This window comes from Parasegetibacter sp. NRK P23 (assembly GCF_023721715.1).
Lineage (GTDB): Bacteria > Bacteroidota > Bacteroidia > Chitinophagales > Chitinophagaceae > Parasegetibacter.
Map to the genome: position 1 here is coordinate 1 of NZ_JAMDLG010000032.1, position 50,401 is coordinate 50,401.

The window sequence follows — 50,401 nt, forward strand, 5'->3', positions numbered from 1 at the left end:
TGGATGGTCAGCGTCTCAGGATCGGCGTCCGTAGCGGAAACAGGCAGGTTCAATTGCGTACCGAAGCACATGTTCTTCTGCGCAATCGCTGTAACAACAGGCGCTGAGTTCCATGTAGTGGCGCTGTCTTCATTGCTGTAAGCGGAATGCCCTCCTTCATTTACCGCACGCACCATATAGAAGTAAGTGGTGTTGGCGGGAAGTGTTGTATCCGCAAAGGAAGTACTGTTAGCCGGTACAGTGGCAAACAGCGCATATCCGTCGGCGGTATTGGCGGATCGGTATATTTCAAAGCCGGTTTCATTGTTGGACGCATCGTTCCATGTGAGGTGAACACGGCTTGTTGAAACAGCGGAGGCGTTGAGTTGCGCCGGAGCCTGCGGACCTGCGGGAAGATCTTCCGTTCTTACTTCCAGCTTATCGTATTTGTTCTCTTTCAACAGGTTGATTTCTCCACTGGTAAGCGCTTTCCCGAAGATGGAAAGATCGTCGATAGCGCCGGCGAACCTTCCGGTTCCGAAGTTAAAGGCATTGGTACCGTTCACCCTTGCAACAGAAGAGGAGTTTGAACCGGCGGCGATGGCGTTAAAGCCCAGTGCGCTGTCGCCGGCAACCAGCGTGCCGTTCAGGTATAATTTCAGTGTATTCGTATCATATACTACCGTAACATGCTCCCAGTTCGTGCTGGTATAAGGAACGGAAATGCTTTTGCGCACATTGGCGTTGGCCACACCCACGAATATTTTATTGGAGTCGAGCCTTACCGCCAGGCCGTAATCGCGTCCACCGATATCAATCACATTTCTGCCTCCTGTAAATGTGGTGGCCTTCATCCAGAAAGCAACGGATTTTTTATTGTAAGCGCCGCGGAGGTAATCGTTGGCTACACTTGTAAAGTCTGCATGCTGGTTGGTGCCGTTAAACACCAGTGCATGGGAACCTTCTTTCTTATTGTTGTTATCAAATACAGGGCCGCTGGAAGGAATAAGCGGTTTAGCTCCGGAAATGGAATCAATATAAGAATTGTTCAACCTCCACACGCCGAGTGCGTCATTATCAACGGGGAAGAAGGCCGATTCTCCAAACTCACCAACAGCACGCACTTTGTAGAAGTAGTTTGTTGCAGGTTGTAATTCCAGGGAATCGGTAAAGGCTGTATTGTTTGCACCTGTAGTACCCACCATTGTGAAGCCACCCGTAGCGTCTTCAGACCTCCACACCTCAAAGCGCACTTCATTGCTACTGCGGTCGTTCCAGGAGAGTTGCACCTTATTATGTCCCAGAGCGGTAGCTGAAAGCGCACCCGGTGTTGCGGGGGCGACGCCATCGGCAGGGGCGGGGTCAATAAAGGCTGAATTGGGCACTGTTGCGTAACCTGAACCGGTAAGCGGTGTTCTCCAGGAGAAGGTCATGGATTGGCCGCTCGTTCTTTCGAAATAGGCGATCGCAATCGGATAAGTACCTGCCTGCAGGGTGAGCGCCTGTGAGGTAACCGTGGTATTTCCGTGATTACCGTCATTGTTCACCACTACAGGGCCGCCCACATAAGCGTATGGGGAACCAACCTGGTTGAGGTTACCCAACCATACCTTACTTCCTTCATCCGATGCCGTGCGGAAATAGTAGGTACCTGTTACCGGTACGGTAATATAACCTTCCCAAAGGTAAGAGAAGCGGTCGTCCTGGGTTCTCTCATTGATGCTTACCGCAGGCATTGTGCCCACAGCATAAGGGGTGAGGGAGTCGTAGTTGGGAAGCGCGGTCCAGTTTTCAGTGGTGATGTAATATTTGAAACTGAGTCCGTTCAGCAAAGGTCGGGCGGTAGCCTGGTTGCTGAAGGCTGAAAGGTTACCCGCCGCGTCTTTGGCTTTTACCCGGAAATTATAGGCGGAGCCATGTTCCAGGTTATACACCGTGATATAGGTATTCTCTGTTTCGTAATATTTCAATCCATCTACATACACTTCATATCCTGTAACCGCCACATCATCTGTGGATTCATTCCAACTTAATTCCACCGCATTACGGGTTGTGGAAATTACCTGGAGTTGAAGCGGTGTGGTAGGCGCCTGAATATCCGAAAGTGTACGTGCGTTTACTTCATTGCTTACAGCCGAAGCGCCATTGTTGTTGATGGCTCTTACTTTGAAATAATAAATGGTGTTGGAACGCAGTTGTTCAATCGTAAAGCCTGTGCTGTCCGCGGCAGTGGTGGCTATAAGCTGGTACGTGCCGCCGGCTGCAGTTGATTGGTATACTTCAAAACCCGTTTCATTGTTTGCGGGAGCCTGAACCTGGTTCCAGCTCACACGTATTTTTGTTTTGGAAACTGCATCCGCGCTTACCGACAGCAGTGCCGGAGGCGCATCCGTTCCATTCGCGTTTTTCACCACAAAAGGAGCTGAGAATTCGCTGGCGCAACCGTTTTCTTCGCTTACCATCACTTTGTAAGCGCCTGGTTGTTGTACCTGCAGAAATCTTGTTGTGCCAAGAACAGTGGCTTCCCCTTCTTTTTGCCAGGAGTAAGCAATGAATCCTTCCGGCACTTCAAGTTGTACACCATCAGTATGAGAAGGGGATGGGATCAGCGGGCTACCACCGCCTGAAATGGTAATCGCGGGCGGAACCGTGGCGCCTTTTTCTTTAATTACCACTGGGATGGGCGACCAGTCTGACCAAACAGTACCCCTCAGTACACGACAGGCGTAAGTGCCTATCGAAGTTGCGGTATATGTATTGTTGTTCGCTCCGGCAATTACCTGTCCGTTCTTGCTCCATTCATAACCATCAAAACCGGGCGTAACGCCGATGACCTGACTGATGGTGGTGTTGGGACAGAATTCAGTTCTGCCATTGAGCGGCCAGGGATTAGCCTTATGCGCCCTTTTGATGAAAGGGAGGTAATCGGCTTCGGCCCAGGCGGTGTTCCAACTGCTATGACCCAATGTTGGATATTCTGTATAAGTGATATTTGCTCCGGCGGCTTTAAAGGAGTTCACCACGCCACGCGCGGTAAAAGGAGCCGGTGCTTTATCAAGTCCACCCTGGAAAAGCCAGATCGGCGTATATTTTACATTCGCGATATTATTAGGATCCGCGTCATAGTTAGATACCGCACTGATGGGAGTTCCCGCGGCCACCAACGTGGGATACAGTTTCAGCATCTGCCATGTTGCGCCGCCACCGCCGGATAAACCGTTCACGATCACGCGGAAAGGATCTACACCAAGTTCGGGAATAAAATAGTTTTCTATCAGTTCATTGATCGCACTGTAATGATTGGTATTAAAACCACCGGAGGAAGAACTGGTTTGCGGATAAAAAAGAAACCCGTCGAAACTGCCGTTGTCCACATTGTTCATGAAGCGTTGTCCACCGTGTACCAACTGGGCTTCGTTATCGTAAATAGAGCCTTTTTCACCAACACCATGAAAAAATACCATGATGGGATACTTCTTACCCCTTCCCAGCGAATCTTTGTAGGATTTCGGGAACTTCAGTCTGAAAGACATTCCCTTGTAGAAATAGGCCTTGTACGAAGTGGTATTGAAAGATACCCTGTTTGTTTTCACCCACTTGGAAAGCGTGCCGAATGGCGGGGTTTCCGGCGGAGCACTGGCGTTGTACACGACAATGGGGTCATCAGGATTCAATACACCTGTTTGCGCATGCGCGAAGTTTTCAATGAGGAGGAGCAGCAATAATACTGCTAATCGCAACGGAGAGTAGGACTGCTTCATTAACGGACAATTAGTGGTTTGTAGGCACAATAAGCCTTTCGGCATTTTTGAATGTCGGCTCTTCAGGAATACTGAAATTCTGGCAACAATGCATACCACTGGAGAATTTGCCGGGGCAAACGGTAGTGGCGGTTATAGATAGGAGATAGGAGTTTTCAGGATAGGGTACGCAAATATATAGCAAACTAAATGAATGTTGCAAGTGCCGGTGGCAAATTTTACCACTTACGGGTGCCCGTTAACATCTCATTTTCAAAAAATGAAACAAACGTTGAGTATCGATATATAATTTTTGTGATTAATGTGATAGCGTGGGCCATTACTTACGTCAATACGGGAGCGCTGCTTATACTGTTGTAAAGCGTATCTCTTTCCACCGGCACCCTGCCCGCCTGTTCTATCAGCAGGGTAAGTTCTTTGGTGGTCATCGCTGGCTTTTGTTCTTCTGATCCGGCCATTGAATAGATTTTCGTGGTATCATCAATGGTGCCGTCAAGGTCATTCACGCCGAAAGACAGTGTCATCTGGGCGTTGTTCCTGCCCAGCATGGGCCAGTAGGCCTTCAGGTGGGGGAAATTGTCCATGTATATGCGGGCTATAGCGTACATGCGCATGTCTTCCACTACCGTAGATTCGGGCACATTGCTCATTTCATTGTCGCCGTTCCTGAATTTCAGCGGGATGAACGTGTTGAAGCCTCCGGTTTTATCCTGGAGTTGGCGCAACCTTTCCATATGGTCCACCCGGTGGAAATAGGATTCGATGTGTCCGTAAAGCATGGTGGCATTGCTGTGCATGCCCAGGTTGTGCGCGGCTTCATGTATGGCAAGCCATCCTTCCGCATCTACTTTATCGTCACAGATCTGCTGCCTGATCTCGGGATGGAATATTTCGGCCCCGCCGCCCGGAAGGGAGTCCAGTCCTTGTTCGTGGAGGTATTTCATGCCATCGGCAACGGATACTTTGGCTTTGCGGAACATATAATCCAGTTCAACGGGTGTGAAGCCTTTGATGTGAAGTTCAGGGCGATGCGCCTTTATTTTCCGGAGCAGGTCGGCGAAGAATTCCAGCGTGAGTTTGGGATGAACGCCACCCACCACATGCACTTCAGTCACGGGTTGCCAGTCGTATTTTTTAACGATGTCCAGCATTTGTTCCGTGGTCAGTTCCCAGCCTTCTTCCCGGTGCGCGTATAACTTAGAGTAAGAACAGAACTTGCAGGAGAATACGCAAACATTGGTAGGTTCTATATGAAAGTTCCTGTTGTAATAAGTGATATTGCCGTGTTTCCGTTCACGGATATGGTTGGCCAGCGTTCCCACGAAGGGGAGCGTTGCTTTTTCAAAGAGAAGTACACCTTCTTCGGGTGTGATCCTTTCTTCCGCCAGTACTTTACCGGCTATTTGGATAAGCGATTCTTCGGAGGTTAGTTGGTAGAGTCTTTCAAGTGTTGCTGCTGTACTCATGGTGTCTTCACAATTTTTTTCGTCACATGCCTGTCGGTATACCCGAGTTGAATAAAATATGTTCCCGCCGCCAGGTGGCCCAGGTGTAGTTCTATGTAAGAAGCCGCGTTCCCGGTATATTGCCGCTGGTACACCTGTTGGCCGGCAGCGTTCACCAGCCTGATGTACCGTAAACCGGTTGGCTGGCTGTAATGCTGCACCATCAGCAGGTTCGGGGTAACCGTCGGCGAAATCAGGAATCCGTCCTCCTTTAATTTGGCAGGAAGGTTTCTTCCATACACATTTACATCATCCAGGTAAATATTGTTGTCAAAGTTATTGATATTGCGGAAAACGAGGTAAAAAGTGTTGGATTGTGCCAGGAATGGCGTGAGATTCACCGAATCTTTCCGCCACTGGTTCCTTCTGGCCGGAACAAAATCTCCGTTGCTGCCTGTGTTTTCCATGCTCAATTCCGTGGTGGATTTGAAATACACCTGCTGGTAACTGAGTCCGCAATCGGTGGTGAGTTGAATACTGAAATAATCCGGTTCGGACGGGTTTTTAGGTTGTGCAGCTACGCGGAACGATACATAGAGGGAATCTGAGGGTGCAAAGGTAAACAATGGCGTAGAAAGATCGCTTGATCCGCCCTGGGTTCCAAGTGCAGATGCATTTCCCGCTACTGCGCTGCGGGTCCCGGTATAAGCGGCCAGGTTGGTAAGTGCCCAGTTAAAGGTGTTGTTACCTTGAGTTTGCAGGAACCAGTTTTGTGGCGGAAAGCCCGATTGTTCAAAGCTTTCTGACAATGGCAAAAGAATAGGGTCCTGCCTTGTAAAAGTTTTGCGCAAAGTGTCGTTGGTATGATCCGGGTCAGGGGGTCCGTTGGGAAGAGAAGTATATACGATCAGTTCGTGCGTACCCGTCGTAACCGCCGTGGCGGGAAGGGTGACCACTTCAGTCTGAAATCTTTCAAGGTATCCCGTCCATTGGAAGGATGTTTCTGTTCCATTGTCTGTTCTGTAAGCGATCCGTAAGCTTTGAAGCGGCGCTATCCCTTCATTCCGGATGGTCACCTTCGGTGTGATGTTCGGGGTACAAAGCCGCTCAGCCGGATCGTTGATGGTGGATAATGCGGCATTGTTATCGGGGAAATTGAATCCGTTCAATGCAATATCATCAAGAAATATATTGTTGCCGAACTGGTTGATGTTCCGGAAGAAAACCTGGATCGTTCCGCTGTTCCTGAAAGCCGACAGGTCGATCTGTTCTTCCCGCCACTGTGTGGCGTTCGGGAAGAAGGCATCGGAAGTAGCTGGAGCGGTTACGAGTGTGCTCCCCCATTTTTTGTACACGGAGGTAAGGGTTGCCCCGCAATCTGTTGAAACCAATACCTGTAAGGTATCAAGGTATGTATTGTTGTAGATGGCGGCCGCTACAAAAAACTTCAAGGCAATGGAGTCTGCTCCGTTCAGGGTTGCCGCGGGCAATACCAGGTCCGCCGCTTTTCCAGGTTCATCTGTTTCAAAGTTGGGGAAATAGATCGAATACGTGCCGGTATGTGCAGCAGAGGTAGTGACCTGCCAGTTGGTGTTGCCGGTGCTGCGCAGGTACCAGCTTCCGGAGATCGTACCGCTTTCAAATCCTTCGGTTATGGGCAAATCTGCAGGTGCGTTCACGGAGAAGCTGATCCGGAGCGTATCGTTTGAAAGATTGTTGTCCGTTCCTCCGTTGGGAGCTGCCACGAATACAAGAAGGGTATGTGTACCCGGCGTAAGGTTCACGGCGGGAAGCAGGATATTTGCTGCCGTATAAGCCGCCAACGTAACGTTTAATGTACTGCTTTGCGGCGTTCCGCCGTCCAGGATATAGCCGGCTGAAAATGTGGTGAGGGTGGTGGTGCCTGAATTTCTTATGGTGATGGAAGGACTGAAGCTTCCGCTGCAAAGGACGGCCCCATCTGAAATATTAACTCCTGCAACAACACGTGCATCCAAAGGGTAAACTACCGGGGCGGTACAACCGTTGGATTGCAGCAAGCCTGATCTGTCGGAAGAGTTGTTCAGCGCGGTTTCCATTAAAGCCGCCTGTCCCTGGGTGAACATCATCATGGCCGCGTCGTTCACGTAATCCATATAATTCATGAACATTACACCTGGGGCGGATGGGGTACAGGCATCTGTTTTTGGAAATGTGGGTGTGCCGAAATTGGCGGTGTCCTGGTTGGGTGTATCGCTTACGCCATCACTATCGGAGCAGGAGCGCGTATTTTCCGATGCACCCCAGATGTGTTGCAGACCGAAAAAATGCCCAAGTTCATGGGTGGCGGTTCTTCCCAGGTTAAAAGGGGCCGTGGCCGTACCTGAATTGCCGGTGTACCTGTAATTGAGCACTAAGCCCATTTCGGGTGCGGGCAGTCCCGGAGTTCCGGGTAAAAAACTATAACCCAGTGTGCCTCCGGCTATCTCCGTTACCCAGATGTTAAGAAATCTGCCCGGATCCCAGGCATCTGAACCGCCGAGCGAAGTGTATTTCACAGGATCCCCTAAACCCGGAGACGCCCCCAGCGTATATGTTTTGCGAACGATGCCGGAAGTAGGTTCATCCAGCGGATTCCGTTGCGCCAGGCAGAAGCTGATCTGGCTTTTACCAAAACGGTCTTTAAAAGCGGCGGGTATATTCACTGAATCCGCATTGGAACCGCTGAAATCATCATTAATGATTTTCAGTTGCCCCAATAGTTGCGCGTCGGTTACCTGCGCGGGATTGGGCAACAACACATGGAACACAACAGGCACCTGTAAAGAAGCCTGAACGCGCGCATCAGTATGGATTTCTTTTCGAAGTACTGCCTGCTTCCTGAGCTGGTCCAGTCTTTCTTCAAAAGTTTTTCTGTACGCTGGGAATTGACGGAAATACTTTTCCATCACTGCTCCTGTTCCGCACCTTTCCGTATGAACATGTTGGGCTTCCAATAGAAAGCATACCAATAACAGCAGGCAGGTGAACGTAGTTTTCAGCATGTGTGTTTTTTATGAACCCATGCTTTCCTGCAGGTTGCTGCGCTCGGGCATGTAGTGTAGCGTTAAACTACCAATTAAATGTTACCTGTACCTTAATGTCTGGGTGAATGCTATAAATCATGGGGCAGGTATGGGCGGTCCGTTCCAGGATGGTTCTTTCCTTTTCTCCGGCTACCACTGTTTCGGGGAAATGAAATGTTAAATTTATGCCGGAAATCCTGCGTGGGTCGGCGCTCATGATCTTCTCCACTTCCACTTTGGTACCTTCAAGCGCCACTTCTAACGCGGGCGCCTTCATGCCCATGATGGTGAGCATACAACTGGCAAGGGCCGTGGCCGTAAGGTCGGTGGGAGAGAACCGTTCGCCTTTTCCATTGTTATCCGTAGGGGCGTCGGTTTCGATGATGGTGCTGGAGCGGAGGTGGGTGGCAACTGTTCTTAAATTACCTTCGTATGTAACAGAAGAGGTCATTATATATTTTTGCCCTAAATTTACGTTAGTAACAAGTAATCAAATCATTACCGTGAAAAAACTTTTTGCCGCAGCGGCACTGCTGTTCAGTTCGGGACTTCTTTTCGCGCAGAGTAAAGAAGAGAGAAGGGAGGAGAGGAAAGAAAGGATAAATGCGCTGATGCGGCAGGAAGAAGAGGGCGTAGTCATCTATAATAAGCAAACCACTTTCGCCATTCAACTGCGGTCCAATGGATATGGCGCTTTTATTGAGTGGGCCAGGATGAAGAACAGGAATTACGCTACACTTTACCAACTTGAATTCGCCGAAATCAAGCACCCGAAGGAAAATAAAGTTCAGTTCCTGAACAACTCATCAATTATTCCCATAGTGAATAATCCTGTTATCTATGCGAAGCAAAACTACTTTTACAACCTGAAATTCGCCTACGGACAATCCCGTCGAATCGGAGATAAAGGCAATAAAAACGGGGTGTCGGTGAATGCCGTGTATATGGGTGGGGTATCCCTGGGGTTGATGCGCCCCTATTATATCCGCGTTGTTAATTTTCAACAGAATAATGAGGTGAGCGAAATCAAATATGGTGAAAATGCAGATGACGACCTTGCATTTGTGGGAGAAAGAAGCGGTTATGGTATAGAAGGTGGGGCCGGACTTGGAAAAGGCTGGGGAGAAATTAAAATACGTCCCGGCGCTTACGCAAAGGGCGGCCTCCGTTTCGATTACGGCCGTTTCAATGAAGTGGTATCCGCCCTGGAAGTAGGACTCACCGCTGATTTCTACGCCCAGAAAGTGCCCATCATGGTCGATTACAAAGCCGATCAACTCTTCTTCGGCGCCTACCTGGCAATTGAGTTTGGTAAAAGGAAGTAATGTAACTTTGTGCCAGATTTCAGAAAAATAAGGAGGCGTATGCTTCCCTAAAACATTGAGGATGCAAGAATTACCGATCGTTCAGGTTATTAATGAAGAAGAAACAAGGGTTAAAAAACCGAACTGGCTCAGGGTTAAATTACCTATCGGAGAAAGTTATAAACACGTAAGAGGTCTGGTTGACCAGCACAAGCTCCATACCATCTGCGAAAGCGGCAATTGCCCCAATATGGGCGAATGCTGGGGAGCGGGAACCGCTACTTTCATGATTCTCGGCAACATCTGCACCCGCAGTTGCGGTTTCTGCGCCGTGGCGACGGGAAGGCCCGAAGCCGTAGACTGGGACGAACCACAGCGTGTGGCAGAAGCCATCCACCTTATGAAAGTGAAACACGCCGTGATCACTTCCGTGGACCGCGACGAACTTAAAGATGGTGGCTCCATCATCTGGCACAATACCATTAAAGCGGTAAAGTCACTCAACCCGGATACTACACTGGAAACGCTGATCCCCGATTTTAAGGCGGAGAAAGAACCCATTCAACGCATCATTGAAGCGGCGCCCGAAGTGGTTTCCCACAATATAGAAACCGTGGAACGCATGACCAGGCGCGTACGCATCCAGGCCAAGTACTGGAGAAGCATGGATACGCTCCGCCAATTGAAGGAAGGTGGCATGCGCACCAAATCCGGCATCATGCTCGGGCTTGGCGAAACTAAGGAAGAAGTGGTGCAAACCCTGCACGACCTGTACGATAATGGTGTGGATGTAGTAACCATCGGCCAATACCTTCAGCCCACCAAAAAGCACCTTCCCGTGGACCGGTTCGTTCACCCCAATGAGTTCGCTGAACTCAGGGAAATCGGCTACCAACTGGGTTTTGATTATGTTGAAAGTGGCCCCCTCGTTCGTTCTTCCTACCATTCCGAAAAGCATGTTTTCCAGGGCTACGGAAGAAAAGTTTGGGAACAGGAAAAAAACTTAAGCTGAAAATGCAACCGATAAAATTTTTAAAGGCCGTAACGGGCCTTTTCTTTTTGGCACAAACAGGCATGGCACAACTGAAATGGACAAATGTAAATGAGCAGTTTGGTTCATTGCCCCAGGGCGTCAATGTATACTATACCGCTGGCGCACTCGATGGCAAACCCAATGTAGCTTATTACTTCGAAGTACCGTTGAAAGATAAAAAACGCCTGTTCGTTGCCGATACAACATTATCAAGAAGGCTTACACCGCAACAGTTTTATGAAAAGAACGGGAAGCCTTTGCTGGTGGTCAATACAACGTTCTTTTCGTTCCAGACCAATCAAAACCTGAACACGGTGGTCAGGAACGGGGAAATGGTGAGTTTTAATCTGCATTCCACCGGAGGAAAAGGGAAGGATACGCTACTCTATCACCATACCACCGGCAGTGCCATTGGAATCAGTAGAAAACGAAAGGCCGATGTGGCCTGGCTTTATACCGATTCCGCCGCGAAGTACCCCGTCGCCTTTGAGAAAGGGCCTGAGTACCGTAAAGATTCCTTTCAGTATGTAAGCAAATACACTTTTGCCCCCACGCTGCACCATACGCCCACGCTTAAACGAAGAAATGGTATTGTGGAAAGCTGGAAGGTGCAAACCGCCGTTGGCGGCGGACCGGTATTGGTGCAGGATGGAAAAGTACGGATCACGAACAATGAGGAAATGAAGTTCGCGGGCAAAGCGTTGTATGATAAGCACCCCCGCACCGCGATGGGCTATACCGAAGATGGCCGGTTGATCGTACTTGTGGTACAAGGCCGTATGCCGGGCGTGGCCGAAGGCGCCGATCTTCAGCAAATGGCAAAAATGCTTATAGATATTGGTTGTACGGAGGCCCTGAACCTCGATGGTGGCGGCAGCAGTTGTATGCTGGTGAACGGAAAAGAAACCATAAGGCCATCTGATAAGGAAGGGCAAAGACCCGTCCCGGCCGTATTCATAGTGAAGTAACCTCTTTTTAGTAGCTTTATCCCATGCAACTCCTTTTTACAGAAGAATATTGCAGGCCCGAACGGCTTTTCCCTTTTACGGCCACCAGGCCCATACAGGACCTGAGGATCGGCATCCTTACCATCAGGGAAAAATGGGAGCTTTTACTGAATTGTACCTCTTCCGATAAAACATCCGATTATTATAAAGATCATTCGGGATCAGTAACGATATCCCCAGATATGCCCTATGCCGATGCCCTGCTGATACACGGAAATGTAATCCCAACCCCGGCCCTGGCAAAGGCGGTACTATCGCTTGTTCCGGGACAAGGCCTTTCTTTGACCGGTTACGGCGGCTTCGCTTTTCGGTTCAATGCGGCGTTTATCACCGGGAAACATTCCTTCCGCGTAGCTGAATTGAAAGAATTTACTGAAGAAAACCCAAACGTACTTGAACACCCGCGGCAACTGTTTGAATGGAACGACCGCTGCATAAGGAACGATTTCAGCCTGCTTTCTTCCAATAGAATATCAGCGGTACCTGATGCCTCCAACCGCATCACCACTCCGGAAAATATATTTATGGAAGAAGGCGCGGTGGTGCTGCACAGCATATTAAACGCTTCAACCGGACCAATATACATCGGGAAGAACGCCCAGGTGATGGAAGGTTGCCTCATCCGCGGGCCTTTCGCCCTGGGAGAAGGCGCGGTGCTGAAAATGGGGACCCGTGTTTATGGCGCCACCACCATAGGACCGTATTGCACCGGGGGCGGGGAAATCAAGAACAGCATCATGATGGGCTATTCCAACAAGGCGCACGACGGCTACCTCGGCGATTCCGTGATCGGCCATTGGTGCAACCTGGGTGCGGGCACCAGCAATTCCAACCTCAAAAACAATACTTCACCCGTAAAATTATGGAACCATCCCGGCGCGGAAGCTGATCTGGCAGGAAGTATGAAATGCGGGTTGATGATGGGCGATTACGCACGGGCCGCCATCAATACCTCGTTCAATACCGGCACAGTAGTAGGGGTGGGGGCCAATGTATTCGGGGGAGATGCCCTAACGCCGAAATTCATACCTTCGTTCGCCTGGGGAAGCGAGGGCATCGAACGATACCGGTTCGACAAATTCCTGGAAGACATCAAAGGATGGAAAGCTTTCAAAGGGAAAAAACTTGGTGAACACGAAGTGAACATACTGAAACATATATTCGACAAAGAACCATAAAACAAAACAAGAGCAAGCATGAGACAGCAAATTGCAGCCGCCAACTGGAAAATGAACCTGACCTATCAACAGGGCGAAGAACTCCTGGATGCCATTCTTCCCGCCACAGCCGGATTGAATGAACACCAACGCGCTATTTTCGCGGTGCCGGCGCCTTACCTGCAAATGGCCGTTAAAAAGACCGACGATTACGCGAAGGCTTTTGTGGCCGCCCAGAATTTCCACGATAAAAAAGCCGGCGCTTATACCGGTGAGATATCCGCTGATATGCTGCACTCCATCCACGTTACTTACGTGGTGCTGGGGCATTCGGAAAGAAGGGAATATTTTGGCGAAAGCAACGCCTTCCTCGCCGCCAAAGTAACCACGGCGATCCAGGAATACATTACCCCCATCTTTTGTTGCGGAGAACCCCTCCCGGTAAGAGAGCAGGGGAACCAGAACGAATTTGTCCGCGTTCAACTGGAAGAATCACTTTTCCACCTCAGCGCGGAACAGATGGAACGAGTAGTGATCGCATACGAGCCGATCTGGGCCATTGGTACCGGTGTTACCGCATCTACAGCGCAGGCACAGGAAATGCACGCCTACATCAGGAGCGTACTGGCCGATAAATATGGCGCGGCCACTGCCGAAAAAGTTTCCATCCTTTATGGGGGAAGCGTAAAAGCCGCCAACGCCGCTGAATTGTTTGCCTGCCCGGATGTGGATGGTGGATTAGTAGGAGGCGCATCGCTGGTGGCCGAAGAGTTTAAAGTGATTATCGGCGCGTTGAAATAATTTATAAACAGTTTGATTTCACCATCGAAGGATCAGGTTCGCTATGGAGAGAAAAAAAATACTTTGGCTCTGTAGCTGGTATCCAAACAGGAACGACCCCTTCGATGGTGATTTCGTGCAGAGACACGCAAGGGCGGCGGCTCTATACAACGATATCCACGTAATCGCATTAAAGCCCGCTTCGGTTGACGAAGAAGTTTCCAATACTTCACCAGGACTTACCGAACAACTCTTTTATTTCCGTAAAAAAGGAGGATTGTTCAAGCCGCTGGATCTGTTCCATTGGTTCAGTTCATATAAAAAAATCATCAGGAATTATATAGCAACGCACGGCAAACCAGCATTGGTGCATGTACATGTGCCCTGGAACGCTGGATTGCTTGCTTTGTGGGTCAAAAGGAAATACGGAATTCCTTTTGTGGTAACAGAGCATTGGGGGATATACAATGAAAATGTGGAAGGGCCGTACCCCAACCGCCCATTTATTTTCCGGTTGCTGATGAGGAACATATTCAGGAATGCCACACATCTTGCTACCGTGAGCGCTTACATCGCGGAGAAAATCAATCACTATGTGAAGCCAATTCCCTTTACTTTGATCCCGAATGTTGTGGATACGGATGTATTTAAATACATAGAAAGTCAATCCGCCGTATTCACTTTTCTTCACGTTTCCAATCTCGACCCGGTGAAGAATTTTTCGGGCATACTTGAGGCGGTTGCTTTACTTGAAAAAGCGGTATCGACACCCTTTCAACTGGTGATTGCAGGAAACCGGGATGCTACTTATGTTGAATTGGCAGAGAAAATGGGACTGTTGAACAGCATAGTTTTCTTCCGTGGAGAAATCAGTTATAGTGCCGTAGCACAAGAGATGCAGGCTGCAGATGCCTTTATTTTGAACAGTATTTCAGAAAACGCTCCCTGTGTGATTGCGGAGGCTTTGTGTGCAGGTTTACCCGTTGTAACCACAACGGTTGGCGGCATAGCCGAAATGGTGCATGAAAGCAACGCCATAATGGTGAAAGGGACAGGTGTTAACGGATTGCTCGCTGCCCTAAAAGAAATGATCAAAAAAAACGATCTATTTGATAAAAGAACGATAGCGGCATCAGCCTGTTCATTGTATGCTTATGAAGTAGTGGGCAAATCATTAAACAAACTGTATCATTCGGTAATCAGCGATGGTTCCCGGCGATCTTCTCTATAAAATCAGCGGTTTTTTCAGCCACTTTTTCCCAGTTGTACGTTGTTTCTACGAGTCTTCGCGCATTACCGCGCATATTGGTGAGTGATGCATAACGCTCTTTTGAGTAGCTGATCTTCCGGATAATATCCTCGATACTCCCATCCGTGAGCAGCCCGTTTTCGCCATCTTTTATGATTTCAGCGATTTGTCCCATATTGCTGGCGATCACCACCAGTTCCATGGCCATATAATCAAATAATTTAAGAGAAGACCCGTAAAAACCGATCGGCGACCAGTTGTAATCATTATAAATACAAAGACCTACATGTGCGTGGGAAAGAAAAGAGGGGAGAAGGTCGTTTCTGATTTCAGCGAAGGAAATTACATTAGAGAGAATTTTACTGTTGTAAACGGAATGGCTACCAAAAGTAACGAACAGGATATCCGGGTCACTTTGTTGCATTCGTTCCGCTACTTCAAGTATTTTATTGGTTCCCTGCCAGGATGAACCGCTTACTCCGGCCCATGCCACTACGAAGCGATCGGCTACCAAGTCTTTCATCGGATGCGTGTCCGCGGTTTTTTCGCGCCGCATCACCTCATGCTCCGCTCCATTTGGAAAATAGGTATGCTTTTTTACCAAAAGGTTTTTTTCACAATACTGCTGGAGTATCCTGCTCACGGAGATAGTGCCATCACAGAAACGGGACAGCATTCTCCTGTTCCTGTTCTTGCGTTTTATCCAGGTTAACAGTTTAATATCTGGTTTGCCTTGTTGGTCGGCTAACGCTTCCTCAATGGGTGCATTTATTTCCCAGATCACCTTAATTCTGCCGAAAGACAATAGTTTTAATAATGTGGCCCATTCGTACCATTTCCAATGTGTTACCCTGATATAAAGTACATCAATGCTTTTCAGAAAAGAAAATACGCCTTTTATATTCCTGGAATGATCGACAGAAAGGAGATTGTCACCCATACCAAGCGTGTGCAATTCGTACCCCCTTTTTTTCAGATGACTGAAAACATAATATCCATGGGCCGAAGCGCTGCTGGTTAAAGGATAAAACTTTGTATAGATGATACCGATTCTCATCCCTTTAACCTCCCCACGAGTGCTACATACTCCGCCATAGCCGATTCCTTCGTCTTCCCCTTCAATTCTTCCCAGGCCGCGTACTTCGCCTTCGCCACAAAATCGAAAGGGTTTGAAGGCGCATCTCCGCTCACGTCCCCTTCGGTAGCCTGTTTGTAAAGGGAGTATAATTGAAGCAATATTTCGTTGGAAGGCTTCTCCGTCAATGTTTTACTGGCCGCCACGGCTTCCTGGAATTTAGTTGCTGTATCCATGTTTTTGCCGGAAAAATAGCATTTTCCCACGATTTACAACTGCCTGAAAAAGAACCGTTCCTTTTCGCTAATTTTGCGCATTAAAACAGGATCTTCCTTCATGAAGAACATTAGAAACTTTTGCATTATCGCGCACATCGACCACGGAAAGAGTACCCTCGCCGACAGGCTCCTTCAAACCACCAATACCATTTCCGAAAGGCAGATGATGGACCAGGTGCTGGACGATATGGACCTGGAAAGGGAAAAAGGCATCACCATTAAGAGCCACGCCATCCAGCTCGATTACAACTATACCGGCTCCAACGCCGATTTTACCGCAAACAAGCAATATACGCTCAACCTGATTGATACCCCCGGCCACGTGGATTTCAGCTATGAAGTGAGCCGTGCCCTGGCCGCTTGCGAAGGTGCCCTGCTCCTGGTAGATGCCGCACAAGGTATTCAGGCCCAAACCATTAGTAATCTTTACCTCGCAATAGAGAACGACCTTGAGATCATTCCCGTGATCAACAAAATCGATATGGCCGGCGCCATGATTGAAGAAGTGGAGGACCAGATCATTGAACTGATCGGTTGTAAAAGGGAAGACATCCTCCGCGCCAGCGGCAGGACCGGTCTCGGTGTGGAAGCCATTCTTGAGGCCATCGTGGAACGTATTCCCGCGCCCGAAGGTGATCCCGAAGCGCCCCTTCAGGCGCTGATCTTCGATAGCGTGTTCAACAGCTTCCGGGGTATCATCGTATATTACAGGATCATCAACGGAACGCTGAAGAAAGGGGATAAGGTAAAATTCGCCTCATTGGGAACGGAGTATATTGCCGATGAAGTGGGCATCCTGAAAATGGGGCTCGCCCCGAAATCGGTGGTGAATTGCGGCGATGTAGGCTACATCATCACAGGTATTAAGAACGCCAAAGAGGTGAAAGTAGGGGATACGCTAACGCTTACCGCCCGTCCTGCCGAAATGATCAAGGGATTTGAAGAGGTGAAACCCATGGTGTTCGCAGGTATTTTCCCTGTGGAAACTGATGCTTTCGAGGAACTCCGGGATTGTATGGAAAAGCTCCAGTTGAACGACGCTTCGCTCACGTTTGAACTGGAAACCAGCCAGGCCCTCGGTTTCGGCTTCCGTTGCGGCTTCCTCGGTATGCTCCACATGGAGATCATCCAGGAAAGGCTGGAAAGGGAATTTAATCAAACCGTAATTACAACGGTACCCAACGTAAGTTTTACCGCCACCACCACAAAAGGGGAGACCATCATCATCAGCAATCCCGCCGATATGCCCGATGTGGTGAAGATTGATAAGATAGAAGAACCTTTCATCAAAGCGCAGATCATTACCAAACCCGATTATATCGGGAACATCATGACGCTTTGCATCAATAAAAGGGGCATGCTGCTCAACCAGTCGTACCTCACGCCTACACGCGTGGAGTTACTGTTTGAAATGCCGCTCACCGAAATCGTATTCGATTTCTACGATAAGCTGAAAAGTCAGACCCGCGGCTACGCATCCTTCGATTACCATCCCAGCGGTTACCGCGAGAGCGATATCGTGAAAATGGATATCCTTCTCAACAATGAAAAGATAGATGCCCTCAGCGCATTGATCCACCGCAGCAGGTCTCATGAATTCGGCCGCAAATTGTGTGAGAAACTGAAAGAATTACTGCCCCGCCAGCAGTTCCAGATCGCCATCCAGGCCGCCATCGGCGCAAAAATCGTGGCCAGGGAGAACATCTCCGCCATGCGCAAGGACGTTACCGCAAAATGTTATGGTGGTGACATCAGCCGGAAACGGAAACTCCTTGAAAAGCAGAAAGAGGGTAAGAAGCGGATGCGCCAGATCGGAAACGTGGAAGTACCACAGGAAGCATTCCTCGCAGTGTTGAAGCTGGATGAATAAATAGAATTTTGAATGTTGGATGATGAATTTTGAATTGACCTTAATTTAAAATTCATCATCCAAAATCTATAATTAATTCTTCCTCTTCTTGTTCTTCTCCGATTTCTCTTTCAACTTTTCCTCGTTTACTTTTCCATCGTCGCTTAACAGTTCATCGCCAACCGGGGCCTCTCCATCTTTCAACTGGAAGTTGAAGATCTTATCGATGTGTACCCATTGCCCGTTTTTCCAGGCGAAGCCTTCGTAATCACCATCTGGGATAAGCGTAAACTTTTTATTGGGTTCATTGATTTCCGAAATCAGGTGATCGATCACGATCATATCCATTTCCTCATCGTAGTTCAACCTTGCCCTGGCGTTTTTCTTGTATTCGATCCCATACCGCAGTTGGTTGGGTTTTGCTGCGGAATCTTCTCTGAAGGAAAAGAAATCTCCTCCGAAAACCGGTTGTTCGTTCTCGAAATGCAGTACATCTATCCACTTACGGGTACTCCTGATGCTGTGGTCATCGAAACCGATCAGCGTGTAGAAACGTTTGTTGTTGTGTTCTTTCTGGATGATTTTATAATAAATGGCACCGATCCAGTTCCGAAAAGTTCTGATGGAGTCCAACGGTTTGTCTGTGAATTCGGAAGCATCGAACAGCGGGTGCCGTTGCAGTTCTCCGTTCTTTGTATTCATCTGGATCATCCCGCGTTGCCGGTAATAATTATCGTCCCGCATAAATTGCCAGGTGAATATCCTGAAACTACTGTCGGGCGGGTATTGAATAGAGATGGTTTGCAGGGAATCGAAGGGATAATCGAAGGAATAGGGCGTTTTAAGGGTGCGCATCAGCATACGGATGAATGCGCTGTCGGCCCGGAACCTGTCGGCCGCATTGATGCCCTGGATGATCTTTGTGGCATATTGCCGAAGGGAATCTTCCTTTACCTGAATGTCCCTGAGGTCTGCCGGAGCAATGCGCTGGGAATTGGCTTTTTCTGCCACAAAAAGCAAACAAACAGCCCCAAGTATTGCGTTCTTAAATGATTTCATGCCCATCATAACGCAAAACTGGGGCTATTTATGGTAAAAACAATGATAAAATTTGAATTGGACCATCCTCTGAACCTCCCTTTGCGCCTTTGCGCCTCCGCGAGAAAAAAAACTGCACACGTAGCCACGGGAAAGCGCCTTGCGTCAGGAACTCAGCGTCCCATATTTCCCATTCTTCGCGTCCTCAATAGCCTGTTCCACTTCTTCTGCCGTATTCATCACAAAATTATCCTTTGCCGCAACCGGTTCTTCGATGGATTCTGCGGAAAGGAACAACAACTGTGCATCTTCCAGCGCCAGTACTTCCACATCTGAATACTCCTTATCGAAAACCACAAGATGGTGTTGGGCTACATGAGTGCCATTCACTTCAATACTACCCTTTGCCACATACAGCAGCGTCCAGTACCCCGGGATTGCTTCCAGTTTTACCTCCGCCGCTCTTTCCACTTCTCCGATCATCGAAATGATGGGGGTGAACTGCTGAATCGGGCCTGTTTTCCCTTCATAGTTTCCGCTTGCCAGCCGGAATTCAACACCTTCTTTCACCAGCACTTTAGGCAATTCTTCTTTGTTTGCTGCCTGGTAGAAAGGATCTTCCCATTTCCGTGCGGCAGGTGCATTGATCCAGAGTTGGATGAACTCGTGCGTTCCGCCGGAAGCCAGCAGTTCAGGCGTGGGGCCTTCGCTGTGCAGCACCCCTTTGCCCGCGAACATCCACTGCACGCCGCCTGCTTTAATCACTTCATCGTTGCCCGCGTTATCGCGGTGGAAACCTTCTCCCTGCAACATAAAAGTATAGGGTGAAAAGCCGCGGTGCGGGTGCGGATGAATGCGTTCCTTGTGTCCGGGAGGAATGTGTTTCGGACCGCCGTGGTGGATCACGATGAACGGGTTGGCGAACCTGAAATCCTTGTGGGGAAGGGGCTGTAATATGGTTTCGTCTTCTGTTATTTTCTTTTCTCTTCCCAGGAGGATATGCGCGATGTTCTTTTTCATGAAAGGATGTTTTGAAGCATAAATGTACGGCTATATCCTTTTCCGGAAATTGGTGAAATGAACGTATCTGATGTTGATTTCGTTCAGGGCAGAAGATGGTAGCCGGTTAACCTGAAACATTGGCCCGGAGCGCTCTTGAGGGGGTAGCTCCTGACGAATGGTTAAATCACCCTGGTGAAAACACGGTCCCCGGTGGCACCGCTATAGCGGTGCCACCGGGGACGGGGAAATCACTGTATGCGACCGGGGAAAATCACCGTTTAAATTTCGACTTCAGCATCGCCAGCGCATCTTCCATGGAAGCCGGTTCTTTCGACTGTGGCTTTCTATCCATGGGTTTCTGTCCGCCCTGAACATGTTTTTTCGGTCGCAAAGAACCATTCTCGCTGGCTTCCTTAATGGATAAACTGATCCGCTTGCGTGCGATATCCACTTCCAATACCTTCACTTTTACTTTCTGCTGCAACTTTACCGCTTCATTCGGGTTGCTGATGTAATTCGTGCTGAGGTGAGAAATATGCACCAGTCCGTCCTGCTTCACGCCAATATCCACGAAAGCGCCGAAGGCGGTGATGTTGGTCACAACACCCGGCAGTATCATACCGGGAGCCAGGTCCTCTATTTTGGAAATGTTCGGGTCGTATTCAAAAACGGATATTTCATCTCGGGGATCACGACCTGGTTTTTCAAGTTCTTTCATGATATCTTCCAACGTCAGCAATCCCACTTCTTCGTTTACATATTGCCGTAACTGTATCTTTTTCCGTAATTCCTGTTGCTGAATGAGGGAGGATACATCTGCTTTCAGGTCGTCTGCCATTTTCTCCACAACCGGGTAACGTTCCGGGTGTACTGCTGAATTATCCAATGGATTTTGCGCATCGGGAATGCGAAGAAATCCCGCGCATTGTTCAAATGCTTTTTCGCCCAGGCGCGGCACTTTCATCAGTTCTTTCCTGCTTTTGAACGGCCCGTTCTCTTTCCTGAATTTAATGATATTCTCTGCGAGCGATGGCCCAAGTCCGGAGATGTAAGCGAGGAGGTGTTTGCTCGCCGTATTCAGGTTTACGCCAACTTTATTCACGCAACTGATCACCACGCGATCAAGACTTTGCTTCAACTGCGTTTGGTTCACATCGTGCTGGTACTGTCCCACACCAATGCTTTTGGGGTCAATCTTCACCAGTTCTGCTAACGGATCCATTAACCTTCTTCCAATGGAGATGGCACCACGAACGGTTACATCGTATTCCGGAAATTCTTCCCGCGCCGCTTCCGAAGCGGAATACACGGATGCTCCGCTTTCGCTTACCATGAATACGAGCACCCGGTTTTCAAAGGAAATATTGCGAACAAAAGATTCCGTTTCTCTTCCTGCTGTACCGTTCCCGATGGCAATGGCGGCGATATCATATTTTTTCACCCAGGTTTCAATCAGGTGTTTTGCTTCTTCCTGCTTATAATTCTTTTCCAGCGGGTAAATCACATCGTTGGCCAGCAGGTTACATTGTGCATCTAACGCTACCACCTTGCAACCGGTTCTGTAACCAGGGTCTATTGCCAATACGGGTTTCATGCCCAGGGGTGCGGCCAGCAGCAACTGGCGCAGGTTTTCCGCGAACACTTCTATGGCTTCAGCATCGGCTCTTTCCTTGGCCAGCGCGCGCATTTCATTTTCCAGCGAAGGCTTCAGGAGTCGTTTGTACGCGTCTGTTCCTGCAAGCTGTACCTGCTGCGCAAAAGGAGTGTTATTTTGGACGAATTGTTTTTGAATAGTATCCAGGGCATCTTCTTCTTCGGGTTGAATGGAAGAGTAGAGAATGCCTTCAGCTTCGCCGCGGAACACTGCTAATACACGATGGGATGGGCATTTGGCGAAGGGTTCATCGAAAGCGAAGTAATCTTTGTATTTCTGTCCTTCTTCTTCCTTACCAGTTACCACGAAAGATTTCAGCAATGCTTCCTTCGTGAAAAGATTACGGAGTTTATCGCGCAATACCGCGTCTTCGTTGATCCATTCGGCAATAATATCGCGTGCGCCTTTTAATGCTTCTTCCGATGAGGCTACCTGCTCGTTGAGGAAGGTGGTCGCAAGGGCTTCGGGATCGCCGGCTCCCTGTTCAAATATGATTTTCGCCAGCGGTTCCAGTCCTTTTTCGATGGCCATCACCGCCCTGGTTTTGCGTTTGGGTTTGTAGGGAAGATAGATATCCTCGAGGGTGGAAAGCGTCCAGGTGGATTGCAGTTTCTCGAGCAGTTCCGGTGTCATCTTTTCCTGCTCGGTTATGGTTTTGATGATGAATTCGCGCCGTTGGTCGATCTCTTCGAATTTCTTTTTCAGGTCCTGGATGGAGGCGATCTGCACTTCATCGAGGTTGCCGGTCACTTCTTTTCTGTATCGGGAGATGAAGGGAACGGTGGAACCTTCGTCCAGCAGTTGCATGGTGCTGGCTGCCTGTTTGCGGTTAATGTTCAGTTCCTGTGCGATGCGTTCCGCGTGTACGGTGTTGATGATCTCGTTGCTCATTGTCTGGATTTCAGGGCGGCAAACGTACCAAAAAAATCGGGGTGCCGCACGTTAAATGATGGGTGAAAATAAATTTTGAATTTTCAGTATTGTACCCCAAATTTGCAGGCATGATTGGAAAAACACAAAATATTCAGTGGTGGTGGCATACTAACCTCAATCGGGGCAGGTAATGCTATTGCTATAATTTACCATATTTAAGGCCCCGCTGGATGCGGGGCTTTTTGTTTTTGACCCATCCGGCAGGCCATACCAACAGAATTCATGCAATGAAAAAGATCAGGATAGAAACCAGGTACAGAAAGATGCTCTCAGATGTGTTCACGCCCGTGGGTATTTATCTCCGCCTCCGCGACCGTTTCCGTGATACAATCCTCCTTGAAAGTACCGACTTCCATGCCGGAGAGAACAGCTACTCTTTTATCGGCATCAACGCCATCGCAGGTATAGAGATCAGTAATTTTGGCGGAATGGAGTGCAAACTGCCCGCACAGGAACCTTTCAAAGAAAAGATTAGTTCCCCAGCCGCAGTTCCGAGTTTGCTATGGGATTTTATGAAGCGTTTCGACATCGATCCAACACCCAAAGGCATGCCGCCCACACAGGGGTTGTTCGGCTACAGCACATTTGATGCCGTGCAGTTTTTTGACACGGTTACGCTGGGAAAAACACGGGAGAACACACCTGTGATTCCACTGATGCGGTACCGGTTATACCAGTATATTATCGCCATCAATCATTATAAAGATGAATTGTATATCTGTGAGAATGTGATCTCCGGGGTGGAAAGTGAAATAGACCTGGTGGAATCATTGATCCGTTCCAAAGATGTGCCGGTGTTTCCCTTTGAAGCCACAGGCGCAGAAACATCCAACCTTACAGATGAAGAATACAGGGAAATGGTGCGCAAAGGAATCGCCTCCTGTATGCGGGGCGATGTGTTCCAGATCGTGTTAAGCCGCCGTTTCCAGCAAGCTTTCCGTGGCGATGAATTTAATGTTTATCGTGCGCTGCGCAACATCAATCCTTCTCCCTACCTGTTCTTTTTCGATTATGGCGATTATAAGATGATGGGGTCCTCCCCGGAGAGCCAACTGATCGTGAAGAACAATAAAGCGGTGGTGCATCCCATTGCGGGAACTTTTAAAAGAACCGGTGATGAAGAAACAGATGCCCGCGAAGCGAAACGTTTACTGGAAGATGCAAAGGAAAACGCCGAGCATGTGATGCTGGTGGACCTGGCCCGAAACGATTTAAGCAGGTTATGTACCGAAGTTACGGTTACCCAATACCGGCAGGTACAGTATTATTCGCATGTGATCCACCTGGTAAGCGAGGTGACCGGTAAAGTGGCGGAAGGAACTAACCCGTTTGCATTGATGGCCGTAACCTTTCCCGCAGGAACTTTGTCCGGTGCCCCGAAATTCAAAGCCATGGAACTGATCGATTCCTTTGAACCCACGCCGCGCAGCTATTATGGCGGCTGCATCGGTTTTGTCGGCTTCGACGGCAGTTGCAACCAGGCCATCATGATCCGCACTTTCCTGAGCCGTAATAATACTTTGTACTACCAGGCCGGTGCAGGTGTGGTGGCGAAGTCCAATCCAGAAAATGAATTGCAGGAAGTGAACAACAAACTCGGCGCGTTAAAAACCGCTGTAATTACTGCCGCAGGCATTCAATAAATCCATCAGGCATCATTCAATTCAAAACAGTTCAAGTGAAAATACTGGTATTCGATAACTACGATTCTTTTACCTATAACCTCGTACACCTGGTAGAGAAAATCATTCATGGTAAAGTGGAAGTGCACCGCAATGACCAGATTCCATTGGAGAAAGTTGCGGATTACGATAAAATCATTCTTTCTCCCGGACCTGGTATTCCCGAAGAAGCGGGACTGTTACTGCCTTTAATCAAACAGTATGCACCCACCAAATCCATTCTCGGCGTTTGTCTGGGACACCAGGCCATCGCGGAAGCATTCGGTGGAAAACTCACCAACCTGAGCAGTGTTTACCATGGCGTGGCTACGCCCATTGTACAGGCTCCAGTATTTTCACCTAGAGAAAACGGTATTTTTAACGGGTTGCCTGCCACCATTGAAGTAGGCAGGTACCACAGTTGGGTGGCCGATGAAGCGTCTTTCCCTGAAGAACTGGAAGTGACCGCGAAAGATGATGCCGGTTTCATCATGGGACTTCAGCACAAAAAATATGATGTGCAGGGCGTGCAGTTCCATCCCGAAAGTGTATTGACACCCGATGGGGAAAAGATGCTGAAGAACTGGCTCAAACAATAACCGTTCAACACCATCTATTCTTCACATTTACATCAGTCGAAATGAAAAAAATACTGCAATACTTATTCGAATACAAATCCCTTCCGCGTGAAAAAGCGAAAGACCTGTTGCTGCAACTGGGCCGCGGACAATTCAATGAACATGAGATCACCGCTTTCATGACGGTGTTCCTGATGCGGAGTATCACCATCGAAGAACTGCAGGGCTTCCGGGATGCGTTGCTGGAACTGTGTGTGCCCGTTTCTTTTGATGAAACGCCTGTTCTGGATATCGTAGGTACAGGAGGAGATGGGAAGAACACGTTTAATATCTCCACATTAGCTTGTTTCATTGTAGCAGGTGCCGGCCAGAAAGTGGCCAAGCATGGGAATTATGGGGCTTCTTCGGTGAGCGGAGCGTCCAATGTAATGGAACAGTTGGGTTATAAGTTCAGTAACTCGAACGATAAACTGAAAAAAGAACTGGACGAAGCCGGAATATGTTTTCTGCATGCGCCTTTGTTTCACCCCGCGTTAAAAGCTGTGGCGCCCATCCGTAAAAACCTCGGCATGCGCACGTTTTTTAACATGCTGGGACCAATGGTAAATCCCGCAAAACCAGCTTGTCAACTGGTAGGTGTATATAGTCTTGAAATGGCCCGTATCTACAATTACCTTTTGCAACAGGCAGGAACGCCCTTTACCATTATTCACAGCCTGGATGGATACGATGAGATCAGTCTTACGGCCGATACCAAAGTGATCACGCAGGAAGGCGAACGTATTATGACCCCGGAAATGTTGGGAAAAAGAACTGTCCAGTCACAGGATATATACGGAGGAAATACCGTGGAAGAGGCCGCGAAATTGTTTTCAAAGATCATCAGGGGAGAAGGATCCTGGGCGCAGAACGCGGTGGTGCTGGCCAATGCGGCGATGGCGTTGAACGGAACGGGTGCGTATGAAAACTATGAATCTGCCTATGCCGCGGCGGTAGAAAGTCTGGAAGGAAAAAAAGCATGGAACGCCTTAAATAAACTTTTGGCGCTTCAATAACCATCTCAACAGCAACAAATGAACATCCTCGATACCATCGTCGCCGAAAAAGTAAAGGAAGTAGCTGCAGCTAAAGAAAGAATCAGTAGCTGGGAACTGGAAAAAACGGAACTTTTCGGTAGAAAAACACTGAGTTTAAAGCAGTTTTTGCTTGATCCGGATAGAACCGGCATCATCGCCGAGTTCAAAAGAAAATCACCTTCCAAAGGTATGTTTAATGCCGGGTTGCGTGCTGCGGATATCACGAAGGTCTATGCTGATAACGGCGCTTCCGGCTTGTCAATCCTCACCGATGAGCCTTTTTTCGGCGGAAACAAAGAGGACCTCACCAGCGCACGTTTCAACGAGGTACCCATCCTTCGCAAAGACTTTATGATCGATGAATACCAGGTGGTGGAAGCAAAGGCCATCGGTGCGGATGTTATCCTGCTGATTGCTTCCTGCCTTTCCCCCCAAAGAGTAAAAGAAATGGCTGCCTTCGCCCATTCTTTCGGACTGGAAGTATTACTTGAAATTCACGACGATACTGAACTGAAACATATTTGCGATGAAGTGGATATGGTGGGCGTGAACAACCGCGACCTGAAAACATTCACGGTAGATGTGCAGCGTTCCATCGAATTAAGTAACTTGATCCCCGCCGGGAAGGTGAAAATTTCGGAAAGTGGTATTTCCGATGTGAACACCATCCATCAATTGACTGACTACGGATACAAAGGATTTCTGATCGGGGAAAGTTTTATGAAACAACCCGATCCTGCGATTGCTTTCTCGGAGTTTGCAAAAAAACTAAAAGAAGCAAGATGAGAATTAAAGTATGCGGAATGACGCGTCCTGAACAGGTAATGGCCCTCGATGAAATGGAAGTGCCTTTTGCGGGTTTTATTTTCTACCCCAAATCACCCAGGTACGTTTTCAAACACATGAGCGCGCCCGACCTGAAAAAAATGAAGTTGAAGAAAACCAGTAAAGTAGGGGTTTTTGTAAATACTACGGTGGACGATATTCTGCGTACGGTAGATGAATGCGGGCTGTACATCGTGCAATTGCATGGAGATGAAACGCCACGGTTTTGCGAACAGGTATCTAATTATGTAACCACAGTGAAAGCATTCCGCCTCGGCGAAAACGATCCCATCGAGTGGATGATTAAACCCTACATTGATGTGGTGGATATGTTCCTCTTCGATACCGAGGGCGCTGGTTATGGTGGTACAGGAAAGAAATTCAACTGGGAGGTATTGAAGGGAAAGTACATCAACAAGCCCTTCTTCCTGAGTGGTGGTATTCAGCCTGAAGATACCGATGCGCTTAAACAATTTGCTGTGAGTGATGTGGCGAAGGACCTCTTCGCCATAGACATTAACAGTAAGTTTGAAGTGGCGCCCGGCTTAAAAGATATGGATAAGGTGAAAGCCTTTGTTGACCAATTGAGATGATGTTAAACTGATGTGGTACCACATCAAAATGAAAACTATGGAAAGAAAATATTCCGCTCCCAACGAGCATGGCTACTATGGAAAATTTGGCGGCGCTTATATTCCTGAAATGTTGCATCCCAACGTAGAGGAACTGCGCGACAAATACCTCAGCATCATTTATGAGCCTGCTTTCCAGGAACGATTTGCGCAGTTGCTGCGTGATTATGTGGGCAGACCCACGCCGTTGTTTTACGCCGCACGTCTGAGTGAGCATTTCGGTACGAACATCTACCTGAAAAGAGAAGATTTGTGTCATACCGGCGCACACAAAATAAACAACACCATCGGCCAGATCCTACTGGCACAGCAGTTGGGCAAGAAGCGCATCATCGCCGAAACAGGTGCCGGGCAGCACGGCGTGGCCACGGCTACTGTATGCGCCCTGATGGGACTGGATTGCATCGTATACATGGGCGAGAAAGACATTGAAAGGCAGGCGCCCAATGTGGCCCGTATGAAAATGCTCGGCGCAACGGTCATACCCGCCACAAGCGGCAGCAAAACGCTGAAAGATGCCACCAATGAAGCCATCCGCGACTGGATTAACCATCCCACGGATACCCATTATATTATCGGTTCCGTAGTGGGACCACACCCTTATCCCGATATGGTGGCCCGTTTCCAAAGTGTGATCAGCGAAGAGTCGAGGAAACAGTTGCTGGAACAAACCGGTAACGAATTGCCCGATTACGTGATCGCCTGCGTGGGCGGTGGCAGCAATGCCGCGGGCGCTTTCTATCATTTCCTCGAAGAGCCTTCCGTGAAAATTGTTGCCGTGGAAGCCGCAGGTCACGGCGTTACAAGTGGGATGAGCGCGGCCACCACACAACTGGGTACGCCCGGAGTGTTACACGGCAGCAGGAGCCTCGTAATGCAAACCGAAGATGGACAGGTGGTGGAGCCACACAGCATTTCCGCCGGATTGGATTACCCCGGTATCGGACCCATGCACGCCAACCTTTTTGACACACAAAGAGGCATATTCCTGAGCGCAACAGACGAAGAAGCTTTGCAGGCAGCACTGCTCCTGTCCAGGCTGGAAGGCATCATACCGGCATTGGAATCTTCACATGCCATCTCCGCTTTAACGCAACTCAAACCAGGCAAGGACGACACTGTTTTACTTTGCCTGAGTGGTCGTGGAGACAAAGATCTCGCTACTTATATGAAAGCATTCTCATTCTAAACCGCCTATAATTGTATGTCGCGCATAGCAAACAGCTTTAAACAGGATAAGAAAATATTGAACGTATATTGTACGGCGGGTTATCCAAAGCTGGATAGTACGCTGGAAATCATGCAAACCCTCCAGGAGAATGGTGCCGATATTATTGAACTCGGTATGCCCTACAGCGATCCGTTGGCCGATGGTCCGGTGATACAGGAAAGCAGCGCACGCGCATTGGAAAACGGCATGACCATCAAAACGTTGTTCGGTCAGTTAAAAAATATGCGTCCCACCATAAAAGTACCAGTGGTGCTTATGGGGTACATGAACCCGGTAATGCAGTACGGGTTTGAAAAATTTTGTGAAGATGCCGCCGCGGTAGGCGTGGACGGATTGATTCTTCCCGATCTTCCGATGTATGAATTTGAAATGGAATACGGCGCTATCATCAAAAAGTATGGTCTCGATTTCATTTTTCTTGTAACGCCGGAAACCTCCGAAACACGTATCCGGAAGATCGATGAATTGAGCAGTGGCTTTATTTACGCCGTATCATCTTCCTCGACCACCGGAACCGATAAAGAATTTGGCAATGTAGAAACCTATTTGAAGACGCTCGCCGCGATGCAATTGAGGAACCCGATCCTGGTTGGGTTCGGTGTGAAAGATAAAAGTAGTTTCGAAGCCGCTTCCAAACATGCGCAGGGTGCGATTATCGGCACAGCCTTCATTAAAGCAATTTCAGGTGACAAACCGGTTAAAGAAGCCGCTGCCGCATTTCTGAAAACAGTATTAAGTTGATAGTATGAAACTGGCGATCGTAAAATACAATGCGGGTAATATACAATCGGTGTTGTATGCAATGGATAGAATAGGGGTGAGCGCAGAAGTAACGGACGATCCGGAAATGATCCGGTCTGCCGACAAAGTACTTTTCCCGGGTGTGGGAGAGGCTTCCACGGCCATGAATTATTTAAAGGAACGTAAACTGGACGAGTTGATCATCTCTCTGAAGCAACCGGTGCTGGGGATTTGTCTGGGCATGCAATTGATGTGCAGGCATTCCACGGAAAATGATACAGATTGTCTGGGCATCTTCGATGTTGATGTAAAGCGGTTTCAACCAGCTGAAGGCGCATCCGAAAAAGTGCCGCAGATTGGCTGGAATGCCTTGTATGACCTGAAAACACCTTTGTTTGAGGGGCTGGATAATGATGCTTACGTATACTTCGTGCATAGCTATTATGCGGCGCAAAGTCCTTATACCATTGCATCTACCAATTATGTGCTTCCTTATTCCGCAGCCCTTCACAGGGATAATTTTTATGGTGTGCAGTTCCACCCGGAGAAAAGCGCGGATGTGGGGCAGAAAATACTGGAAAACTTTATTAAACGGATATAAGCATTTAAAAACAGCTTTGGATGCAAAGGCATATGTACTTTTGTGAAGAAGCTGTCTGAATTTATACTACAATTTAAAGCCGGGACATGCAGGTAGTTGAAGTGCCATTGGATACAGTGTGGGAAATGAGACAGAAAGTGATGTATCCTCATCTTTCTCTGGAAGAAATCAAATTGGAGGAGGATAATAAAGGGATGCACTGGGGCATAAGGGAAGATGACCGTTTTGTATCGGTGGTATCGCTCTTTCAACATGGGCATGAATGGCAATTCCGGAAATTTGCCACATTGAAGGAGTTGCAGGGCAGGGGATATGGAACGTTGCTGCTGAAGTGGCTGATTGGATTTGTGCAGCAAAAAGGTGCAACTAAATTATGGTGCAATGCGCGTGTGAATGCACTTGGCTTTTATAAAAAACAGGATTTTGAACCGTTTGGCGAAACATGGAACCAACTGGGGTTTCAATTTGTCAAAATGCAATTATTATTTAAAAGAAATATGGAAATAATTCCGGCCATTGATATCATTGAGGGGAAATGTGTTCGGCTAACACAAGGCGATTATGCGCAGAAAACAGTGTATAATGAAAATCCGTTGGAGGTAGCCTTGGAATTCCAGGATGCAGGATTGAAAAGATTGCATCTTGTCGACCTTGATGGTGCAAAAGCTGGTGCGGTGAAGAATTGGAAAGTATTGGAGACCATTGCAGGTAAAACGGGTATGGTCATTGATTTTGGTGGAGGAATTAAAACCGAAAAAGATGTGGACATCGTTCTAAACTCAGGTGCTGCACTGGCAACCGTTGGCAGTATTGCCGTTAAGAATAAGGAATCGCTGTTGCATTGGATGAAGCAGTTCGGCGCGGAAAAATTCTTATTGGGCGCCGATGTGAAAGAAGGAAAGATCGCCATCTCCGGCTGGTTGGAAGAAACGGATATTGAAGTGGTGGAATTTATTCGCGCTTATAAGGAAGAAGGAATCCAACAGGTATTCTGTACGGATGTGAGTAAAGATGGGTTATTGCAAGGGCCATCTACAGAACTGTATAAAGAAATCCTGGATGCGTTGCCGGGACTTCATTTTATTGCCAGCGGTGGGGTAAGTACATTGAAGGATCTGGAAGATTTACAACAGATTGGTTGCGCCGGGGCAATTGTGGGCAAAGCTATTTATGAAGGAAGGATAACTTTACAGGAGCTTAAAAAATTTCAAAGCTGATTTATGCTGACAAAGAGAATCATCCCCTGTCTGGATATCAAGGATGGCAGAACTGTGAAAGGAATCAACTTTGAGAACATCCGCGATGCGGGAGATCCGGTGGAACTGGGCGCTTTGTATGCGAAAGAAGGAGCGGATGAATTGGTGTTCCTGGACATCACGGCCACGAATGAGAAACGGAAAACTTTAAGTGAATTGGTGAAGCGGATCGCACAACACATCAATATTCCATTTACAGTGGGAGGCGGCATAAGTACGGTGGAAGATGTAAGTGTGATGTTGCACAATGGAGCCGATAAGATATCTGTCAATACCGCAGCCTATAAAAATCCTTCCATTATTGAAGGAATGGCAAAGGAGTTTGGCAGCCAGTGTATTGTATTGGCCATTGATACAAAAAAAGAAGCGGACGGGGAATGGTATGTTTACCTGAATGGCGGACGCGTAAAAACTGACACAACATGTCTTGAGTGGGCCCGAAGGGGCGTAGAGGCCGGAGCGGGTGAAATACTGCTTACTTCAATGAACAACGACGGAACAAAACAGGGCTTCGCTTTGGATATTACCAAAACGCTGTCTGAAACGCTCCCGGTACCAGTGATCGCTTCCGGGGGTGGTGGAACCATGCAGCATTTTACAGATGTTTTCCAGACTGCGCATGCTGATGCAGCACTGGCAGCAAGCATCTTTCACTTTAAAGAGATAGCGATTCCTGATCTCAAGGAATACCTGGCACAACAGGGTATTACCATGAGACGGTAAACCAACGATAAACGATCATATTAAACACCAACAATGCAGGTAAATTTCTCTAAATATCCAGATCAGCTTGTTCCCGCCATCGTTCAGGATGCTCAGACCAAAATGGTCCTGATGCTGGGCTTCATGAATGAAGAAGCGCTAAAACAGACGGAAGAATCAGGGAAAGTAACTTTCTTCAGCAGGTCCAAAGGAAGGTTGTGGACCAAAGGAGAAGAGAGTGGGAATTTCCTGATGCTTAAAAACATCGCGGTAGATTGCGACAACGATACTTTACTCATCAAAGCCGAGCCAGTTGGGCCAGTTTGTCACACTGGTGCTGATACTTGCTGGAACGAAGAAAATCAGGAAACAGATTTTCTTCCATACCTGGAGAAAGTGATCGCTGAAAGAAGAGTACTTCCGGTCGAAGAGTCGTATATAGCGAAGTTGTTCTCCAGGGGCATCAATAAACTTGCACAGAAAGTAGGGGAGGAAGCCGTGGAAGTAGTGATCGAGGCAAAAGACAACAACGACCATTTGTTCCTGGAGGAATCTGCTGACCTATTGTTTCACTACCTGATGCTGCTCCAGGCCAAAGGGTTCACATTAAAAGATGTTACCGGGGTGCTTCGCGAAAGGCATGTTAAAAAATAGGGTGGGGTTTTATCTGCTGGTAAAACAAGTTAACTTCAGGTGTTTGATATAGTAGTTTAAAAGTAAATTTTGTGGTATGAAACAGGGGAAGTTTGCGGCTATGATGCATTGGGCGGCAAAATGCAGGATGATGATGTTGCTGTTGCTGTTGTTGTCTTCTGCGCTTATGGCTCAGGAGAACACTGGATTCTCTATAAAGGGTAAGATAAGTGGCTGGAATGATGGTAAGAAACTGGCGGTATTTAATGAAGAACTGGGTGGGGGACCACTTGCCACAACGGTGGTAAAGGACGGCACATTTCTGCTCAAGGGAAAAACAGATGAAGCGAAGCCTTATTTCATCGGTGAAGAAGGAACGGAGGAAAGAATATTTGTTTTCCTGGACAATTCAAATATCGAACTCAGCGGACATAAAGATTCGCTTAGAGAAGTAAAGATCAATGGAGGAACTGCACACAATGACTACAAAGCATTTGTAGACGAATTCTCTCCTTTGTTTGCGGAAGTTAATCAGCTTTCTAAAACAGCGCAATCAGGTTCGGGGAAGGCTGATTCATTGCAGACGCTGATTGAAAGCAGGATCAATTTTATACAGGAAGAGATAGACCGCTTTATTGAAAACAAAAAAACTTCAGCTGTTGCACCTTTTGTTATACTGGTGACCGGAGATATAAGCAGCGATCCGTCAATGAAACAACAGCGTTTTGACAAACTGGCAATCCCTGCTAAGGAGAGTTACTTTGGAAAGATACTGGCAAAGTCCATCGCTGACGCAAACATTGGCCAGATAGGAAGCATTGCGCCTGAGTTTTCCCAAAACGATGCGAACGGTAACTCCATAACGCTGTCATCATTTAAAGGGAAGTACGTGCTGCTTGATTTCTGGGCAAGTTGGTGTGGGCCATGTCGTATGGAAAATCCTAATGTGGTGCAAGCTTATGAGCAGTTCAAGGACAAAAACTTTACGGTGTTGGGTATTTCACTGGACAAAGACAAAACGGCCTGGTTAAATGCCGTGAAGGAAGATAAACTGAACTGGACCCAGGTAAGCGATCTTAAATTCTGGGAGAATGAAGTCGCTCAAATGTTCAGGATACAAAGTATTCCCCAGAATTACCTGGTTGATCCAACTGGTAAAATCGTGGCCCGCAACCTCAGAGGTCCCGTATTGATAGAAACGCTGGAGCATATATTGGGCAAATAGGCCTTCTCAGTTTACCCTTGATGATAGAAAAGACTGTGGTAACCTGCAATTGAAGATATACTCAGAAGTGGAAGCGAACGATTGTTCATCGGTCAACTGATAGCATGTGTTCAATTATCTAGGGAATAAAAGTGGTTTTGAACTGATTTCATAAATCCAAATAAGGGTTATGGAAATCAGTTGAAGATATTCACATGGCGCTTTTCGGAACTAAAAAGTCATTCTATTTACTAGTAAGAAAAGTCTCAAATTCGGCCAGAGAAAAACTACTCAGGTTCCGCTCTTTGGTTAATAAACCTTTTCTTGCCGCCAGTACGCCGTAGCGGGTATCCGCAAATCCTGAAATAGCGTGCGCGTCAGGATTAATGGAGAGCAACGCCCCCTTTTCAAGGGCATAAGGAATCCATTGCCAATCGAGGTCCAGTCTTCGGGGATGGGCATTGATCTCTATTACGACGTTGTTGGCTACGCAGGCTTCAATAATCTTTTTATGGTCAATAGGGTAACCGTTGCGGCTTAGAAGAAGACGCCCGGTGGGATGCCCCAGTATTCTTGTGTAGGGGTTTTCAATAGCGCGTAATAGTCTCGCCATTGCTTTTTCCTCTGGCATCTTGAGGTTGGAGTGGACCGAGGCAATTACCAGGTCGAATGTTTTCAACACTTCTTCAGGATAATCCAGGGCGCCGTCGTTCAGGATATCTGATTCGATACTTTTGAAAATGCGGAAAGGCGCGTATTTTTTATTTAGCGCTTCTATCTGTTGGTGTTGCGCAATCACGCGTTCTATCGTCAGGCCATTCGCATAGGCGGCAGTACGGGAGTGGTCGCTGATCACAAGGTATTCTTTGCCATCTTTGATCAGTGCTTCAGCCATCTCCTCGAGTGTATTGCTGCCATCGCTCCAGTTGGAGTGGGAGTGAATGATGCCTCTTATATCTTCCGGAGTAATGAGTTCAGGTAATCCTTTGCTTTGGATTTGTTCGTAAATACTGGTTTCTTCCCGTAGGAAGGCGGGCACAAAAGGCGCTGAAGCCTGCGCGAATATTTCTTCCTCCGATGGATAAGGCTGATCGGTAATTGCGGGGAATCCAGCCAGGAAAGAAGGTGTGGCGGTGGTCTCAAACAAAAGTCTGGCGAAGTTGGATGGATCTGCGAGGTGGAATACCAGGGTAACGTTTCCGGAAGTTTTATACACTTTCTGCCCGGGATCAGCCGGCTGTTGTTCCACGTTATAATGCAAAAGAAACTCGTGCAGGATAGCTTCTTGCAGGGTAACCACCCACTCCAGTTTATCAATGGTGATGGCCTCTCTTCTGAATTGTCCGGTGTGGGCTATTTGTGCGTCCGGGAATTTTTGAAGGAGCGCGGTATGCAATTCTTCCGCTACAGGTTCTATTTGCGCATAAAGAAAATGCCCCTGGTGGTTCAGGAAGAATTCGATGGATTGTTTTACGTTCTCCTGGGTTTTTGCGCCAAAGCCTTTGAACAAGGTTAACCTGTTCTCATTGCAGGCATACAAGAGTTCACCTATTGATTCTATCTCCATTTCTTTCCAGATGGTCGAGATTTTTTTGGGACCCAATCCTTTGATCTGCATCATTTCAATAATGCCTGGAGGGGTTTTCAGCATGATCTCATCCAGTACTGCAAGACGGCCCGTATTCAGCAACTCTTTTATTTTAGCCGCGGTGCTGTCGCCAATTCCTTTGATGCCGGCGATCTGTTCCTGTGGCAACTGGCTCAGCGGAGCAGGCAACTTTTCTATGGTGAAGGCGGCTATACTATAATTCTTTGCCCGGAAACTATTCTCTCCGTGAATGTCCATCAGTTTCGAAAGCAGGGAAAAATGATCGGCGATGCTATTGTTATCCATGGTACAAATGTAAATGGAAGTTGCAGAATAGCGGAGAGAAGGAGGAGGATTATCTGAAGAAGAACATCGGGCTAAAAACAAGAAAGGCTCCCGATTGGGAACCTTTCTTTATACTTTAAAAGCTTTTTGAATTAGGCTTTTTTAGCAGCGGCCTTTTTAGGAGCAGCTTTCTTTGCTACTTTTTTAGGAGCGGCTTTTTTAGCGGCAGCCTTCTTAGGAGCGGCTTTTTTAACAGCAGCTTTTTTAGGAGCCGCTTTCTTTACAGCGGCCTTTTTAGGAGCAGCTTTTTTAGCGGCAGCTTTCTTAGGAGCAGCCTTTTTTACAGCGGCTTTCTTAGGAGCAGCTTTTTTTGCAGCCTTCTTAGGGGCGGCTTTTTTTGCAGTTGCCATTGTTGTTTGAATTTAAAATGGTTAGTAAATAATACATTAAAAATAAAAACAAATTTGCAACCGCCAAAATTTTTTAGGCAGAAACTTCTACTGCGCTAACAGACACCAGAGTTTTATCTCCCTTTGTCTTGCGGAATTCAACCACACCATCTGTAAGTGCAAACAGCGTATAGTCTTTACCGACACCTACGTTCTTACCGGGATGGTAAACAGTACCACGTTGGCGAACGATGATGTTACCGGAGATAGCAGACTGACCGCCGAATATTTTAACACCGAGTCTTTTGCTTTGGGAATCGCGGCCGTTCTTTACACTACCTTCCCCTTTTTTGTGTGCCATGATTAGAGAATTTAATTAGATTAAGCGATTTCGTTGATTTTGATCTTGGTGAAGTGGGTTCTGTGACCGGTCTTCTTACGGAAACCTTTCCTTCTTTTCATTTTGAAGGCGATCACTTTATCACCCTGAACATGATCCAGGATCTCAGCTTTAACGATAGACTTCACAGACGCACCTACCAAAAGGCCGTTCTCTCCGTCAACCATCAATACATCAGAAAACTCTACTTTATCGCCGGCGTTTCCAGATATCTGGGGAACGTACAAAGTTTGGTCCTTCTGAACCTTGAATTGCTGACCGGCTATTTTTACGACTGCGAGCATAATTTTTCCAAAATTAGGAGTGCAAAGGTAGGGTTTTATTCCTAACCTCCAAACAATTAATTATAATTTGTTTGGCAAAGATATGCGTTCCACTCCGACCCTGAAAAGATATATTTGCACACGGAACGCATCATTACTATGAAATTCAAATCTTTCCTGGCAAAACCCTTTGCCGCATATATATATAAGCAGGTTCGTAAAGGCATGCAAACCGCACTGGCAGATCAGGATCAGATCCTGAAAAACCTGCTGAAAACCGGTGGGCAAACCGTGTTCGGAAACGACCATAAGTTATTGGACGTCAAAGATTACCAGGCTTTCAAACAGGCCGTTCCCGTCAGGGATTATGAACAATTGAAAGGCTATATTCAGCAGGTAAAGGAGGGGAAACACAACATCCTCTGGAAAGGGCAGCCCATCTATTTCGCCAAAACCTCCGGTACCACCAGCGGTACCAAATATATTCCCATCTCCAAAGATTCCATTTCCAATCATATCAACTCAGCCCGGAACGCCTTACTCTGTTACATGGCGGAAACCGGCAACCACGCTTTCGCGGATGGGAAAATGATCTTTTTATCAGGTTCTCCCGTACTAGACAGGGTGGGGGGCGTGCCCACCGGCAGACTGAGCGGCATCGTGAACCATCATATCCCCGCATACCTCCGCAAGAACCAGCTCCCGTCGTATGAAACAAACTGTATCGAAGACTGGGAAACAAAACTGGACCGCATCGTGGGAGAAACGCTGAAGCAGAACATGACCCTGATCAGTGGTATTCCACCCTGGATGCAGATGTATTTCGACCGGATCCAGGCGAAAACGGGCAAACACATTAAAGATGTATTCCCCAACTTCTCCGTGCTGGTACACGGCGGCGTGAACTTCGAACCCTATAAAGCAAAGTTGTTCGACAGCATCGGGAAGAAGCTTGCTTCCATTGAAACATTCCCGGCTTCCGAAGGATTCTTCGCTTTTCAGGACAGCCAGGAAGCGGAAGGCCTGTTGCTCAATACGAACAGCGGGATATTTTTCGAATTCGTTCCGGCCGCGGAAATATTCAGCGAAAATCCAACGCGCCTCTCCTTGCATGAAGTCAAACTGGGAGAGAACTACGCACTGATTGTAAACAGCAACGCAGGATTGTGGGGCTATAACATCGGCGATACCGTGAAATTCGTTTCCCTCAATCCTTACCGCATCGTGGTAACCGGAAGAATCAAGCATTTTATTTCGGCCTTCGGCGAACATGTTATCGGCGAAGAAGTGGAATACAGTCTGATGAAGGCAGCTGAAGAAACCGGCACGCGCATTACTGAATTTACCGTGGCGCCATTCATCAGCCAGGTCGATGGCCAATCTTACCACGAATGGTTCATCGAATTCGAAGAAGTGCCGGCAAACCTGGAGGCTTTCTCCGAAATGGTGAACACCAACCTCCGCAAGAAGAATATCTATTACGATGACCTCATCACCGGCAATATACTCGCGCCGCTGAAACTGACGCCCATCCGCAGAAATGGCTTTATCGACTACATGAAACAACTCGGAAAACTCGGCGGACAGAACAAAGTACCCAGATTGAGTAACGATAGAAAAATTGCGGACGAATTGTTGAAGTTCAGGGTGTAAGCAATTTCAACTTCGAATGTTGGATTTTGCATAAAGGAACGGTTGATGATGAACATCCTTCGAAACAGCTGGATGGCGGCAGATTGCCTGCTCGCGGTATCATAGTTTATTCTTCCACGAATTAGAGAGATTAATGTTAATTTATCTTTTCAGTATTAATATAATATGCTGTTAATCATTATGTTGTAATCCGGATTTCAAATTCCAATTTCAAAATTCAAAATTCCCCCAAAAAATCTCCCCACTCTTTGGAATTTATCCTAGTTTTGCGTATCCAAAAAACACAAGGAATTCATTCACAACTAATATAGAACTGAAGTTGAACAACCAGGCAAACCATATTCATCACACTACCTCAATCAATGCCAGGATTGTAACTGATTTTGTGTTTTCTTTTTTACCGAGACCACGACGTGGTGTCTGACAGGACGAGCAGGTAACCCCTAGCCCCTGTCAGTGGAAAAATCCCCCCGTTATACCTGACACGATACGTGTTTTCTGACTGTATTACAATCATATTACAATTTACAGAGTTGGAAAATCAATCCATTATTATCAGAGTAGCTACTCCTGATGATAAACACTACGCTACCACTATTACCGACGAAATGGAGTCTTCCGCGAAAGCGCGTGGAACAGGCATCGCCAAACGTTCTCCCGAATACGTTGCCACGAAAATGGAGGAAGGAAAAGCCGTTATCGCCCATACCCCCGATGGTACCTGGGTGGGCTTCTGCTATATTGAAACCTGGGAAGGCGAATATGTGGCCAACAGCGGGCTGATCGTTTCCCCCGAATTCAGGAAAAGTGGCGTCGCCAAAGGAATCAAGAAAAGAATATTCGACCTCAGTCGCGAAAAATACCCCGATGCAAAGCTGTTTGGTCTAACCACCGGTCTCGCTGTGATGAAGATCAACAGCGAACTCGGGTATGAACCCGTGACTTACTCCGAACTCACCCAGGATGAAGCTTTCTGGGCCGGCTGTAAAAGCTGTGTGAACTACGACATCCTGATGAGCAAGGAGCGTAAGAACTGCATGTGCACCGCCATGCTCTACGATCCGAAAGATCATTACGAACCAAAGGAGACCAAAGAACATTTCGAAGAAAAATCGAAAGTGTACGAACGCCTGCTGCGTTTCAAACAGAACAGGCTCGTGAAGCTCCTGCGCCTGGGAAAAGAGAAATCTTCTTTTATCCGGTCGCTCTTCCATTTTTAACCCATTCAATCATTTCTGCAATCAATTATCATGGCTAAAAAAGTTGTACTCGGTTTCAGCGGAGGTCTGGATACCTCCTACTGTGTTAAATATCTCGGTGAAGACAAAGGTTACGAAGTGCACTCCATTATCGTGAATACCGGAGGTTTTACGCGGGAAGAGCTGGAAAAGATTGAACAACACGCCTACAAGCTGGGTGTGAAAACGCATACCACCGTGAACGCGGTGAAAAGTTATTACGATTCCATCATCCGTTTCCTGGTATATGGAAATGTGCTGAAGAACAATACTTATCCCCTCAGTGTTTCCGCGGAGCGCCTGAGCCAGGCTTTACACATCGCGGAGCACGTGAAAACACTGAACGCCGATGCCGTGGCACACGGTAGTACCGGTGCCGGAAATGACCAGGTGCGCTTTGACATGATTTTTAATATCATGATCCCCGGCGTGGAAATCATCACCCCGATCCGTGACCTGAAACTCAGTCGCGAAGAAGAGATCGCTTACCTAAAGGGCAAGAATGTGGACATGAACTTTGAAAAGTCCATGTATTCCATCAACAAAGGCCTGTGGGGAACAAGTGTGGGCGGAAAAGAAACCCTCAACTCACGGGGAGTATTACCCGAAGAAGCATGGCCCACGCAGGTGACCGCCACCGGTACCGAAGAAGTGAAGCTTAGCTTTGAAAAAGGAGAGCTGAAAGCTGTGAATGATCAGTCTTTCGAGCATCCAACAGATGCGATCATTAACCTTCAGTCTATCGCCGGGAAATACGGCGTGGGCCGCGATATACATGTGGGCGACACCATTATCGGAATCAAGGGCCGCGTTGGATTTGAAGCCGCCGCTCCCATGGTGATCCTGAAAGCGCACCACGCGCTGGAAAAGCACGTGCTCACCAAATGGCAGCTCAACTGGAAAGACCAACTGGCATTGTTCTACGGCAACTGGCTGCATGAAGGACAGATCATGGATCCCGTAATGCGCGACATAGAAGCCTACTTCATCAGCTCTCAGGAAAATGTTACCGGTGATGTATTTGTGCAGCTGAAGCCTTACCATTTCGTTGTTTCAGGCATCGAATCCAGCTTCGACCTCATGAGCAGTAAATTTGGTAAGTATGGTGAGATGAACAACGGATGGAGCGGAGAAGATGTGCGTGGCTTCAGTAAGATCTTCGGCAACCAAACGATGATTTACCACCAGGTGAAGGAAAGTAATTGATTATAAATTCAGCATCCAACATCCAAAATTTCACTCATGTTAAAAGTCGGAATAATAGGCGGAGCGGGTTATACAGGCGGAGAAATGCTTCGTTTGCTGATCAACCACCCCGAAGTGTCCATCAGTTTTGCGCACAGCAGGAGCAATGCGGGCAAACCCGTACACGCCGTGCACCCCGACCTCATCGGTGATACGGAACTTCGTTTCGCCGAAAAGTTCCATGATGATATTGACGTACTTTTTTTATGTGTAGGGCACGGAGAAGCACGGACATTCCTGGCAGAAAATCACTGGCCGGCACACGTGAAAATCATCGATCTTTCGCAGGATTTTCGCCTGGCTGAAAAAGCAGTGATCGGCGACCGTACTTTTGTGTATGGATTGCCGGAATTGAACAGGGATGCCATCCGTTCCGCGAACAATATCGCCAACCCCGGATGTTTTGCCACGGCGCTTCAACTGGGATTACTGCCACTCGCGAAGGCTGGAATTTTAAAAGAAGTGCACACCACAGGCATTACGGGTTCAACCGGCGCAGGACAATCGCTGGCGGCCACTTCTCATTTCTCCTGGAGAGCGAACAATATCCAGGCGTATAAAACGCTGACGCACCAGCACCTGAAAGAAATCGGTCAATCGGTAAAGCAATTGCAGCCTGATGCGGATGGAGGGATCAATTTTGTACCCTGGAGAGGCGATTTTACCAGAGGAATTTTCATCAGTTCCCAACTGGAATGCGCGCTTTCAGCGGAAGAAGTGTACGTGCTGTTTGAAGACTTCTATAAAGATCACCCGTTCACCACGGCATCAAGGGAACCCATCTACCTGAAACAGGTGTTGAACACCAATAAATGCGTGATCCAGCCCGAAAAAGTAGGGTCTAAACTGGTGGTCCATTCCGCCATCGACAACCTGCTGAAAGGAGCCAGCGGTCAGGCAGTACAGAATATGAACCTGATGTTCGGACTGAACGAGCGGAGTGGATTGAATATGAAGAGTATTGGGTTCTGATGAATGATGCGGTTGTATAAAAGCAACCACAATCTATTAACCATGAATATTGAAAACTGAATATAAACCTGTTCTAATTAAACACAAGGTTAATTCATCTTTCAACATTCAACATGAAACATTAAAATGAAACTATTCGACGTTTACCCATTAAATGATATCACCATCGTGAAAGCCGAAGGTGCTAAGGTATGGGATGATAAAGGGAATGAATACCTTGATTTGTATGGCGGTCATGCCGTGATCTCTATCGGACATACGCACCCGCATTATGTGCAGCGGCTGGAAACACAACTGCATCAGGTGGGGTTCTATTCCAACTCCATTAAAATTCCCGTTCAGCAACAACTGGCGGAAAAACTGGGTGTTGTTTCCGGCAAAAAAGACTACCAGCTTTTCTTGTGCAACTCTGGCGCGGAAGCGAATGAGAACGCGTTGAAACTGGCTTCTTTCCATACCGGCAGGAAGAAAATCGTCGCTTTCTCCAAATCTTTCCATGGAAGAACTTCACTTGCAGTAGCGGCTACAGATAACCCGGCCATCGTGGCGCCGGTAAACCAAACGGATAACGTGGTTTTCCTGCCTTTCAATGATGTAACGGCATTGCATGGTTATTTCTCGGAACACGGAAAACAAGTGGCGGCGGTTATTGTGGAAGGTATTCAGGGCGTAGGCGGTATCCGGGAAGCTTCTATTGATTTCCTCCAAGCCATCAGGTCTTTGTGTAATGATTATGGCGCCGTGTATATTGCAGATTCGGTGCAATGCGGCTATGGCAGAACCGGGATTTTCTACTCACACGATTACAGCGGTACTGAAGCGGATATCTATTCCATGGCGAAAGGTATGGGCAACGGGTTCCCGATAGGCGCTATTTCCATTGCGCCTCAGCTTCAACCCAAATTCGGTATGCTGGGCACCACGTTTGGCGGCAATCACCTGGCATGTGCCGCGGCGCTGGCGGTGCTGGAAGTGATGGAAAAAGATGACCTGATGGCCAATGCAGCCGAAGTGGGTAATTACCTGATAGAACAACTCAAAGGATTTACAGGCATCACTGAAGTAAGGGGCAGGGGATTGATGATTGGTATTGAATTGCCTGCTGAACTCAGTGAGGTGAAGAAGAACCTGTTGTTCAAACACAGGATATTTACCGGGGAGGCGAAACCCAATGTAATCAGGCTGCTGCCGGCACTGAACATCACAAAGGCGCATGCTGATCGCTTCCTCGAAGCATTGGCCGCTGAACTGAAAAGCGTTCCCGTAAGCGCATAGGCGGTAGTTTTATTGTTTCGGGAAAAGGGAATGGGCATACGATAAAGTTTTTTAAATAGCATTCCACCTCACTCAATGAAGGGAAGCATTTAAACCATAGCAAACACCATGAAGAATTTTATTTCGGTTCAGGATGCGGGGGACATCAACAGCCTGGTGCGAAAGGCGCTGGCCTACAAAGCCGATCCTTTTAAGGACCGCAGTTTAGGTGCGGGTAAACGTATTGGTCTGTTGTTCCTAAACCCCAGTTTGCGTACCCGCCTCAGCACGCAGGTGGCCGCCGCTAACCTGGGCATGGACCCCATCGTGTTCAACGTGGACAAGGAAGGATGGGCACTGGAGTTTGAAGAAGGCGCCATCATGAGTGGAAATACGGTGGAGCACGTGAAAGATGCCGCGCCGATTTTGGGGCAGTATTTTGATATTCTTTGTATCAGAACCTTCCCTTCTCTGAAGAACAGGGACGATGATTACAGTGAAATGTACATCAAGCAGTTCATGCAATATGCAGGCGTGCCGGTGATCAGCCTGGAAAGCGCAACACTGCATCCTTTGCAAAGTTTAACCGATGTGATTACGATTACAGAACACAGGTTACAGACCGGAACCATGGCCAAACGTCCCAAAGTTGTACTCACCTGGGCCCCACACGTAAAGGCCTTGCCGCAATGTGTGGCCAACTCCTTCTCCCAATGGATCAATGCCTGGGGAGAAGCGGATTTTGTGATCACGCATCCGGAAGACTACCATCTGGCCAAAGCATATACCGATGGTGCTACCATTACGCACAACCAGGCCGAAGCGCTGGAAGGAGCGGATTATGTATATGTGAAAAACTGGAGTACTTTCCGTGATTATGGGAAGATATATGAAAACGATCCGGCCTGGATGCTGACGGAGGAATCGCTGCGCGGTACGAACAACGCAAAGGTGATGCACTGCCTCCCGGTAAGAAGAAATGTGGAATTGAGCGATGAAGTGCTGGATAGCCAGAACAGTCTGGTAACGCGCCAGGCAGGCAACAGGGTATGGGCCGCGCAGGCGGTAATCAGCGAATTGTTGAGTAATCACTAATCACTTCTGTTGACAAGCGATCAATGGAAGCCAAAGCGATACGATGGAACAATTGTTTGTAATAAAGATCGGCGGAAACGTAATTGATGATGAAGCAAACCTGAACCGCTTTTTAACGCAGTTCGCCTGTATCAATGCGCCCAGGATCCTCGTGCATGGCGGTGGTAAAATCGCTACACGTCTGGGGGAGCAATTAGGCATTGAATCGAAATACATCAATGGCAGAAGGATCACCGATGATGCTACCATCAACCTGGTGACCATGGTATATGGCGGACTGGTGAACAAAAAGATGGTGGCCAGCCTGCAGGCGTTGGGCTGCAACGCAATCGGGTTAACCGGCGTGGATGCCAACCTCATCCCGGCGGTGAAACGCCCGGTGAAAGAAACGGATTTCGGCTGGGTTGGTGATATCCCTGCAGAAAAAATAAACGCCGCTCCAGCAAAAGCGATGTTGGAGCATGGGTGGATACCCGTGGTGGCCCCACTCACACATGACGGACAGGGACATATTCTGAATACCAATGCTGATACCATCGCTTCCATTCTTGCAACAGGGCTTTCGGCATTTTACGATGTCCGGCTGATTTATTGTTTCGAGAAGAAAGGCGTACTGGAGAATGTGGAAGATGACAACTCGGTAGTTCCGCTTATTAACCAGGATATCTACGCCAGGTTGAAAGCGGAAAACAAACTTTTCGCGGGCATTCTTCCTAAAATAGACAATGCTTTCGCGGCCATACATTCTGGTGTGAAAGAAGTGCTGATTGGTCATGCGGATGATTTAAAAGCCAACACAGGGAATGAGACTTCCGGCACATTGATCCGATAAAATTATCCTATGACATCCGACAACTTTACCAATATTGAATCGCTCACCACATCGGCCATCAGCTTATTAAAAGAGCTGATAGCTACTCCTTCATTTTCCAGGGAAGAAGACCAGACCGCAGGCATTTTATGCCGGTTCCTTGGAGAAAGAGGCGTGCACCATAGCCGCAGCGGCAACAATGTATGGGCGTTGAATAAATATTTCGATCCGGGAAAGCCGACGATATTGCTGAATTCCCACCACGATACCGTGAAGCCTAACCCTAAATATACCCGCGATCCATTTCTACCCGAAGTGGAAGATGGAAAGCTGTTCGGACTAGGGAGCAATGATGCGGGCGGATGCCTGGTTTCTTTGCTGGCGGTATTCCTTTTTTTCTACGACAGAAAAGAACTTTCTCACAACATCATCTTTGCGGCTTCTGCTGAAGAAGAGGTTTCGGGCGTAAATGGTATTGAGGCGGTGATCCCGCAGCTCCCGCCCATCAGTTTCGCGATTGTAGGGGAACCTACACTCATGAACCTGGCCGTGGCCGAAAAAGGATTACTGGTGCTGGATGCTGTGGCACATGGTAAAGCAGGACATGCAGCCAGAGAGGAAGGCGATAACGCTATTTACAAAGCGTTGAAGGACATAACGTGGTTCAGTACTTTCCGGTTCCCAAAGGAATCGCCCACCCTGGGCCCGGTTAAAATGAGTGTTACCGTTATTGAAACGGAGAACAAAGCGCACAATGTAGTGCCCGCGCTCTGCAAGTTTACCGTGGACATCCGTGTTACCGATGCCTATTCACATGAAGAGGTATTGGAGATTGTAAAAAATAATGTACAATCCGAAGTAACGCCACGCTCCATGCGGATGCGTTCCACGAGAATAGAGTTGGATCACCCGTTGGTGAAGGCTGGAATGGCATTGGGCAAAACCGTTTATGGTTCCCCCACCTGCTCGGATAAGGCGCTGATGCCTTTCCCGGCCTTGAAATGTGGCCCCGGGGACAGCGCGAGGAGCCATACCGCCGACGAGTTTGTTTTTGTGACGGAAATTGAAACCGGTATTAAGGAGTATATTGCGATGCTCGAAGAAACGGTGAAGTAATTTTGAATTTTTGAATGATGAATTTTGAATGGGAGGAGTTCAGGTTCAACATGAGGTGTACGTTTTCTTAGAGCAGTGTAAGGGCGTTACCCCCTCGCCTGGGAATGTTGAATTTTGAAAAAATAGTTCAACTTCAACATTGGGGGACCGCCTCTCTCCCCAGGGAGAGGGGTTGATGAGGCCTCCAACGAGGCATGAAGGCTAAAATATAAATCAGGCTGTTGAACACGGAAAAATCAATCCATCATTCAACATCCAACATCCAAAATTTTCTAATGAAACTCTGGCAAAAAAATACAACCGCACTCGCTTCTGTAGAGCAATTTACCGTGGGCAAGGACCGCGAATTCGATGAACTCCTCGCTCCGTTTGATGTGCTGGGCTCCATGGCGCACGTGACCATGTTGCAGGAAGTGGGTTTGCTTACGGAGGAAGAAAAGACATTGCTCGTCAATGAACTTCGGGCCATTTACCTGGAAATCGAATCTGGAAAATTCTCGATCGGAGCGGATGTGGAAGATGTGCATTCACAGGTGGAACTCCTGCTCACCGAGCGTCTAGGCGATGTTGGAAAGAAAATCCACAGTGCACGAAGCCGCAACGACCAGGTGCTGGTGGATGTGAAATTATACCTCCGCTTCCGGCTGGAAAATCTGGTGAAAAAAGCACAGGAACTGTTTGAACTGCTGCTCACCCAAAGCGAAAACTTCAAAAACGACCTGCTGCCCGGTTATACGCACCTGCAACTGGCCATGCCTTCCTCTTTCGGGCTGTGGTTTGGCGCGTATGCTGAAAGCATGGTAGACGATATCATTACATTGCGCGCCGCTTATGAAGTGGCGAATAAAAACCCGTTAGGTTCTGCGGCAGGATACGGTTCTTCTTTTCCCATCAACAGGAAAAAGACCACACAACTGCTCGGATTCTCCGATCTGAATTACAACGTGGTGTATGCACAAATGGGCAGGGGAAAGGCGGAACGAATTACGGCGCAGGCTTTGTGTAACCTGGCGGATACACTGGCGAAACTATCTATGGACCAGTGCCTGTTCCTGAACCAGAACTTTGGTTTCGTAAGTTTTCCTGCCGAACTCACCACCGGTTCCAGCATCATGCCGCATAAAAAGAACCCGGACGTTTTCGAATTGGTGCGTTCGCATTGCAACCGCATCAAAGCGTTGCCCAACGAGATCATGCTGATGACCACCAATCTTCCCTCCGGTTATCACCGCGATCTGCAATTGCTGAAGGAGCACCTGTTCCCCGCTTTTGATACGTTGGAAGATTGCCTGGACATGGTGCACCTGATGCTCTCCAATATCGAGGTGAATAAAGATATACTGGAAGATTCCAAATACAAGTACCTCTTCAGCGTGGAAGAAGTGAACAAAGCCGTGCTGAACGGCATGCCGTTCCGCGATGCCTATAAAAAAATTGGCCTGGATATTGAGCAGGGAAGCTACACTTACGCCACCGGTGTGGAACATACCCACGAAGGTTCTATCGGAAATCTTTGTAATGAAGAGATCCGGCGCATGATGTTGAATGAATTGGAAAAGTTCGGGTTCGAAGAAGTGAATGCCGCATTAAATCAATTGGCCGGAAAAGCGGGCTGATCCTTGTGTTCAGGTTCAAATCCAACATTCAACATTCAAAATTCAGAATTATCAATTAGGTTTGTCGCAGAACGAAAAACATGAATGGAGAAAATAACAGGAAAAGGATCGCCATATTCGGATCAACCGGTTCCATTGGAACGCAGGCCCTAGAAGTGATCGCTTCCAATCCCGATCTTTTTTCAGCCGAGGTGCTCACGGCACAGAACAACGATGAATTACTGGTGGAACAGGCTTTAAAGTTCCAGCCAAATATAGTGGTGATAGGGGATGAGTCGAAATACCAGAAGGTAAAACTAGCCCTCAACACCACGGATGTAAAGGTATTCGCGGGTGAAAAGGCGCTGGAAGAAGTGGCCGCATTGGATTGCTACGACCTGATGCTGGCCGCGATTGTCGGATTTGCCGGTCTGCGTCCCACCTTACAAGCCATTGACAACGGGAAAGCCATCGCCCTCGCCAACAAGGAAACACTGGTGGTGGCGGGCGATATCGTGATGCAGCGCGCCGTAGAAAAACGGGTGCCCATTATTCCCGTGGATTCTGAACACTCCGCTATTTTCCAGTGCCTGGTGGGCGAAACCCGCAACCGCATCGAAAAGATTATTCTCACGGCATCCGGCGGCCCGTTCCTCGGCAAAAAGCCTAATTTCCTGGTGAACGTTAAGCGCGACCACGCCTTACAACACCCCAACTGGAGCATGGGCGCCAAAATATCCATCGACTCGGCCACCCTCATGAACAAAGGGCTGGAAATGATCGAGGCACGCTGGCTGTTCAACCTCCTGCCCGATCAGGTGCAGGTAGTGGTGCACCCGCAAAGCATCATCCACTCCATGGTACAGTTCGAAGACGGCAGCATCAAGGCGCAGATGGGACTTCCCGACATGAAACTGCCCATTCAGTATGCCATGGCCTTCCCGCAAAGAATTCCAAACGATTTTCCCAGATACGATTTCAGGAAACCGAATACCCTCACTTTCGAGGAACCGGACCTGAAAACATTCAGGAACCTGGCCCTTTCCATCGACGCGCTCCGCAAAGGCGGTAACCTTCCCTGCGTGATGAACGCCGCCAACGAACTGGCCGTTTTCGCCTTTCTCCGCAACAGGATCGGCTTCCTCGATATGACCGATCTCATCGAAAGAACCATGGACAAAATACCGTTCATCGAAAACCCCACCCTGGAAGATTACTACGAAAGTGATGCCGAAGCCCGTCAATACGCGGCTTCCCTGATCCACCTGTAATGCGCCCCGGGCTTTAATAAAAAATTATTTCCTCCCTTCCGCTTAATTGCGATATTTGAGAACATGAGCACTTTGTTAGCGATAGACTGGACCGCAACCGCCGTGAAAGCCGGCCAATTCGTACTTTCTTTCTCCATTATCGTGGTTCTCCATGAAATGGGCCACTTCCTCCCCGCAAAATGGTTCAAATGCCGCGTGGAGAAATTCTACCTCTTCTTCAACCCCTGGTTCTCCCTTTTCAAAAAGAAAGTGGGCGAAACGGAATATGGCCTCGGATGGGTGCCCTTCGGTGGTTACGTGAAAATCTCCGGGATGGTGGACGAAAGCATGGACAAAGAGCAGATGAAGCAACCGCCCCAACCCTGGGAGTTCCGCAGCAAACCCGCATGGCAAAGGCTCATCATCATGGTGGGCGGGGTAGTGGTGAACCTGATCCTCGGGTTTATCATCTATGCAATGATGCTCTGGTACTGGGGTGAGTCTTATGTTCCTACCAATAAATTTACTTATGGCATCGCCACTGATTCCCTCGCCCAAAGCATTGGTTTGCGTGATGGCGATAAAATGACCGGCGTGGATGGTAAATACATCGATAAGTTCCGGAAGATACCTTTGGAAGTAATTCTGAAAGATGCCAAAACGTTCAATATTGAAAGAGATGGCCAGCCCATGAACATCGCTATTCCCGATGATTTCGCCGGGAAACTGGTGAGCTACAAAGCAATCAATTTTATTGATCTGCGTGTGCCCAATACGCCTATCGATAGCGTTGGCCCCGAAAATCCGGCAGGAAAGATCGGACTACAGAAAGGAGATAAGATCGTTTCCATTAACAATACGCCCATCGTTTACTACCAGGATTATCTCCGGATGATGAAGCAGAGCAAGGGCAAATCAATAGCGCTGGGCATACAACGCGGTAAGGATACGCTGTCTAAAACCGCCGCAATTGGAAACGACGGCATACTCGGCATCTACGTGCAACCCGATCTCAACAAAATGTTTGAAGTAAAAAATATTGAATACTCTTTCTTTCAAAGTTTTCCCGCCGGTTACCGCAAAAGCGTGGAAACACTGGAATCCTACTGGCTCCAGTTAAAGCTGCTCTTCTCTAAAAAAGTTAAAACTTCCGAATCACTCGGTAGTGTGATCAGCATCGGGAAAATGTTCCCCTCCCGCTGGGATTGGGAAAGTTTCTGGGGACTTACCGCGTTTTTCTCGCTGGTGCTCGCGCTGATGAACATTTTACCGATTCCTGCACTGGATGGCGGGCACGCGTTGTTCACGCTGATTGAAATGATTACCGGCCGCAAGCCGAGCGATAAGTTCATGGAATACGCACAGATGGTAGGCATGATACTGCTGCTGGGATTGATGGCTTACGCGCTGGGATTGGATATTTTCAGGGTGGTGAAGGATTTGTTTTAGGTATTTCACGCAAAGATTCTGTGTTATTGCGGAACTTTTATTTTCTTAATTTTAGATTTCTAAAGCGGCT

43 protein-coding genes are annotated in these 50,401 nt (G+C 47.9%); 30 read left to right on the forward strand and 13 right to left on the reverse strand.

Annotated elements, in window-relative coordinates; translation table 11 throughout:
- The 4 genes from M4J38_RS19460 to M4J38_RS19475 form a co-directional block, all read right to left on the reverse strand.
- On the reverse strand, nt 1-3,740 hold a 3,740-nt coding region (locus M4J38_RS19460; protein WP_251761481.1), incomplete at its 3' end, for a fibronectin type III domain-containing protein.
- Nucleotides 3,741-4,063: 323 nt separating this feature from the next.
- The gene (gene mqnE, locus M4J38_RS19465; RefSeq protein ID WP_251761482.1) at nt 4,064-5,206 is read right to left on the reverse strand and encodes an aminofutalosine synthase MqnE; all 1,143 of its coding nucleotides are present in this window, start codon (nt 5,204-5,206) and stop codon (nt 4,064-4,066) included.
- Entirely contained in the window at nt 5,203-8,208 is a 3,006-nt protein-coding gene (locus tag M4J38_RS19470; protein ID WP_251761483.1) for a T9SS-dependent choice-of-anchor J family protein, read from the reverse strand. The genes mqnE and M4J38_RS19470 overlap by 4 nt, the downstream gene beginning before the upstream one ends.
- Before the next feature lie 67 nt (nt 8,209-8,275).
- Complete coding sequence (locus tag M4J38_RS19475) at nt 8,276-8,680, reverse strand: OsmC family protein (RefSeq protein WP_251761484.1); 405 nt, start codon at nt 8,678-8,680, stop codon at nt 8,276-8,278.
- Nucleotides 8,681-8,732: 52 nt separating this feature from the next.
- On the opposite strand from M4J38_RS19475, the gene M4J38_RS19480 reads away from it, so the two are divergent.
- The 6 genes from M4J38_RS19480 (at nt 8,733) to M4J38_RS19505 (ending at nt 14,741) form a co-directional block, all read left to right on the forward strand.
- Nucleotides 8,733-9,554 carry a hypothetical protein gene (locus M4J38_RS19480; RefSeq protein ID WP_251761485.1) on the forward strand — a complete coding sequence of 274 codons (822 nt, stop codon included), beginning with the start codon at nt 8,733-8,735 and terminating at the stop codon, nt 9,552-9,554.
- Nucleotides 9,555-9,615: 61 nt separating this feature from the next.
- The gene (gene lipA, locus M4J38_RS19485; protein ID WP_251761486.1) at nt 9,616-10,545 is read left to right on the forward strand and encodes a lipoyl synthase; all 930 of its coding nucleotides are present in this window, start codon (nt 9,616-9,618) and stop codon (nt 10,543-10,545) included.
- Between the two features lie 2 nt (nt 10,546-10,547).
- On the forward strand, nt 10,548-11,534 hold the full coding sequence (locus tag M4J38_RS19490) for a phosphodiester glycosidase family protein (RefSeq protein ID WP_251761487.1): 987 nt from the start codon (nt 10,548-10,550) through the stop codon (nt 11,532-11,534).
- 23 nt (nt 11,535-11,557) lie between these two features.
- Entirely contained in the window at nt 11,558-12,751 is a 1,194-nt protein-coding gene (locus M4J38_RS19495) for a putative sugar nucleotidyl transferase (RefSeq protein WP_251761488.1), read from the forward strand.
- Between the two features lie 18 nt (nt 12,752-12,769).
- Complete coding sequence (gene tpiA, locus M4J38_RS19500; RefSeq protein ID WP_251761489.1) at nt 12,770-13,531, forward strand: triose-phosphate isomerase; 762 nt, start codon at nt 12,770-12,772, stop codon at nt 13,529-13,531.
- A gap of 43 nt (nt 13,532-13,574) precedes the next feature.
- Complete coding sequence (locus M4J38_RS19505; protein ID WP_251761490.1) at nt 13,575-14,741, forward strand: glycosyltransferase; 1,167 nt, start codon at nt 13,575-13,577, stop codon at nt 14,739-14,741.
- Here M4J38_RS19505 and M4J38_RS19510 read toward each other — a convergent pair.
- Together M4J38_RS19510 and M4J38_RS19515 are read right to left on the reverse strand one after the other, a co-directional pair.
- Nucleotides 14,710-15,816: a glycosyltransferase gene (locus tag M4J38_RS19510; RefSeq protein WP_251761491.1), complete on the reverse strand. Its 1,107-nt coding sequence runs from the start codon at nt 15,814-15,816 to the stop codon at nt 14,710-14,712. The genes M4J38_RS19505 and M4J38_RS19510 overlap by 32 nt on opposite strands.
- Entirely contained in the window at nt 15,813-16,070 is a 258-nt protein-coding gene (locus M4J38_RS19515) for an acyl-CoA-binding protein (RefSeq protein ID WP_251761492.1), read from the reverse strand. Before M4J38_RS19515 ends, M4J38_RS19510 begins: the two co-directional genes overlap by 4 nt.
- A gap of 100 nt (nt 16,071-16,170) precedes the next feature.
- Between M4J38_RS19515 and lepA the strand changes: the two genes are divergently transcribed.
- Nucleotides 16,171-17,982 carry a translation elongation factor 4 gene (lepA, locus tag M4J38_RS19520; protein ID WP_251761493.1) on the forward strand — a complete coding sequence of 604 codons (1,812 nt, stop codon included), beginning with the start codon at nt 16,171-16,173 and terminating at the stop codon, nt 17,980-17,982.
- A gap of 72 nt (nt 17,983-18,054) precedes the next feature.
- Here the strand turns inward: lepA and M4J38_RS19525 are convergent, their stop codons facing one another.
- The 3 genes from M4J38_RS19525 to M4J38_RS19535 form a co-directional block, all read right to left on the reverse strand.
- Entirely contained in the window at nt 18,055-19,020 is a 966-nt protein-coding gene (locus M4J38_RS19525; RefSeq protein ID WP_251761494.1) for a hypothetical protein, read from the reverse strand.
- Between the two features lie 144 nt (nt 19,021-19,164).
- Nucleotides 19,165-20,019 (reverse strand): pirin family protein, encoded by an 855-nt coding sequence (locus M4J38_RS19530; protein WP_251761495.1) that lies wholly within the window; start codon nt 20,017-20,019, stop codon nt 19,165-19,167.
- A 253-nt stretch (nt 20,020-20,272) separates the two neighbouring features.
- The gene (locus M4J38_RS19535; protein ID WP_251761496.1) at nt 20,273-22,546 is read right to left on the reverse strand and encodes a Tex family protein; all 2,274 of its coding nucleotides are present in this window, start codon (nt 22,544-22,546) and stop codon (nt 20,273-20,275) included.
- A 269-nt stretch (nt 22,547-22,815) separates the two neighbouring features.
- Here M4J38_RS19535 and M4J38_RS19540 point away from each other — a divergent pair, with 269 nt between their 5' ends.
- The 12 genes from M4J38_RS19540 (at nt 22,816) to M4J38_RS19595 (ending at nt 33,749) form a co-directional block, all read left to right on the forward strand.
- Nucleotides 22,816-24,231 carry an anthranilate synthase component I family protein gene (locus M4J38_RS19540; RefSeq protein WP_251761497.1) on the forward strand — a complete coding sequence of 472 codons (1,416 nt, stop codon included), beginning with the start codon at nt 22,816-22,818 and terminating at the stop codon, nt 24,229-24,231.
- Nucleotides 24,232-24,266: 35 nt separating this feature from the next.
- Complete coding sequence (locus M4J38_RS19545) at nt 24,267-24,848, forward strand: gamma-glutamyl-gamma-aminobutyrate hydrolase family protein (RefSeq protein ID WP_251761498.1); 582 nt, start codon at nt 24,267-24,269, stop codon at nt 24,846-24,848.
- A gap of 41 nt (nt 24,849-24,889) precedes the next feature.
- Complete coding sequence (trpD, locus tag M4J38_RS19550; protein ID WP_251761499.1) at nt 24,890-25,882, forward strand: anthranilate phosphoribosyltransferase; 993 nt, start codon at nt 24,890-24,892, stop codon at nt 25,880-25,882.
- Nucleotides 25,883-25,900: 18 nt separating this feature from the next.
- Entirely contained in the window at nt 25,901-26,689 is a 789-nt protein-coding gene (gene trpC / locus M4J38_RS19555) for an indole-3-glycerol phosphate synthase TrpC (RefSeq protein WP_251761500.1), read from the forward strand.
- Entirely contained in the window at nt 26,686-27,321 is a 636-nt protein-coding gene (locus M4J38_RS19560; RefSeq protein WP_251761501.1) for a phosphoribosylanthranilate isomerase, read from the forward strand. Before trpC ends, M4J38_RS19560 begins: the two co-directional genes overlap by 4 nt.
- Before the next feature lie 37 nt (nt 27,322-27,358).
- Nucleotides 27,359-28,549 carry a tryptophan synthase subunit beta gene (trpB, locus tag M4J38_RS19565; RefSeq protein WP_251761502.1) on the forward strand — a complete coding sequence of 397 codons (1,191 nt, stop codon included), beginning with the start codon at nt 27,359-27,361 and terminating at the stop codon, nt 28,547-28,549.
- 15 nt (nt 28,550-28,564) lie between these two features.
- Nucleotides 28,565-29,332 carry a tryptophan synthase subunit alpha gene (gene trpA / locus M4J38_RS19570; RefSeq protein WP_251761503.1) on the forward strand — a complete coding sequence of 256 codons (768 nt, stop codon included), beginning with the start codon at nt 28,565-28,567 and terminating at the stop codon, nt 29,330-29,332.
- A 4-nt stretch (nt 29,333-29,336) separates the two neighbouring features.
- Nucleotides 29,337-29,933 carry an imidazole glycerol phosphate synthase subunit HisH gene (hisH, locus tag M4J38_RS19575; protein WP_251761504.1) on the forward strand — a complete coding sequence of 199 codons (597 nt, stop codon included), beginning with the start codon at nt 29,337-29,339 and terminating at the stop codon, nt 29,931-29,933.
- A gap of 86 nt (nt 29,934-30,019) precedes the next feature.
- Nucleotides 30,020-31,150: a 1-(5-phosphoribosyl)-5-[(5-phosphoribosylamino)methylideneamino]imidazole-4-carboxamide isomerase gene (gene hisA / locus M4J38_RS19580; protein WP_251761505.1), complete on the forward strand. Its 1,131-nt coding sequence runs from the start codon at nt 30,020-30,022 to the stop codon at nt 31,148-31,150.
- A gap of 3 nt (nt 31,151-31,153) precedes the next feature.
- Nucleotides 31,154-31,912 carry an imidazole glycerol phosphate synthase subunit HisF gene (gene hisF, locus M4J38_RS19585; protein ID WP_251761506.1) on the forward strand — a complete coding sequence of 253 codons (759 nt, stop codon included), beginning with the start codon at nt 31,154-31,156 and terminating at the stop codon, nt 31,910-31,912.
- A gap of 33 nt (nt 31,913-31,945) precedes the next feature.
- Nucleotides 31,946-32,545, forward strand: a complete 600-nt coding sequence (hisIE, locus tag M4J38_RS19590; protein WP_251761507.1) for a bifunctional phosphoribosyl-AMP cyclohydrolase/phosphoribosyl-ATP diphosphatase HisIE — start codon at nt 31,946-31,948, stop codon at nt 32,543-32,545.
- Nucleotides 32,546-32,621: 76 nt separating this feature from the next.
- Nucleotides 32,622-33,749, forward strand: coding sequence for a TlpA disulfide reductase family protein (locus M4J38_RS19595; RefSeq protein ID WP_251761508.1), 1,128 nt, complete (start codon nt 32,622-32,624; stop codon nt 33,747-33,749).
- A gap of 223 nt (nt 33,750-33,972) precedes the next feature.
- Here the strand turns inward: M4J38_RS19595 and M4J38_RS19600 are convergent, their stop codons facing one another.
- The 4 genes from M4J38_RS19600 to rplU form a co-directional block, all read right to left on the reverse strand.
- Nucleotides 33,973-35,622, reverse strand: a complete 1,650-nt coding sequence (locus M4J38_RS19600; protein WP_251761509.1) for a DNA polymerase/3'-5' exonuclease PolX — start codon at nt 35,620-35,622, stop codon at nt 33,973-33,975.
- Nucleotides 35,623-35,753: 131 nt separating this feature from the next.
- Nucleotides 35,754-36,011, reverse strand: coding sequence for a hypothetical protein (locus M4J38_RS19605; RefSeq protein WP_251761510.1), 258 nt, complete (start codon nt 36,009-36,011; stop codon nt 35,754-35,756).
- Nucleotides 36,012-36,084: 73 nt separating this feature from the next.
- A complete protein-coding gene (gene rpmA / locus M4J38_RS19610) occupies nt 36,085-36,351 on the reverse strand; it encodes a 50S ribosomal protein L27 (protein ID WP_251761511.1) in 267 nt (88 codons plus the stop codon).
- 20 nt (nt 36,352-36,371) lie between these two features.
- Nucleotides 36,372-36,674: a 50S ribosomal protein L21 gene (gene rplU / locus M4J38_RS19615; RefSeq protein WP_251761512.1), complete on the reverse strand. Its 303-nt coding sequence runs from the start codon at nt 36,672-36,674 to the stop codon at nt 36,372-36,374.
- Nucleotides 36,675-36,812: 138 nt separating this feature from the next.
- Between rplU and M4J38_RS19620 the strand changes: the two genes are divergently transcribed.
- The 11 genes from M4J38_RS19620 (at nt 36,813) to rseP (ending at nt 50,331) form a co-directional block, all read left to right on the forward strand.
- Nucleotides 36,813-38,306 (forward strand): GH3 auxin-responsive promoter family protein, encoded by a 1,494-nt coding sequence (locus M4J38_RS19620; protein ID WP_251761513.1) that lies wholly within the window; start codon nt 36,813-36,815, stop codon nt 38,304-38,306.
- 533 nt (nt 38,307-38,839) lie between these two features.
- A complete protein-coding gene (locus M4J38_RS19625) occupies nt 38,840-39,526 on the forward strand; it encodes a GNAT family N-acetyltransferase (protein WP_251761514.1) in 687 nt (228 codons plus the stop codon).
- A 30-nt stretch (nt 39,527-39,556) separates the two neighbouring features.
- The gene (locus M4J38_RS19630; protein WP_251761515.1) at nt 39,557-40,750 is read left to right on the forward strand and encodes an argininosuccinate synthase; all 1,194 of its coding nucleotides are present in this window, start codon (nt 39,557-39,559) and stop codon (nt 40,748-40,750) included.
- Between the two features lie 36 nt (nt 40,751-40,786).
- On the forward strand, nt 40,787-41,761 hold the full coding sequence (argC, locus tag M4J38_RS19635) for an N-acetyl-gamma-glutamyl-phosphate reductase (RefSeq protein ID WP_251761516.1): 975 nt from the start codon (nt 40,787-40,789) through the stop codon (nt 41,759-41,761).
- 126 nt (nt 41,762-41,887) lie between these two features.
- On the forward strand, nt 41,888-43,036 hold the full coding sequence (locus tag M4J38_RS19640) for an aspartate aminotransferase family protein (RefSeq protein WP_251761517.1): 1,149 nt from the start codon (nt 41,888-41,890) through the stop codon (nt 43,034-43,036).
- 108 nt (nt 43,037-43,144) lie between these two features.
- A complete protein-coding gene (locus M4J38_RS19645; RefSeq protein WP_251761518.1) occupies nt 43,145-44,110 on the forward strand; it encodes an acetylornithine carbamoyltransferase in 966 nt (321 codons plus the stop codon).
- Nucleotides 44,111-44,153: 43 nt separating this feature from the next.
- Nucleotides 44,154-44,942 carry an acetylglutamate kinase gene (gene argB, locus M4J38_RS19650; protein WP_251761519.1) on the forward strand — a complete coding sequence of 263 codons (789 nt, stop codon included), beginning with the start codon at nt 44,154-44,156 and terminating at the stop codon, nt 44,940-44,942.
- A gap of 9 nt (nt 44,943-44,951) precedes the next feature.
- Entirely contained in the window at nt 44,952-46,037 is a 1,086-nt protein-coding gene (locus tag M4J38_RS19655) for a M20 family metallo-hydrolase (RefSeq protein ID WP_251761520.1), read from the forward strand.
- A 275-nt stretch (nt 46,038-46,312) separates the two neighbouring features.
- On the forward strand, nt 46,313-47,653 hold the full coding sequence (gene argH / locus M4J38_RS19660) for an argininosuccinate lyase (protein ID WP_251761521.1): 1,341 nt from the start codon (nt 46,313-46,315) through the stop codon (nt 47,651-47,653).
- 80 nt (nt 47,654-47,733) lie between these two features.
- Complete coding sequence (locus M4J38_RS19665; protein ID WP_251761522.1) at nt 47,734-48,903, forward strand: 1-deoxy-D-xylulose-5-phosphate reductoisomerase; 1,170 nt, start codon at nt 47,734-47,736, stop codon at nt 48,901-48,903.
- Between the two features lie 63 nt (nt 48,904-48,966).
- Nucleotides 48,967-50,331: an RIP metalloprotease RseP gene (rseP, locus tag M4J38_RS19670; RefSeq protein ID WP_251761523.1), complete on the forward strand. Its 1,365-nt coding sequence runs from the start codon at nt 48,967-48,969 to the stop codon at nt 50,329-50,331.
- Nucleotides 50,332-50,401: the final 70 nt, after the last annotated feature.

Excerpts from the sequence above, each read along its gene's own strand:
- mqnE (WP_251761482.1), bottom strand. The coding sequence starts at position 5,206 with ATGAGTACAGCAGCAACACTTGAAAGACTCTACCAACTAACCTCCGAA.
- M4J38_RS19470 (WP_251761483.1), bottom strand. The coding sequence starts at position 8,208 with ATGCTGAAAACTACGTTCACCTGCCTGCTGTTATTGGTATGCTTTCTA.
- M4J38_RS19475 (WP_251761484.1), bottom strand. The coding sequence starts at position 8,680 with ATGACCTCTTCTGTTACATACGAAGGTAATTTAAGAACAGTTGCCACC.
- lipA (WP_251761486.1), top strand. The coding sequence starts at position 9,616 with ATGCAAGAATTACCGATCGTTCAGGTTATTAATGAAGAAGAAACAAGG.
- M4J38_RS19490 (WP_251761487.1), top strand. The coding sequence starts at position 10,548 with ATGCAACCGATAAAATTTTTAAAGGCCGTAACGGGCCTTTTCTTTTTG.
- M4J38_RS19495 (WP_251761488.1), top strand. The coding sequence starts at position 11,558 with ATGCAACTCCTTTTTACAGAAGAATATTGCAGGCCCGAACGGCTTTTC.
- tpiA (WP_251761489.1), top strand. The coding sequence starts at position 12,770 with ATGAGACAGCAAATTGCAGCCGCCAACTGGAAAATGAACCTGACCTAT.
- M4J38_RS19505 (WP_251761490.1), top strand. The coding sequence starts at position 13,575 with ATGGAGAGAAAAAAAATACTTTGGCTCTGTAGCTGGTATCCAAACAGG.
- M4J38_RS19510 (WP_251761491.1), bottom strand. The coding sequence starts at position 15,816 with ATGAGAATCGGTATCATCTATACAAAGTTTTATCCTTTAACCAGCAGC.
- M4J38_RS19515 (WP_251761492.1), bottom strand. The coding sequence starts at position 16,070 with ATGGATACAGCAACTAAATTCCAGGAAGCCGTGGCGGCCAGTAAAACA.
- lepA (WP_251761493.1), top strand. The coding sequence starts at position 16,171 with ATGAAGAACATTAGAAACTTTTGCATTATCGCGCACATCGACCACGGA.
- M4J38_RS19525 (WP_251761494.1), bottom strand. The coding sequence starts at position 19,020 with ATGAAATCATTTAAGAACGCAATACTTGGGGCTGTTTGTTTGCTTTTT.
- M4J38_RS19530 (WP_251761495.1), bottom strand. The coding sequence starts at position 20,019 with ATGAAAAAGAACATCGCGCATATCCTCCTGGGAAGAGAAAAGAAAATA.
- M4J38_RS19535 (WP_251761496.1), bottom strand. The coding sequence starts at position 22,546 with ATGAGCAACGAGATCATCAACACCGTACACGCGGAACGCATCGCACAG.
- M4J38_RS19540 (WP_251761497.1), top strand. The coding sequence starts at position 22,816 with ATGAAAAAGATCAGGATAGAAACCAGGTACAGAAAGATGCTCTCAGAT.
- trpD (WP_251761499.1), top strand. The coding sequence starts at position 24,890 with ATGAAAAAAATACTGCAATACTTATTCGAATACAAATCCCTTCCGCGT.
- trpC (WP_251761500.1), top strand. The coding sequence starts at position 25,901 with ATGAACATCCTCGATACCATCGTCGCCGAAAAAGTAAAGGAAGTAGCT.
- M4J38_RS19560 (WP_251761501.1), top strand. The coding sequence starts at position 26,686 with ATGAGAATTAAAGTATGCGGAATGACGCGTCCTGAACAGGTAATGGCC.
- trpB (WP_251761502.1), top strand. The coding sequence starts at position 27,359 with ATGGAAAGAAAATATTCCGCTCCCAACGAGCATGGCTACTATGGAAAA.
- trpA (WP_251761503.1), top strand. The coding sequence starts at position 28,565 with ATGTCGCGCATAGCAAACAGCTTTAAACAGGATAAGAAAATATTGAAC.
- hisH (WP_251761504.1), top strand. The coding sequence starts at position 29,337 with ATGAAACTGGCGATCGTAAAATACAATGCGGGTAATATACAATCGGTG.
- hisA (WP_251761505.1), top strand. The coding sequence starts at position 30,020 with ATGCAGGTAGTTGAAGTGCCATTGGATACAGTGTGGGAAATGAGACAG.
- hisF (WP_251761506.1), top strand. The coding sequence starts at position 31,154 with ATGCTGACAAAGAGAATCATCCCCTGTCTGGATATCAAGGATGGCAGA.
- hisIE (WP_251761507.1), top strand. The coding sequence starts at position 31,946 with ATGCAGGTAAATTTCTCTAAATATCCAGATCAGCTTGTTCCCGCCATC.
- M4J38_RS19595 (WP_251761508.1), top strand. The coding sequence starts at position 32,622 with ATGAAACAGGGGAAGTTTGCGGCTATGATGCATTGGGCGGCAAAATGC.
- M4J38_RS19600 (WP_251761509.1), bottom strand. The coding sequence starts at position 35,622 with ATGGATAACAATAGCATCGCCGATCATTTTTCCCTGCTTTCGAAACTG.
- M4J38_RS19605 (WP_251761510.1), bottom strand. The coding sequence starts at position 36,011 with ATGGCAACTGCAAAAAAAGCCGCCCCTAAGAAGGCTGCAAAAAAAGCT.
- rpmA (WP_251761511.1), bottom strand. The coding sequence starts at position 36,351 with ATGGCACACAAAAAAGGGGAAGGTAGTGTAAAGAACGGCCGCGATTCC.
- rplU (WP_251761512.1), bottom strand. The coding sequence starts at position 36,674 with ATGCTCGCAGTCGTAAAAATAGCCGGTCAGCAATTCAAGGTTCAGAAG.
- M4J38_RS19620 (WP_251761513.1), top strand. The coding sequence starts at position 36,813 with ATGAAATTCAAATCTTTCCTGGCAAAACCCTTTGCCGCATATATATAT.
- M4J38_RS19630 (WP_251761515.1), top strand. The coding sequence starts at position 39,557 with ATGGCTAAAAAAGTTGTACTCGGTTTCAGCGGAGGTCTGGATACCTCC.
- argC (WP_251761516.1), top strand. The coding sequence starts at position 40,787 with ATGTTAAAAGTCGGAATAATAGGCGGAGCGGGTTATACAGGCGGAGAA.
- M4J38_RS19640 (WP_251761517.1), top strand. The coding sequence starts at position 41,888 with ATGAAACTATTCGACGTTTACCCATTAAATGATATCACCATCGTGAAA.
- M4J38_RS19645 (WP_251761518.1), top strand. The coding sequence starts at position 43,145 with ATGAAGAATTTTATTTCGGTTCAGGATGCGGGGGACATCAACAGCCTG.
- argB (WP_251761519.1), top strand. The coding sequence starts at position 44,154 with ATGGAACAATTGTTTGTAATAAAGATCGGCGGAAACGTAATTGATGAT.
- M4J38_RS19655 (WP_251761520.1), top strand. The coding sequence starts at position 44,952 with ATGACATCCGACAACTTTACCAATATTGAATCGCTCACCACATCGGCC.
- argH (WP_251761521.1), top strand. The coding sequence starts at position 46,313 with ATGAAACTCTGGCAAAAAAATACAACCGCACTCGCTTCTGTAGAGCAA.
- M4J38_RS19665 (WP_251761522.1), top strand. The coding sequence starts at position 47,734 with ATGAATGGAGAAAATAACAGGAAAAGGATCGCCATATTCGGATCAACC.
- rseP (WP_251761523.1), top strand. The coding sequence starts at position 48,967 with ATGAGCACTTTGTTAGCGATAGACTGGACCGCAACCGCCGTGAAAGCC.